At 73.0% G+C, this 50,393-nt stretch carries 37 protein-coding genes and 1 pseudogene (1 of these 38 cut by a window edge); 7 read left to right on the forward strand and 31 right to left on the reverse strand.

Annotation, left to right across the window (positions count from 1 at the left end; genetic code table 11):
• The 3 genes from D7193_RS16340 to D7193_RS16350 form a co-directional block, all read left to right on the forward strand.
• Positions 1-8: the 3' portion of a hypothetical protein gene (locus tag D7193_RS16340; protein ID WP_120780294.1), read on the forward strand. The gene continues 385 nt to the left of window position 1, outside the view; 8 of the gene's 393 nt are visible here — the last part of the coding sequence; its start codon lies beyond the left edge, outside the window; its stop codon occupies positions 6-8.
• 279 nt (positions 9-287) lie between these two features.
• Positions 288-3,632: a ThuA domain-containing protein gene (locus D7193_RS16345; protein ID WP_120780295.1), complete on the forward strand. Its 3,345-nt coding sequence runs from the start codon at positions 288-290 to the stop codon at positions 3,630-3,632.
• A 100-nt stretch (positions 3,633-3,732) separates the two neighbouring features.
• Positions 3,733-4,803 (forward strand): sugar phosphate isomerase/epimerase family protein, encoded by a 1,071-nt coding sequence (locus D7193_RS16350; RefSeq protein WP_241562998.1) that lies wholly within the window; start codon positions 3,733-3,735, stop codon positions 4,801-4,803.
• A gap of 69 nt (positions 4,804-4,872) precedes the next feature.
• On the opposite strand, the gene D7193_RS16355 is transcribed toward D7193_RS16350, so the two are convergent.
• The 21 genes from D7193_RS16355 to D7193_RS16460 all read right to left on the reverse strand — a co-directional run bounded on the left by D7193_RS16355 (position 4,873) and on the right by D7193_RS16460 (position 31,913).
• Positions 4,873-5,880, reverse strand: coding sequence for a sugar phosphate isomerase/epimerase family protein (locus D7193_RS16355; protein ID WP_120780297.1), 1,008 nt, complete (start codon positions 5,878-5,880; stop codon positions 4,873-4,875).
• 325 nt (positions 5,881-6,205) lie between these two features.
• Positions 6,206-8,320, reverse strand: coding sequence for a ThuA domain-containing protein (locus D7193_RS16360; RefSeq protein WP_120780298.1), 2,115 nt, complete (start codon positions 8,318-8,320; stop codon positions 6,206-6,208).
• Between the two features lie 76 nt (positions 8,321-8,396).
• The gene (locus tag D7193_RS16365) at positions 8,397-11,267 is read right to left on the reverse strand and encodes a PQQ-dependent sugar dehydrogenase (protein ID WP_120780299.1); all 2,871 of its coding nucleotides are present in this window, start codon (positions 11,265-11,267) and stop codon (positions 8,397-8,399) included.
• A gap of 297 nt (positions 11,268-11,564) precedes the next feature.
• Positions 11,565-12,632, reverse strand: a complete 1,068-nt coding sequence (locus D7193_RS16370) for a polyprenyl synthetase family protein (RefSeq protein ID WP_120780300.1) — start codon at positions 12,630-12,632, stop codon at positions 11,565-11,567.
• On the reverse strand, positions 12,629-14,062 hold the full coding sequence (locus tag D7193_RS16375) for an alkaline phosphatase family protein (RefSeq protein WP_120780301.1): 1,434 nt from the start codon (positions 14,060-14,062) through the stop codon (positions 12,629-12,631). Before D7193_RS16375 ends, D7193_RS16370 begins: the two co-directional genes overlap by 4 nt.
• The gene (gene eboE / locus D7193_RS16380) at positions 14,059-15,315 is read right to left on the reverse strand and encodes a metabolite traffic protein EboE (protein WP_120780302.1); all 1,257 of its coding nucleotides are present in this window, start codon (positions 15,313-15,315) and stop codon (positions 14,059-14,061) included. Before eboE ends, D7193_RS16375 begins: the two co-directional genes overlap by 4 nt.
• Complete coding sequence (locus D7193_RS16385; RefSeq protein WP_120780303.1) at positions 15,315-16,169, reverse strand: TatD family hydrolase; 855 nt, start codon at positions 16,167-16,169, stop codon at positions 15,315-15,317. Before D7193_RS16385 ends, eboE begins: the two co-directional genes overlap by 1 nt.
• Complete coding sequence (locus D7193_RS16390; RefSeq protein ID WP_120780304.1) at positions 16,169-16,789, reverse strand: EboA domain-containing protein; 621 nt, start codon at positions 16,787-16,789, stop codon at positions 16,169-16,171. The genes D7193_RS16385 and D7193_RS16390 overlap by 1 nt, the downstream gene beginning before the upstream one ends.
• A gap of 109 nt (positions 16,790-16,898) precedes the next feature.
• Entirely contained in the window at positions 16,899-17,945 is a 1,047-nt protein-coding gene (locus D7193_RS16395; RefSeq protein WP_120780305.1) for a sugar phosphate isomerase/epimerase family protein, read from the reverse strand.
• A complete protein-coding gene (locus D7193_RS16400) occupies positions 17,942-18,910 on the reverse strand; it encodes an SCO3242 family prenyltransferase (protein WP_120780306.1) in 969 nt (322 codons plus the stop codon). Before D7193_RS16400 ends, D7193_RS16395 begins: the two co-directional genes overlap by 4 nt.
• On the reverse strand, positions 18,894-20,063 hold the full coding sequence (locus D7193_RS16405) for an inositol-3-phosphate synthase (protein WP_120780307.1): 1,170 nt from the start codon (positions 20,061-20,063) through the stop codon (positions 18,894-18,896). The genes D7193_RS16400 and D7193_RS16405 overlap by 17 nt, the downstream gene beginning before the upstream one ends.
• Positions 20,064-20,683: 620 nt before the next feature.
• Positions 20,684-21,871: a Gfo/Idh/MocA family protein gene (locus D7193_RS16415; protein WP_377456351.1), complete on the reverse strand. Its 1,188-nt coding sequence runs from the start codon at positions 21,869-21,871 to the stop codon at positions 20,684-20,686.
• A gap of 55 nt (positions 21,872-21,926) precedes the next feature.
• On the reverse strand, positions 21,927-22,985 hold the full coding sequence (locus D7193_RS16420) for a substrate-binding domain-containing protein (protein WP_120780310.1): 1,059 nt from the start codon (positions 22,983-22,985) through the stop codon (positions 21,927-21,929).
• A 93-nt stretch (positions 22,986-23,078) separates the two neighbouring features.
• Positions 23,079-24,206: an ABC transporter permease gene (locus D7193_RS16425; protein WP_120780311.1), complete on the reverse strand. Its 1,128-nt coding sequence runs from the start codon at positions 24,204-24,206 to the stop codon at positions 23,079-23,081.
• Complete coding sequence (locus D7193_RS16430; protein WP_174242649.1) at positions 24,203-25,717, reverse strand: sugar ABC transporter ATP-binding protein; 1,515 nt, start codon at positions 25,715-25,717, stop codon at positions 24,203-24,205. The genes D7193_RS16425 and D7193_RS16430 overlap by 4 nt, the downstream gene beginning before the upstream one ends.
• A gap of 360 nt (positions 25,718-26,077) precedes the next feature.
• Entirely contained in the window at positions 26,078-27,256 is a 1,179-nt protein-coding gene (locus D7193_RS16435) for an ROK family protein (RefSeq protein ID WP_120780312.1), read from the reverse strand.
• Between the two features lie 216 nt (positions 27,257-27,472).
• A complete protein-coding gene (locus D7193_RS16440) occupies positions 27,473-28,537 on the reverse strand; it encodes a YihY/virulence factor BrkB family protein (protein WP_120780313.1) in 1,065 nt (354 codons plus the stop codon).
• Between the two features lie 64 nt (positions 28,538-28,601).
• A complete protein-coding gene (locus tag D7193_RS16445; RefSeq protein ID WP_120780314.1) occupies positions 28,602-29,411 on the reverse strand; it encodes an ABC transporter permease in 810 nt (269 codons plus the stop codon).
• Between the two features lie 10 nt (positions 29,412-29,421).
• Positions 29,422-30,177 (reverse strand): ABC transporter permease, encoded by a 756-nt coding sequence (locus tag D7193_RS16450; protein WP_120780436.1) that lies wholly within the window; start codon positions 30,175-30,177, stop codon positions 29,422-29,424.
• 124 nt (positions 30,178-30,301) lie between these two features.
• Positions 30,302-30,889 (reverse strand): hypothetical protein, encoded by a 588-nt coding sequence (locus D7193_RS16455; RefSeq protein ID WP_120780315.1) that lies wholly within the window; start codon positions 30,887-30,889, stop codon positions 30,302-30,304.
• A gap of 91 nt (positions 30,890-30,980) precedes the next feature.
• Positions 30,981-31,913 carry an ABC transporter ATP-binding protein gene (locus D7193_RS16460; protein WP_120780316.1) on the reverse strand — a complete coding sequence of 311 codons (933 nt, stop codon included), beginning with the start codon at positions 31,911-31,913 and terminating at the stop codon, positions 30,981-30,983.
• A gap of 94 nt (positions 31,914-32,007) precedes the next feature.
• Here D7193_RS16460 and D7193_RS16465 point away from each other — a divergent pair, with 94 nt between their 5' ends.
• Both D7193_RS16465 and D7193_RS16470 read left to right on the forward strand, forming a co-directional pair.
• Complete coding sequence (locus tag D7193_RS16465; RefSeq protein ID WP_377456165.1) at positions 32,008-34,296, forward strand: TRAP transporter permease; 2,289 nt, start codon at positions 32,008-32,010, stop codon at positions 34,294-34,296.
• Positions 34,293-35,312, forward strand: coding sequence for a TAXI family TRAP transporter solute-binding subunit (locus D7193_RS16470; protein WP_120780317.1), 1,020 nt, complete (start codon positions 34,293-34,295; stop codon positions 35,310-35,312). Before D7193_RS16465 ends, D7193_RS16470 begins: the two co-directional genes overlap by 4 nt.
• A gap of 64 nt (positions 35,313-35,376) precedes the next feature.
• Here D7193_RS16470 and D7193_RS16475 read toward each other — a convergent pair whose 3' ends face one another.
• Together D7193_RS16475 and dnaG are read right to left on the reverse strand one after the other, a co-directional pair.
• Positions 35,377-35,907: a hypothetical protein gene (locus tag D7193_RS16475; protein ID WP_120780318.1), complete on the reverse strand. Its 531-nt coding sequence runs from the start codon at positions 35,905-35,907 to the stop codon at positions 35,377-35,379.
• Positions 35,908-35,909: 2 nt separating this feature from the next.
• A complete protein-coding gene (dnaG, locus tag D7193_RS16480) occupies positions 35,910-37,778 on the reverse strand; it encodes a DNA primase (RefSeq protein WP_120780319.1) in 1,869 nt (622 codons plus the stop codon).
• A gap of 135 nt (positions 37,779-37,913) precedes the next feature.
• On the opposite strand from dnaG, the gene D7193_RS16485 reads away from it, so the two are divergent.
• Positions 37,914-39,122, forward strand: coding sequence for a low temperature requirement protein A (locus D7193_RS16485; protein ID WP_120780320.1), 1,209 nt, complete (start codon positions 37,914-37,916; stop codon positions 39,120-39,122).
• A gap of 51 nt (positions 39,123-39,173) precedes the next feature.
• Here the strand turns inward: D7193_RS16485 and D7193_RS16490 are convergent, their stop codons facing one another.
• From D7193_RS16490 to ppdK, 8 genes and pseudogenes are all read right to left on the reverse strand, one after another.
• Positions 39,174-39,425, reverse strand: coding sequence for a helix-turn-helix transcriptional regulator (locus tag D7193_RS16490; RefSeq protein WP_120780321.1), 252 nt, complete (start codon positions 39,423-39,425; stop codon positions 39,174-39,176).
• A 10-nt stretch (positions 39,426-39,435) separates the two neighbouring features.
• Positions 39,436-40,287 (reverse strand): ABC transporter permease, encoded by an 852-nt coding sequence (locus D7193_RS16495; RefSeq protein WP_120780322.1) that lies wholly within the window; start codon positions 40,285-40,287, stop codon positions 39,436-39,438.
• A complete protein-coding gene (locus tag D7193_RS16500; RefSeq protein WP_120780438.1) occupies positions 40,284-41,258 on the reverse strand; it encodes an ABC transporter ATP-binding protein in 975 nt (324 codons plus the stop codon). The genes D7193_RS16495 and D7193_RS16500 overlap by 4 nt, the downstream gene beginning before the upstream one ends.
• Positions 41,259-41,379: 121 nt before the next feature.
• Positions 41,380-41,616, reverse strand: a pseudogene (locus D7193_RS16505) (BCCT family transporter); the annotation flags it as partial.
• Between the two features lie 51 nt (positions 41,617-41,667).
• On the reverse strand, positions 41,668-42,498 hold the full coding sequence (locus D7193_RS16510; protein WP_120780323.1) for a siderophore-interacting protein: 831 nt from the start codon (positions 42,496-42,498) through the stop codon (positions 41,668-41,670).
• A 15-nt stretch (positions 42,499-42,513) separates the two neighbouring features.
• Complete coding sequence (locus D7193_RS16515) at positions 42,514-43,791, reverse strand: deoxyguanosinetriphosphate triphosphohydrolase (protein ID WP_120780324.1); 1,278 nt, start codon at positions 43,789-43,791, stop codon at positions 42,514-42,516.
• Between the two features lie 178 nt (positions 43,792-43,969).
• A complete protein-coding gene (locus tag D7193_RS16520) occupies positions 43,970-44,320 on the reverse strand; it encodes a VOC family protein (protein WP_120780439.1) in 351 nt (116 codons plus the stop codon).
• 151 nt (positions 44,321-44,471) lie between these two features.
• Positions 44,472-47,180, reverse strand: coding sequence for a pyruvate, phosphate dikinase (gene ppdK, locus D7193_RS16525; RefSeq protein ID WP_120780325.1), 2,709 nt, complete (start codon positions 47,178-47,180; stop codon positions 44,472-44,474).
• A gap of 309 nt (positions 47,181-47,489) precedes the next feature.
• On the opposite strand from ppdK, the gene D7193_RS16530 reads away from it, so the two are divergent.
• Complete coding sequence (locus D7193_RS16530; protein ID WP_120780326.1) at positions 47,490-49,313, forward strand: beta-N-acetylhexosaminidase; 1,824 nt, start codon at positions 47,490-47,492, stop codon at positions 49,311-49,313.
• Positions 49,314-50,393 lie beyond the last annotated feature (1,080 nt).

Genomic DNA, 50,393 nt, shown 5'->3' on the forward strand with positions numbered 1-50,393 from the left:
CGATCTGAGCACAGCGCCTCCGGGCCCGGCCGCCACCTCGGCGGCCGGGCCCGTTGCGTGTCCGCGCACGTCAGAGCGTCCGGCGGCCGACTGGGAGACTTTCTCCGATTTGGAGCGAAAGTTCGGCCGGATAGACGAAAACTTTTGACCCTTGCCTCTTCTCTTTAGTGGCAGTCGCAAATATCGTCCTGCGTAGAACCTGGCCAGGCTCTTGGTACATCCCCCGCGACCTCCTCAGCGACGTACCGGCCGCTGAGGCGGACCCGCCCGACCAGAGCAGAGGTTCGATGCGCAGACACACCGGCCGGAGATCGGCCACCTACCTCGGCCTGCTCACGCTCGTCGGCGCGACCCTCGTCGCGACCGGCGCGCAGCAGGCCACCCCGGCACAGGCCGCGCCGACAGCGGCCGCGCCGGCACCGCAGAACAACGGAATCGAGTACAAGGTGCTCGTCTTCACCCGGTCCGCCGGCGGCAGCCACGCCGCCACCACGGCCGGCGTCGAGGCGATCCGGGAACTCGGCCAGGACCGGCGCTTCACGGTGGAGGTCACCGACGACGCCCGGAAGTTCGACGAACCGCACCTCAAGCAGTTCCGCACCGTGGTGTTCCTGAACACCTCCGGCGACGTCCTGAACGACACTCAGCAGGCCGCCTTCGAGCAGTACTACCGCGACGGCGGCGGCTTCGTGGGCGTGCACTCCGCCATCGAGGCGGAGCCGGGCTGGTCGTTCCTCGACAACCTGCTCGGCACCCGCGCCGTCGGCGCCCCCGCGCCGGCCAGCGCCGCCACGGTGACCGTCGCCGACCGGGTGCACCCGGCGTCGGCGTCGCTGCCGGAGCGGTGGAACACCACCGACCGGTGGTACAACTTCGCGGCCAACGTACGGGGCGTCTCGCACGTCCTGGCCACGGTGGACGAGAAGACGTACGCCGGCGGCAGCATGGGCTTCGACCACCCGATCACCTGGTGCAAGGACTACCAGGGCGGGCGCTCGTTCTACACCGGGCTCGGCGCCACACCGGAGAGCTACGGCGGCCCGGACCTGCGCGCCCACCTCGCCGGGGCCATCCAGTGGGCGGCCGGCGTCACGGACGGGGACTGCGGCGCGACCGTCCTCGCCAACTACCAGATGACGGTCATCGGCGCCCAGCCGAACGTCAACGAGCCGATCGGCTTCGACGTGCTCCCCGACGGCCGGGTGATCCAGACCGACCGGCGCGGCGGCGTACGTCTGCACGACCCGGACACCAACGAGACCACCGTGCTCGCGCAGATCCCGGTCTACACCCACAGCGAGGACGGGATGTACGGCCCGGCGGTCGACCGGGACTTCGCCACCAACAGGTGGGTCTACCTCTACTACGCGCCGCCACTGGACACACCCACCGGCGGCGCACCGACCACGAGCACCGACCCGGCGGCCTGGGACGTGTGGAAGGGCTACTTCCAGCTCTCCCGGTTCAAGTTCGTCGACGGGGAGAACCCGACCCTGGACCTGGCCTCGGAGCAGAAGATCCTCCAGGTGCCGGTGGACCGGGGGGCCTGCTGCCACGTGGCCGGCGACATCGCCTTCGACTCGCACAACAACCTCTGGCTGGTCACCGGTGACGACACCCCGGCCGGCGGCGGCGGGTCTGGCGGCTTCTCCCCGCACAACGACTCGGTGAGCGCCACCGGCGTCTACCAGGCGCCGTTCGTGGACGCCCGGCGCAGCTCGGCCAACACGAACGACCTGCGCGGCAAGATCCTGCGCATCAGCGTGCGGGACGACGGCAGCTACACCGCGCCGGCGGGCAACCTGTTCCCGGAGGCGCAGGACCCGGGTGACAAGACCCGGCCCGAGATCTACGCGATGGGCTTCCGGAACCCGTTCCGGATCACGCTCGACAAGAACGACGTCGCGTACGTCACCGACTACTCGCCCGACTCCTCGACGCCGGCCGTCGGCCGGGGACCCGCGGGCACCGGTCGGATGATGGTGGTCGACAAGCCCGCCAACTACGGCTGGCCGATGTGCGTGCAGCCGAACCTGCCGTACATCGAGATGAACTGGACCACCAGCCCGATCTCGCCCGTCGCGCCGTTCGACTGCGCGGCGCCGCGGAACACCTCCCGGCACAACACGGGTCTGACGGACCTGCCGGCCGTGGAGAAGTCGGAGCTGTGGTACTCGTTCCAGGCCCCGACGCCCTGCCCGGAGTCCTACCTGTCCACCCCGACGCAGACCTGCCCCGTGCTCTTCCCCGAGCTGGGCACCGGCGGCGTCGGGCCGCACGGCGCGGCGCGCTACGACTACGACCCGGAGCTGAGGTCGGAGACGAAGTTCCCCGCGTACTTCGACGGCGCGATCCTCTTCGGCGAGTTCACCCGGGACACGCTCAAGGAGATCCGGCTGGACGGCCAGGGTGACATCCTGAAGATCAACGACGTGTTGAACTGCGGCCAGGGGCCCACCACCCCGGCGAAGCCGTTCCTCTGCGACAACCCCATGGACATGAAGTGGGGGCCGGACGGCAACTTCTACCTGCTGACGTACGGCGACGGTTTCTTCAACGTCAACCCGGACGCGGCGATGCTGAAGTTCAGCTACGTCAAGGGCCTGCGGGCACCGACCGCGGTGGTCGGGGCCGACCGCACCAACGGCGTCGCGCCGTTGACGGTGACCTTCAGCAGCGAGGGGTCGAAGGACCCGGACCCGGCGGACTCCATCTCGTTCGCCTGGGACTTCGACGGCAACGGCACCACCGACTCCGTCGACCCGAACCCGACCCACACCTACACCGCGAACGGCGTCTACACGGCCCGGCTGACGGTGACCGACTCCAGCGGCAAGACGGCGTCGGCCAACACCACCATCACGGTCGGCAACACGGCGCCCACGGTCACCGTCAACACCCCGATCGAGGGCGGCTTCTTCAGCTGGGGTGACTCCATCCCGTGGTCGGTGACCGTCACCGACCCGGAGGACGGGCCGGTGGACTGCACGAAGGTCGAGGTGACCTTCGTCCTGGGCCACGACAGCCACGGCCACGGCGAGGCCAACCAGTTCGGCTGCTCGGGCGTGCTGCCCACGGACCCGGACGACGCCTCGCACGGCGGCTACATCTACGGCGTGGTCAGCGCGTCCTACACGGACCGGGGGGCCAACGGCCAGCCGGCGCTGACCACGGTGGACCAGCAGGTCATCCAGGACAAGCGGCAGGAGGTCGAGTTCGCCGCCGACCAGTCCGGCACCACGGTCGGCACCAGCGCCGACACGGGTGGCGGTCAGCAGCGCGGCAGCCTCGACCCGGGTGACTGGATCGCGATCAACGGCACCGTGAACCTGCTCAACATGCAGTCGGTCACCCTGCGCACCTCGGGTGGCAGCGCGGCTACGGCAGGGCAGCCCCGGTTCGGCGTCGAGCTGCGGCTGGACTCGCCCACCGGCCCGCTGCTGACCACCGCCGTGGTCAACGCGACCAGCGGCAACAACGCGTACGCGAGCACCAGCGTGCCGATCACCGACCCGGGCGGTACGCACCGGCTCTACCTCCGGTTCACCACCGTCCCCGGCGGCCCGACCAGCGGTTTCGGCAACCTGAACTGGGTCGAGTTCGCCGGTCAGGGCATCGGCGTCACCCCGTGACGCCGTGGCCGCGGGACCGCCGCCGGCGGTCCCGCGGCCACCGCCCACCTTCCGCACCCTCATCCACACCGGAAACCAGCACCGAGAAAGGCAGCAGCAGATGAACGACAGTCAGCACGGAATGAGCCGTCGCCGGATGCTCGGCACTCTGGCCGGCGTCGCGGGCGCGGCCGCCGTCGGCGCCGCCGGCCTGGGCTCCCCCGCCTTCGCGGGCAACGGCGTGCTCGTCCCGACCGGCAAGCGCGGCATCATCCTCTACAGCGTCCGGGACCGGATCAGCGCCGCGCCGGACGCCACGGGCGTGCCGTACGGCTTCGAGCGGGTGCTCGCCCGGCTCGCCGAGATCGGCTACAAGGAGGTCGAGTTCGCGGGCTACACCCAGCACTCCTCGATCCTCGGCCGGCAGATCACGCCGCAGGAGATCCGCAAGGTCCTGGACGACAACGGGCTGCGGGCCAACGGCTCGCACGCCTCGGTGCCGGGCTCCGTCACCCCGGACACCATCGCGCAGTTCGAGCAGACGCTCGACACCGCCGAGATCCTCGGCATGACGCACATCGGTACGGGCAGCGACCCGACCGGCAGCAACTACAAGGCCGACTGGGACGCCGCCGTCGACCGGTGGAACACCTTCGGCGAGATGGCCGCCGCGCGCGGGCTCAAGCTGTACACGCACAACCACGACGCGGCGTACAACTTCCTGCTCGACAGCGGCCCCCTGGACGCCCAGGGCCGCCCGACCCGGTCCTCCGGCGTCCGCAAGCTGGAGTACTTCATCGCCCGCACCAACCCGGAGTGGGTCTGGTTCGAGATGGACATCTACTGGGCGCACGTGGCCCAGCACCGCTTCCGCAGCTACACCGACCCGGACGGGGTGACCCAGACCAGCATCTTAGACCCGCTGGCCGTGGTCGCCGCGCAGCCCATCCGGTTCCCGCTGTTCCACGCCAAGGACGGCACCTACGACCCGGCCAGCGCGGCCGGTTACGCGATGGTGCCGCTCGGCGAGGGCGACATCGACTACGGCACCTTCTTCGCGAACATGGGTGCCAAGGGCTACCACAACCCGATGTGGGAGCAGGACAACGCGCCGGGCGGCGCCGCCGACCCGGGCCGCTCGCTGCGGTACGCGGAGATCAGCTACCAGCACATGTCGGGTCTGCGGGGCTGACGGACTCGACACGTACGCCAGGGGCCGCATCCGTCACCGGATGCGGCCCCTGGTCGTGTGACCTCTGCGTCAGTCCTTGCTGCTGAACGCCGCGTCGAAGGCGGCCGAGGGGGCGTCGAAGGCGAGCCGGCGCACGAACTGGAGCGCCTCGGGGGCGCCCACGAGCCGGTCCATGCCGGCGTCCTCCCACTCGATGGAGATCGGCCCGTCGTAGCCGATGGCGTTCAACGCCCGGAAGCAGTCCTCCCACGGCACGTCGCCGTGGCCCGTGGAGACGAAGTCCCAGCCGCGGCGCAGGTCAGCCCAGGGCAGGTGCGAGGAGAGCCGGCCGCGACGGCCGTCGCCGGTGCGCACCTTGGCGTCCTTGCAGTCGACGTGGTAGATCCGGTCGGCGAAGTCGAAGATGAAGTTCACCGGGTCCAGCTCCTGCCAGACGAAGTGCGACGGGTCCCAGTTCAGCCCGAACGCCGGCCGGTGGCCGATCGCCTCCAGCGTGCGCTTGGTCGTCCAGTAGTCGTACGCGATCTCGCTGGGGTGCACCTCGTGCGCGAAGCGGACCCCGACCTCGTCGAACACGTCGAGGATCGGGTTCCACCGGTCGGCGAAGTCCTGGTAGCCGCGCTCGATCATCGACGGCGGCACCGGCGGGAACATGGCGAGCGTGTGCCAGATCGACGAACCGGTGAAGCCGACCACGGTCTTCACGCCGAGCTTCGCCGCCGCGCGGGCGGTGTTCTTGATCTCCTCGGCGGCCCGCTGGCGTACGCCCTCCGGCTCGCCGTCGCCCCAGATCCGCGCCGGCAGGATGTCCTGGTGCCGCTCGTCGATGGGGTGGTCGCAGACGGCCTGGCCGACGAGGTGGTTGGAGATCGTCCAGACCTTCAGGTTGTGCTTGGCGAGCGTCTCGCGCTTGCGGTCGACGTACGAGTCGTCGGCCAGCGCCTTGTCGACCTCGAAGTGGTCGCCCCAGCAGGCGATCTCCAGCCCGTCGTAGCCCCACTCGGAGGCGAGCCGGCACACTTCGTCGAACGGAAGGTCGGCCCACTGGCCGGTGAAGAGCGTGATGGGTCGCGCCATTGTCCTTCTCTCCCCTGTGGTGATGGGGATTCCGTACGGGCGGGACCGGGGCGAGGGTGACCGGTCGAACCGGTGCGCGGCGGGCCGTGGCCGGACGCCGGCGGGTGCGCCACGCACCTGCGCCCGCCGGGTTGCGCCTCCCGCCGGGACCGCCGGCCACCGTTGACGGTCGCCGCCCCCAACTCTAGGTGCCGCACCCCGCCCGCGAAACCCCCCAACCCCCACCCCCCAGCCCCGCGATCTTGCACTTTCGGCCCCCGTTTCGTGGCCTTCACCCCGGTATGCCGGGGCACAAAGTGCAAGATCGCGGGGTGGGTGGGTCAGGTCAGGGCATGACCCACTTCTGGTTTGCTGCTCCCGTGCAGGTCCACAGGTGCACCACGGTGCCGTCGGCCGAGTTGTTGCCGGACACGTCCAGACACTTGCCCGACTGCGGGTTACGCACCGTCCCGTCGGCCTGCGCCGACCAGTTCTGCGCACCCGTCCCGTTACACGTCCACAACTGGATCTTCGTACCGTCCGCCGATCCACCACCGGACACGTCCAGACACTTACCCAACGCCCGGACCGTCGAGTTCGCCGTCACACTCCACGTCTGCGCCGCACTCCCGTTGCAGGTGTAGAGCTGGATCTGCGTACCGTCGGCGGTCCCGCTGTTACGGACGTCGAGGCACTTGCCCGCGAGACCCCGGATCGGGCCGGTGCCCGGGGTGCCGCCGCCGGTCCCCCGCACGAGGGTGAAGTCGTCCACGTCGAAGAGCCCCGAGCCGGACCCGGCGAAGGTCAGGTAGAGGTTCTGGGTCCCGGACGGCACGCCGGAGAGGGTCGTGGTGACGTCGGCGAAGGTGTTCCAGCCGCCGGTGTTGGGCACCGCCACCGAGCCGAGCACGGTGCCGGTGGGCGACCCGGTGCGTACCTGGATGGTGCCGCCCGGCCCGCCGGAGACGATCCGCGCGCGGAACGAGGTGGCGTTGGTCAGGTCCAGGCCGTTGTACGCCGCCCAGTCGCCCGGCTCGACGTAGCCGAGCGTCTGCCCGCCGTTGGCGCCGGTCTTGCCGACCGCGCTGACCCCGCTGGCCGAGCTGAACGCCTCCGCCTGGACGGTGGTGTTCCCGCCCGGCGGCGTCCCGCCGAGCTCCTTGATCCGGATGTTGCGGAACGACACGTCGTCACCGGTGCCGTGGTTCTGGATGCCGATGTGGCCGGCGAGGGAGCGGACAGGGTCGGTGTTCGTGAAGTCGTTGATCTTCACACCGTTCAGGAAGACCTGGAGCCGCTCGCCCTCGACGAGCAGTTCGTAGGTGTTCCACTCCCCCGCCGGGTTCAGCGCCGCGTCCCGGGCCGCGATGTCGGCCGACTTGAAGGTGTAGACCGCACCGGTGGTGCGGTCGACCGCGTCCGTGGGGTCGATCTGGATCTCGTACCCGTTGTTCACGGCCGACCACGGGTCGCTCGACGGCGGGAAGCCGATGAACACGCCCGAGTTGTCGTCGCCCGCGAGGCGCCAGTCCAGCTTCAGCGAGTAGTTGGTGAACTGCTTGGCGCTGTACCAGAACAGGCCCATGCCGCCCACCGAGGTGAGCGTGGCGTCGGAGTTGGTGAAGCTGCCCGGCCCGGCCTGCGACCAGCCGCTGGTCGACCCGTTGTAGAGGGTGGTGTAGCCGGTCTCCGGCCGGCAGTCGGCCTTGGCCCGCCCGGCCGCGTAGCGGATGCCGCCGAGCAGGTGGGCGCGGAAGGCGGGCTCGGCGTACGACGCCTGGGTGTGCCCGCCGCCGGTGTAGAACGACCGGCCGCCGTTGTACGTCTTGCACCACGAGTGCGGGTGGTCGGCGCCCATCCCGCCGCCCGAGTACGACGACTCGTCGAGGGTGGCCAGCACGCGGGCGCTGCTGCGGGCGTTGGTCCGGTAGTTGTACCACTCGTCGGTGCGGGTCCACGTCTGCGGCAGGTGCGCGGTCGCCGCGTGGGCGCGGTTCTCCACCTTCACGTTGGCCTGCTGGATGGCCGGATGGGAGGCGAACCACGCGCCGACCAGGTTGCCGTAGAAGGGCCAGTCGTACTCGGTGTCGGCGGCGGCGTGCACGCCCACGTACCCGCCGCCGGAGCCGATGTACGACTCGAAGGCGGTCTGCTGGCTGGCGTTGAGCACGTCACCGGTCGTGTTGAGGAACACCACCGCCTCGTACTGGGCGAGGTTGCCGGTCGTGAACGCGGCCGCGTCCTCGGTGGCGGTCACCGTGAAGTTGTTGGCCGCTCCGAGGTCGCGGATGGCCTGGGTGCCGACCGCGATCGAGTCGTGCCGGAAGCCCGCGGTCTTCGAGAAGACCAGCACGTCGTACGGGGCGTCGGCGGCGCTGGCCGGTGTGGCCGGGCTGGTGCAGGCGATGACGGCGAGGGCGGCGGTGGCCACGCCGAGGACGGGTCGCAGGAGTCTGCGCATGTCGCTCTCCTAACGTCGGTCGGGAGGGGCCACCGGTGTCGACCGTACGCCGTGACCGGCGGCCCCTCCGCTCAACTCAGGGCAGGATCCACTTCTGGTTTGCTGCTCCCGTGCAGGTCCACAGGTGCACCACGGTGCCGTCGGCCGAGTTGTTGCCGGACACGTCCAGACACTTGCCCGACTGCGGGTTACGCACCGTCCCGTCGGCCTGCGCCGACCAGTTCTGCGCACCCGTCCCGTTACACGTCCACAACTGGATCTTCGTACCGTCCGCCGACCCACCACCGGACACGTCCAGACACTTACCCAACGCCCGGACCGTCGAGTTCGCCGTCACACTCCACGTCTGCGCCGCACTCCCGTTGCAGGTGTAGAGCTGGATCTGCGTACCGTCGGCCGTGGCCGCGTTGCGCACGTCCAGGCACTTGCCGGCCAGGCCCCGGATCGGGCCCGTGCCGCCGCTGCCCGTGCCGGTGTTCAGCGTGAACGTGTCCACGTCGTAGAGGGCACCGGTGCCCGACCCGGCGAAGGTCAGGTAGAGCGTGGTGGTGCCGGCCGGCGGGTTCGTGACGGTGCCGGTCACGGTGGTGAAGGTTTCCCAGCCTCCGGTCACCGGCACCGTCGCCGAGCCGATCACCGTGCCCGTGGCCGAGCCGGTCCGCAGCTGGAGGGTGCCGCCGGCCCCGGCCGACGAGACCCGGGCGGTGAACGAGGTCACGTTGCCCACCTGGTACGGCTGGAACGCGATCCAGTCGCCGTTGTTGATGTCGCCGACGGTCTTGCCGCCCTCGGCGGTGGCCTTGTCGAAGGTGTTGATCCCCGACGAGGTCTTGAAGTGCTCGGCCTGCCGATGCCGCGGCTGGAGGGTGTGCTGGGTGTGGGTGGTGAGCCCGCCCGCGTCGGTGTACTCGGCGTCGAAGATCGCGAAGATGTTCGCCGCGTAGTCGTGCTCACCGTCGGCCGGGATGGTGACGGTGCCGGAACAGCCGTTCTGCGAGGTGATCTGGTGCCCGTGCTGGTCGTGGCCGAGCACGTACGTCATCTTGACCTTGGCGCAGTCGATCGCGCCGTCCTCCGGGTCGGTCGCGGTGATGCTGAACGGCACGGCGTCGCCGAAGGAGAAGAGCTTGCCGTTGCCGGGGCTCGTGATGGTCACCGTGGGCGCGGTGTTGCCGACGTTGATCACCACGCTGGCGGTGCCGGTGGCGCCCTGCGGGTCGCGTACGGTCAGCGTGGCCGTGTACGTCCCGTTGGTGGTGTAGGTCTTCGTCGGGTTGGCCGCCGTCGAGGTGGTGCCGTCGCCGAACGCCCACGAGTACGTCAGCGCCCCGCCCTCCGGGTCGGACGAGCCGGCCGAGGAGAAGGTGACAGCGAGCGGTGCCGCGCCGGAGGTCCGGTTGGCGCTGGCCACCGCGGTCGGGGCCCGGTTGCCGCCGCCCACGTAGTCGAAGCGGTAGAGCGCCGAGTTCGCGTCCCCGTTGAAGTAGCCGGTGCCGTAGTCGAGCACGTAGTACGCGCCGTCCGGGCCGAACGCGGAGTCCATGACCTGCTTGCCGGTCCACGGGAAGCTGTCGATGGTGCCCCGGGAGCCGTCCGCGTTGACGTGGATCGGCTTGATCCAGCCACGGCCGAACTCGGTGGCGAAGAACTGCCCGTCGAAGGACTGCGGGAACTTCGTGGTCGAGGGGTTGGCCGCGTTGTAGCGGTAGACCGGGCCGCCCATCGGCGACTCCGAGCCGCCGCCGAACTCGGTCGGGGTGCCGGCGTCACCGCCGTAGCGGATCCAGGCCGGCTGCGCCGGCGGCAGGGTGGGCCGGCCCGTGTTGCGGAAGGAGTTGTTGGTCGGCCCGCCCGTGCAGTTGAACTTCGGGCCGCTCGCGTTCGTGGCGAAGTCCCACTCGTTGTACGTCTCGCTGCTCGTGTTGGTGCCGGTGCAGTACGGCCACCCGTAGTTGCCGGGCCCGGTGACCCGGTTGAACTCGACCTGGCCGGCCGGCCCCCGGGTGGCGCTGGTCGAGCCGGCGTCCGGCCCGTAGTCGCCGACGTAGACGACGCCGGTGGCCTTGTCGACGCTGATCCGGAACGGGTTGCGGAAGCCCATGGCGTAGATCTCCGGACGCGCGCCGGCCGTGCCGGCGGCGAAGAGGTTCCCGGACGGGATCGAGTACGTCCCGTTCGCGTTCACCTTGATCCGGAGGATCTTGCCGCGCAGGTCGTTGGTGTTGCCGGCGCTGCGCTGCGCGTCGTAGCCCGGGTTGCGGTTGGTCCGCTCGTCGATCGGGGCGTACCCGGCCGAGTCGAACGGGTTGGTGTCGTCGCCCGTGGAGAGGTAGAGGTTGCCGGCGGCGTCGAAGTCGATGTCGCCGCCGACGTGGCAGCAGAGCCCCCGGTCGGCGGGCACGTCGAGCACGTCGACGCGGCTGGCCTGGTTGAGCGTGAAGTCGGCGTTGAGGGTGAACCGGGACAGCCGGTTGACGCCCTGCCAGGCGGAGAAGTCGCTGCCCGTGGCCGGGGCGTCCCCGGCGGGGGTGGACAGCGGCGGGGCGTAGTAGAGGAAGATCTGCCGGTTGGTGGCGAAGTTCGGGTCCACCCCGACGCCCTGCAGGCCCTCCTCGTCGTGGGTGTAGACCGGGATGGTCCCGATCACGGTGGTGGCGCCACCGGCGTCGGTGCGGCGCAGCGTGCCGTTGCGGGCGGTGTGCAGCACCGAGCGGTCGGGCAGGACGGCCAGCGACATGGGCTCGCCCATCTCGGCGACACCGCGGGCCAGCTCGACCTGCTGGAAGTCGGTGGCGTTGATCGGGTGGGCCTGGGCCGGGGTGGGGCCGCCGAGCGCGGCCGGACCGGCGCCGAGGGCGACCGTGCCGGCCGCGGCGACCAGCAGCAGCGCCGAGCCGGCGGCGAACCGTCGTCGGGGTGGGTGGTGGGGTCTGTCCGAGATGGACATCTGGGCTGTCCCTTCCTGACGGGCGAAGGCCAGGGTGGGGCGCGCGCCGACGCGCCGGATGCCGTGGCGGTGGTTGCGGTGGGGGCCACCGGGGAGGTGCCGACCCGGACGGCCGTGAGCGCTCCGACACTGGAGCCACGTGCGCGGAGGTCACCAGTCGATGGGTTACCGCGCCGCCGGTTCACCTCGACGAAACAGTGGGATGCTGGCCACGACATTAAGTGGCCTACGTCGATGTGTCCATACCTTCTGCCGATCAGGCCCGGACTTTCGCTCGATCGGTCGAAAGTCCCGGATTCAGGATCGGCGGTCGATCGCCTGGCCGGCGAGACCCACGAGCGCGGCCCGGGTCTCGTCGTCCACCGGCGCGCTTTCCAGGGCGGCCAGCGCCGCCTCGGTGCGGACCCGGATCATCTGCTCGATCCGCTCCCGCGCGCCGGTCGACTCGATGATCGCGCGCAGCTCGGCCGCGCCATCGGCGTCCAGGTCCGGGTTGCCGAAGAGTTCGCGCAGGCGCACGGTCTGCGCCCGGTCGGCGCTGCTGCGGGCCAGCGCCATCATCACCGTGGGCTTGCCCTCGCGCAGGTCGTCGAGGATCGACTTGCCGGTGACGGCCGGGTCGCCGAAGACGCCGAGCACGTCGTCGCGGAGCTGGAACGCGTCGCCGAGCGGGTCGCCGAACTCGGCGAGCGCCTCCATCAGCTCCGGTGGCCCGCCGGCCAGGGCCGCACCGATCTGCAGCGGCCGGGTGACCGTGTAGCGGGCGGCCTTCATCCGGATCACCGTGAGCGCGCTGGCCACCGAACCGTCCCCGACACCGGAGACCAGGTCCAGGTACTCCCCCGCGATCACCTCGGTACGCATCAGCGCGAACACCGCGTACCCCCGGTGCACCTCCTCGGTGGTCAGCCCGCACTCGTGGAACATCTGGTCCGACCAGGCCGCGCAGAGGTCGCCGCAGAGCAGCGCCGTGTTGCGCCCATACGCCTCCGGGTCGCCCCGCCAGGACGAGCGCGCGTGCAGGTCGGCGAAGAGCCGGTGCACCGACGGCTCGCCCCGGCGGCGGTCACTGCCGTCGAGGATGTCGTCGTGGATGAGGGCGAAGGCGTGGAACAGCTCCAGCGCCGCCGCGGCCACGACGATCGGGGTCCCGTCACTGCCGCCCGCGCCCCGCCACCCCCAGTAGCAGAACAGCGGGCGCAGCCGCTTTCCCCCGGCCAGCACGAAGCGTTGCAGCGCCGTGAACACGCCGCGCGGCGCGCCGTCGGGCCAGTCCGGCCCCTGCCGGTCGAGGAACGCGGCCAGCTCGGCGTCGAAGCGGGCGCGCAGCCCACTCGTGTCGGCCGGGGCCACGGTGACCGTCACGGCGCCTCCCCGGTCCCGCCCGGGCCGGCCGCCGGGGCCGCTCCGGCACCCGACAGCCCCGCGAGTTCCAGCAGCAGGGCCTTGACCTCCGTCGCGGCGATCCGGTCGCGGGCCGCCGCCGGATCCGAACAGAGCAGCACCGGGCCGTCCGCCGGGTTCGTCGGCAACCGGCCGTGCGAGCCACGTACCGCCCGCGCCCCGGCGTCCAACCCGACCGCGCTCATGAGGTAGCGCATGCCGAGCTTCTTGCGGGCCAGCGCCACAGCGGCGCGCCGCTTGGCCGCGGCCGGGGCGGCCGGGTCGAAGAACAGCTCGGCCGGGTCGTAGCCGGGCTTGCGGTGGATCTCCACGAGCCGGGCGAAGTCCGGCGCCCGCGCGTCGTCCAGCCAGTAGTAGTAGGTGAACCAGGCGTCCGGCTCGGCCACCAGCACCAGCTCCCCGGCGCGTGGGTGGTCCAGCCCGTACGCGGCCTTGCCGTCGGCGTCCAGCACCTCGGCCACCCCCGGCAGGCCGGCGCAGAGCTTCGCCACGGCCGGCACGTCCGCCGGGTCCCGGACGTAGACGTGCGCGACCTGGTGGTCGGCCACCGCGAACGCCCGCGACGTCCACGGATCCAGGTACTCCATCCCGGCCTGCGTGTGCACCCGCAGCAGACCCTCGGCGCGCAGCAGGCGGTTGACGTCCACCGGCCGCGAGGCGTCGGTGATGCCGTACTCGGACAGCGCCACCACGGTCGCGTCCCGGGACCGTGCGGCGTCCAGCAGCGGGCCGAGGACCGCGTCCAGCTCGGCGGCCGCGGCCGCCGCCCGGGGCGAGGACGAGCCGTAGCGCTGGAGGTCGTAGTCGAGGTGCGGGACGTACACCAGCGTCAGGTTCGGGGCGTGGTCGGCGAGGATCTGCTCCGCGGCCCGGCAGATCCACGCCGAGGACGGGATCCCGGCGCCCGGCCCCCAGTAGGTGAACAGCGGGAACGTGCCGAGCTGGGCGGTGAGCTCGTCGTGCAGCTCGGGCGGATCGGTGTAGCAGTCCGGCTCCTTACGGCCGTCGGCGTAGTAGATCGGGCGCGGGGTGACCGTCCAGTCCACGTCCGCGCCCATCGCGTACCACCAGCAGACGTTGGCCACCGTGTAGCCCGGCTCGGCCCGGCGGGCCGCCTGCCAGAGCTTCTCGCCACCCACGAGGGCGTTGTGCTGCCGCCAGAGCAGCACCTCGCCGAGATCGCGGAAGTACCACCCGTTGCCCACGATCCCGTGCCCGGCCGGCATCTCACCGGTCAGGAACGTCGACTGCACCGAGCAGGTCACCGCGGGCAGCACGGTGCCCAGCTCCGCCCGGAACCCGCCGTCGGCCACCGCACGCAGCCGCGGCATGTGCGCGAGCAGCCGCGGGGTCAACCCGACCACGTCCAGGACCACCAGTCGCCTGCTCATGCCGGCACCTCATTCCGCTCGACGCCGCCCCGCGGCTCCCGTTGCTCCCCGACGGCCGGCACCCCGGCCGATCCCGACCGGCCGCCCGGCGTGAGGCCGAGCGCGACCAGCTCGTCACGCGCGAAGGCCAGCTCGGCCGCGATGCCCGCGGCCAGCTCCGCGTCGGTGCGCGGCCGCCGCGCCTCCGGCAGCACCCCCCAGGTGTACGTCTCGACGTCCAGGTGGTCGCAGCCGGCCTCCGGACCGGTGAACAACGCGGCCAGCGCGGCGCGCAGCACCGGAAGCGTGGACGACAGCGGCTCCTCCGGCGGGGCGTGCAGGGGCACGTGGTAGTGCACCCGCCAGCGTCCGGGCAGCTCCGCGTCGAGCGCGGCGTCCAGGTCGTCGGCCGCGTACGCCGGATCGGCCGGGTCGGCAGCGCCCGCGCACCCGGCGGCGCGGGTCTGGTGCAGGAACCGCGGCTCCACCCAGCGGCGCAGCGCGTCCGCCGAGCCGGCCGGGTCGGCCGCCTCCAGCGCGGCCGAGACCTGCACCTTCACCACCGGCAGGCCGGCCGCGCGCAGCCGGGCCAGCGCCTCGGCCGGCTCCTCCCAGGCGCAGGCCAGGTGCGCGAGGTCCACGCAGACGCCGAGCCGGTCGGTGTCCATGCCGGACAGCAGGGCGGCCGCCTGCCCGGTGCTCTCGACCAGGCAGCCGGGCTCCGGCTCGAACGCGACCCGGACGGGCCGGCCGGTGTCCCGCTCGACCGCGGCCAGGCCGGCGGCCAGCTCGTCCAGCCGGCGCCGGGAGACGTCGGCGCGGTCGGCGTCCCACGGCCGGCGCCAGGCCAGCGGCAGGGTGGAGATCGACCCGCGGGCCGCGTCGTCGGGCAGCAGGTCGGCGAGCACCCGTGCCAGGTCGAGGGTGTACGCGAGCCGGCGCGTGGTCGTCCAGTCCGGGTGGTACACCTCGCCCTTGACCACCGGGGCCTGGAACGCCGCGTACGGGAAGCCGTTGAGGGTGACCACCTCCAGCCCCCGGGCGGCCAGCTCGGTGCGCAGCCGCCCCCGGGCGGTCGCGTCGGCCGCCAGCTCGGCCGCGACCGGGGCGGCCAGCCAGAGCCCGAGGCCGAGCAGGTCGGCGCCGAGCGTCTCGCGCACCGGGACGGCGTACGTGTCCAGTTGGGCCAGGATGCCGGCGAGGTCCTCGGCCGGGTGCACGTTCGTGCAGTAGCCGAGGTGGACGGTCTCGCCGCTGGCGTGCCGCAGCCGCATCAGCTTCCCCCGCGCAGGATCGAGTTGCCGGCGAACGTGGCGGGAGCCTCGTCGGCCAGCTCGCCGAGGTCGAGCCGCCCGGACTGGCCGTAGAACTCCACGGGGTTGCGCCACAGCACCAGGTCGACGTCGTCCTCGCTGAACCCGGACGCGAGCATCGCCTCGGCGGTGGCCCGGGTGAGCAGCGGGTCGGAGCGTCCCCAGTCGGCCGCCGAGTTGACCAGCATCCGCTCGGTCCCGTACGCCCGGAGCAGCTCGACCATCCGCGGCGGCGACATCTTCGTGTCGGGGTAGATGGAGAAGGCGAGCCAGCAGCCGGTGTCCCGGACCAGTTTCACGGTCACCTCGTTGAGGTGGTCGACGACCACCCGCCCCGGTTCGATGCCCGACTCGCGGACCACCGCGAGGGTGCGCTCCACACCCCGGGCCTTGTCCCGGTGCGGCGTGTGCACGAGCGCCGGAAGGTCGTGTGCCACGGCGAGGGCGAGCTGGGCGGCGAACGCCTCGTCCTCCTCCGGCGTCATCGAGTCGTACCCGATCTCGCCGACCGCCACCACCCCGTCCTTCTCCAGGTAGCGGGGCAGCAGGTCGAGCACCGGCCGGCAGCGCGGGTCGTTGGCCTCCTTCGGGTTCAGCGCGATCGTCGCGTGGTGCCGGACGCCGAACTGCCCGGCCCGGAAGGGCTCCCAGCCGACCAGCGAGTCGAAGTAGTCGGTGAACGAGGCGGGGCTGGTGCGGGGCTGCCCCAGCCAGAACGCCGGCTCCACCACGGCGCGGACGCCCGCGGCGGCCATCCGCTCGTAGTCGTCCGTGGTCCGCGAGGTCATGTGGATGTGCGGGTCGAAGATGCGCATCACGCCTCCCTGGCGCTGGTTCGGCCGGAGCCGGCGGTCAGCCGGTCGAGCAGGTCGGTGGCGTCCGCGGGCATGGCCCGCCCGGCGGCGTGCCGTTCCGCGGCGAGACCGGCCAGCATCACGGCCAGCTCGCCGTCGGCGCGGGCGTCGAGATCGGCGACGACGGCCAGCGGCACGCCGGTGAAGACGCACTTCAGCACCGCCTGCCGCCAGGCGGCGACGTCGAGATGCCGGGCGTACGGGCCGAGCGCGGCCGCGAGCAGCCGCGTGTCGTTGGTGCGGATCGCGTCGTGCAGCAGGGGCACCGCGGCCGCGCCGATCGGCAGCAGCGGCAGGGCCTTGAGCACGGCCCGCTTCTCGGCCGCGTCACCCTGCCGGTAGAGGGTGTCGGTGTACCGGGCGTGGTCGGTGGGCAGCGCGGTCAGCAGCACGGCCCGGGCCGCCTCGTCGGCGGTCCAGCCGGGCGCGTCCGGCAGCGCGGCCCGGCCGCAGTGCCGGCCGGCGGCCGGGAAGAACCGGGTGATGGCGTCCGGCTCGCCCGCCACCCGCCGCAGCGCGGCGTCCAGCCAGTCCGGATCGGGTACGCCCCGCAGGGCCGCCCGCAGCTCGTCCGCTGTCATCGTGCCTCCCCTCGGCGCCGCTCCTCCCGGAGCCTGCGCGTGTCGCCGTGGGTGCCCGGGCGTCGCGCCTGGTCCAGCCGTCGCGGGCCGGGCCCCTCTCGCTCTGCGCCTACATCCGCACCGGGGCCTTTCCGCTCGGCGGTGCGTCCGTGGGTGCAGAGCTGTGGGGCGGGCCGGCCGGCGCGTCCGCGGCCGCCGTGCGGGCGGGCGGGACGGGCGGCTCGGCGCCGGGTGGCAGCGCCCGCGCGCGGGCCGCCGCGGCGCGCAGGAACTCCAGCGACCGGGCCGCCACCGCCGGCGCGGCGTGCGAGTGCCGGGGCAGTTCCACCGCGACGAGGCCCCGGTAGCCGGCGTCGGTGAGGGCGCGCAGCACCGGCGGGAAGTCGATCTCACCCTCGCCGAACTCGAGGTGCTCGTGCACGCCCCGGCGCATGTCGTCGATCTGGACGTTCACCAGGTGCTCCCCCACGTCGTGCACGCACCCGGACACCGACAGCGACTCCAGGCACCGACAGTGTCCGATGTCGAGGGTGATGCCGAAACACGGCGGGTCGTCGAGCGCCGTGCGCAGCTTCCGCCAGCCGGCGATGTCCTCGACCAGCATGCCCGGCTCCGGTTCGAAGCCCAGCCGCACGCCGGCCCGGTCGGCGGCGTCGACCACGGTGGCACAGCCGGCCACCAGCCGGTCCCAGGCCGCGCGCGGCGGCACCGTGCCGGGGCGTACGCCGGCCCAGAACGACACGGCCTCCGCACCCAGGTCGGCGCCGACGCGGACGGCCCGCCGCAGGAACTCGACCCGCCGCGTCGGGTCGTCGTGCAGCAGCGTGGGCGCGTGCTTGTGCCACGGGTCGAGCAGGTAGCGGGCGCCCGTCTCGACCACCACGGCGAGCCCGAGCGCGTCCAGCCGGCGGCCCAGCACGGCGACCCGGCGGGCCAGCCCCGGCGCGAACGGATCCAGGTGGTCGTGGTCCAGGGTGAGCGCCACCCCGACGTACCCCAGGTCGGCGATGACGGCGAGCGCGTCGTCGAGCCGGTGGTTGGCGAAGCCGTTGGTGCCGTACCCGAAACGGGGCGCCGGGCCGCCGTCGACGCCCGTGCCGGCCGCCCCGGCCGCGGGTGCGCGGTCGGGCGCGGAGCGGGGCGGCGGGGCGGTCATGTCGGGGAGACCTTCCGGGCCAGGCGCCGGCCCAACGGCGCGGCGGCGGCGACCGCGAGCCCCAGCAGGCGGGCCCCGCCGCGCGCGGTGAGGGCGCCCTGCAGGGCCGGCAGTCCGGTGATGCCGGCACCGACCGCCGCACGGACGCGGCCGGCGCTGGGCTCGGCCACCACCCGGGCCTGGGCGGCACCGTAGCCGACGGCGTACCAGGCGGCCAGGCCCGCGGGCACCAGCGCGGCGAGGGTGGCCCACCGGGACGCCGGCGCGTCGTCCGGCCCCGATGTGGCCGGCCGCCCGCGCCGTCCAGCCGGGGCCGGCGCGGTGGAGGCCCGTCGCCGGAACGCCGCGCGGCCCGGGACGCGGGCCACGGTGGCGGCGCTCGCCGCGACCACGGCGGTGCCCGCGAGGGTGCCCAGCGGCAGGGCCGGGTCGGTGCCGGTGACCTCCCGGCGGGAGAGCGCGGTGACCGTCCAGGTGTGTGCGGCCACCGTGAGCGCCGCCGGCAGCGCCCGGGTCAGCCGCCCGCCGCTGGCGCCCAGCAGCACGTCCAGGCCGCGGCAGGCGGCCATCACGGCCGGGCCCGCGGCGGTGTTCTTCGCGCGCAGGTCGTACCCCCACACGGCGGCGGCCAGCGGTACGGCGACCGCGGCGGCACGCCGGCCGCCCGCGGCGGCGGCCACGGTGAGGCCGGCGGCGGTGAGGCCGGCCGCGAGACCGACCGCGGCGCCCGGGCTGACCCGGCCGCTGGGGATGGGACGTTCGGGCCGTTCCACGGCGTCCAGCCGCCGGTCCGCCCAGTCGTTGGCGGCCATCCCGGCCCAGTACAGCAGCACGGAGGCGCCGGCCAGGGCGGGCGTACGCCGGTCGAGTGCACCGGCCGCGGCGGCGCCGGCGACCACGTCACCGGGCACCGAGAGCGCGGCCGGCGCGCGGACCAGCTCGACGAGGTCAGGCAGCGTGGCCATCGGCGCTCCCCGGCGCGGCGGCGTGCAGGGCCCGGGCGAAGCCCGTCAGCAGTGCCCACTGCTCGGCGAGCGAGTGCGTGGGCGCGCCGAGCGGATCCTTGAAGAAGAAGGCCAGCTCGGTCAGCGGACCGACCCGGCCGGCGGCGTGCGCGGCCGCGGTGAGCCGGGCCAGGTCGAGCACGAGCGGTGCGGCGAGCGCGGAGTCGCAGCCGTGCCAGGTGAACTCCATGCGCATCCGGGTGCCGAGGAAGCCGGCGAAGGTGACGAGGTCCCAGGCGGTCTTGAAGTCGCCCAGGTCCTCGACGAAGTCGATCCGGGTGTCGCCCTGCGGCACGTAGCCCAGCGTCTCGCCGAGCACTCGCTGCTTGCTCTCGACCTTGGCGGCGTTGGCGGCCGGGTCGGCGAGGTTGGCGCCGTCGCCGCCGCCCAGCAGGTTCACCCCGGACCAGGAGCGCACCGCGAGGTTCCGCATCGCGAACATCGGGGCGAGCACCGACTTCACGAGGGTCTCCCCGGTCTTCCCGTCGTGCCCGCCGTACGGCAGGCCCCGCTCGACGGCCAGCGCGTGCAGCGCCGGCAACCGGGCACCGGTCGACGGGGTGAAGTCGACGTACGGGCAGCCGGCCTCCAGTGCCGCGTACGCGTACAACGAGCTGGCCGGCAGCACCTCGTCGGGGCCGGACAGCGCGGCGCGCAGCGCCTCCGGGTCGCTGTGCGCGGCGTGCGGCCGCGCGGCGGGTTCGGTGGCCGAGACGTTGACCACGACCACCCGGTCGAGGTCGTGCCGGTCGCGGAAGCCGGCGAGGTCGCGGACCGCGGCGGCGGCCCGGTCGGCCTGGGTGTCCCCGCTCGGCGCGGGTCGCAGCTCCTCCTCGACGGCCGCCAGCTCGTCGGGCAGCGCGGCGACCAGCCGGCCGGGGATCACGCCGGCGGAGGCGAGAGCCTCGGCGCGCTTGCACAGCGGGGTGGTGACCACGTCGTGGCCGCCGAACACCAGGTCGGCGAAGGCGGGGAGCGCGGGACCGCGCAGGTCGGGCAGCTCGGTCACACAGCCGGTCGGCCCGGCGAGATTGGCCCGCAGCGCGAGCCCTCCGACGATGCTCGTGGTCGCGACCGAGCCGCGCGCCCCCACCAGCCAGACACCCGTTCGCATGGCGCTCCCTCCCCGATCAGGAGACCGTTCTGCATCGAATTACATTGATATCAGAATTTGCTTCCGAAAGATATGGATGTGTTCGGGTGGGCCCCGTCCGTCCGTCCGTCCCGGAGGATCCGGCGTCGAAGTCGGCGGCGACGGCGCCGGACCGGCCCGGTGCGGGTACGGACGGACGGGGCTGGCAGGCAGGGTCGGTCGGCGTCTCGACCCTGCCTCCCCCGCATCGCGGGTCGGGGCGGTGCCGCCCCGGCCGGGACGTCTCAGCGGTCGCGGCCCGCCGTCGGCCGGCGGAGCTGGTCGGTGACGGTCACGTGGGAAACGGGCATCGGCCCCTCCGGAACGTCGTCGTCGTGGTGGTGGCGGCCCTCCGGTGCGGCCGGGGAATCCCGGTCCGGCCGCACCGGACGGCCGTCCTGGCTCGTGCGTCGCCGGGCCGTGCGGCCCGGGTGCACGCCCTCCGGACCCGACCTCGTTCCGGCAGCGGGGCGCAACCGCGGCCGGCCCTCGCCGGTCGGTCCGGAAAGCCTTCTCGGGGCGGTGCCGGCGTCGTGGCCGCCACCGCGGACGGATCAGGGCTGGCGGCCCGGCCGGGACACGCCCGACCGGGCCGGGACGGGTCAGACCGCCACGGCGGTCAGCGCCGGCTCCACCTCCGTCCAGGAGGAACCGAGGTCCGCCGAGCGGCCCACCGCATCCAGAACGAGCTGGACCTGGAGGGCGTCGGCGAAGGACGGAGCCGGGTCGGCCCCCGTGGCGATGGCCTCGATGAAGTCGCGCATCTGGTGCGTGAACGAGTGCTCGTAGCCGATGATGTGGCCCGGCGGCCACCACGCCGACATGTACGGGTGATCGCCCTCGGTCACCAGGATGCGGCTGAATCCCTGCTCGGCGGTCGGCCGCGTCGCGTCGTAGAACTCCAGCTCGTTGAGGCGCTCGAGGTCGAACACCACGCTGCCCAGCGAGCCGTTGATCTCCACCCGCAGGGCGTTCTTCCGGCCCGTGGCGAACCGGCTCGCCTCGTACGTGGCCAGCGCCCCGCCGTCGAGCCGGGCCACGAAGACCGCGGCGTCGTCGACCGTGACCTGCCCGAGGGCCGGCCCCTGGCCGTCGACCGAACCGTCGACCGTGGCCGCCAGTCCGCTGGACCCTCCCGGCAACGGCCGTTCCTTGACGAACGTCTCGGTCACCGCGCTCACGCCGGTGATCCGCTGGCCGGTCACGTACTGGGTGAGGTCGATGATGTGGGCGCCGATGTCGCCGAGCGCGCCCGAGCCCGCCCTGTCCTTCTGCAGCCGCCACACCAGCGGGAACTGCGGGTCGACGATCCAGTCCTGCAGATACGCCGCGCGGACGTGCCGGATCACCCCGAGCCGTCCGTCGGCGACCAGCTGGCGCATCATCGTGACCGCGGGCACCCGGCGGTAGTTGAACCCGCACATCGACCGCACCCCGGCGGCCTGGGCCGTGGCCGCCGCAGCGGCCATCGCCCTCGCCTCCTCCACCGTGTTGGCCAGCGGCTTCTCGCACAGCACGTGCTTACCGGCGGCCAACGCGGCGAGCGCGATCTCGGCGTGGCTGTCGCCCGGGGTGCAGACGTCGACCACGTCGATGTCGTCCCGGTTGACGAGGTCACGCCAGTCCGTGGTGTACGCGTCCCAGCCGAGCCGGTCGGCGGCCTCGGCCACCTTCCCGGTGTCCCGGCCGCAGATCAGCGCCATCCGGGCCCGCGCCGGCAGGTCGTACACCCGGTTCACGGTGCGCCACGCCTGCGAGTGCGCGGCGCCCATGAACGCGTAGCCGACCATGCCGACCCGCAGTTGGTTGTCTGTCGTGGACAAGGTGGGTCTCCCCCCAAATGTGTCAGAACCCGAGCTTGAGGTAGTTGCTCGCGTTCTCCTTGGTGATCGTCTCGGAGGCGAGGATGATCTCCTTGGGCACCTGGAGCTCCACCAGGTCGGACATGCCCTTGCCCTGGCCGATCAGCCGTGCCAGCGAGATGGCCGAGGACGCCATCGACGGGCTGTAGGTGACGGTGGCCTTCAGGACGGTGTTGTCCGCCTGGATGTCCTCCATCGCCTTCTTCGACCCGGCGCCGCCGACCATGAAGAACTCCTTGCGGTTGGCCTGGTTGATCGCGGCCAGCACGCCGATTCCCTGGTCGTCGTCGTGGTTCCAGATCGCGTCGATCTTCGGCAGCGCCTGGAGCAGCCCCGTCGCCGCCTGCTGGCCCGAGTCCGCGGTGAACTCGGCCGGCCGGCGGTTGCTCACCCGCAGCCCGTTCTGGGCGAGGGTGTCGGCGAAGCCCTTCGAGCGCTCCTGGGTCAGCTCCAGGGAGTCGATGCCGGGGATCTCACCGATGACCGGGTTGCTCACGCCCTTGGCCTTGAGCTGCGCCACGATGTAGTTGGCGGCGGCGACGCCCATGCCGTAGTTGTCGCCCTTGATCTGGAGCCGGTAGGCCAGCGCGTCGGGGAACGCCCGGTCCAGGTTGACCACCGGGATGCCGGCCTTCATCGCCTCCAGACCGGCCGCGTTGAGCTCCTTGCCGTCGTGCGGCAGCATCACGATCACGTTCGGCTTCTGCGAGATCAGCGTGGACAGCGCCGCCCGCTGGGCCGCCGCGTCCGCGCCGGCCTCGACCGTCTTGAACTCCACATCGGAGTACGCCGCGGCCTGCGCCTTGGCGTTGGTCGTGATCGCGGCGAGCCAGCCGTGGTCGGCGGCCGGCGCGGAGAAGCCGATCACGACCTTCTGGCCCGGCGCCGCGTTGCCGCTGGCCGCCGCGTCGGCGCCCTTGGTCTGCGCGGCGGTGGGCTCGGTCTCGTTGCTGGTGCAGCCGGCCAGCAGCACGCCGGCGCCGACGGCGGCCCCGCCGAAGAGCAGGCGACGGCGGGACAGGTCGCGACTGTTCTGGGTCATGACGACCTCCTGATATTCGCGGTGTGGGAGTGGAAAGGGTGTGCGAGGTCCGGCCACCGCCGCCTGCGCGGTGGCCCGGTGTGCTGCGGTGGGTCAGGTGGTGGTCAGCCGGTTACGGCCGAGGAACTGGGTGAGACTGCGGAACTGCACCTGCTGGACCAGGACGGCCGCGACGATGATGCCGCCCTTGACCATGTTCTGGGCCTCACTGGTCAGGCCGTTGATCGCGAAGAGGTTGGTGATCGTCGAGAAGATGATCACCCCGAGCAGGGAACCGATGATCGTGCCCCGCCCGCCGCTGAGCAGCGTGCCGCCGATGATCGCGGCGGCGATCGCGTCCAGCTCGTAGAGGTTTGCCATCGCCGCCTGGGCCGACGTCGCCTGGGCGGTGAGCATGATCGCGGCGATGCCGCAGCAGAGGCCGGAGAGCGCGTAGAGCATCACGGTGTGCCGCTTGACGTTGATGCCGGCCAGCCGCGCCGCCTCCGGGTTGCCGCCCACGGCCACCGTGCGCCGGCCGAACGTGGTGCGGTTGAGCAGCACCCAGCCGGCGATCACCACGGCCGCGAGGATGTAGACCAGCAGCGGGATGCCGAGCAGGTTCGTGCTGGCGATGTCGTTGATCGTGGTGTTGTTCGACACCTGGGTCTGCTTGTCGGAGAGTTCGGCGGCCAGACCGCGGGCCGCGACGAGCATCGCCAGGGTGGCGATGAACGGCACCAGCCGGCCGTACGAGATGAGCAGCCCGTTGACGAGGCCGACGCCGAGGCCGACGGTGAGCGCGCAGAAGATCATGCCGCCGGCGCCGTAGCTCTGGGTGGCCACCGTCGTGGCCCAGACCCCGGCCAGCGCGACGATCGCGCCGACGGAGAGGTCGATGCCCCCACCGATGATGACGAAGGTCATCCCGACGGTGACCACACCGACCACCGAGGCCAGCTTCAGGATGGTGAGGGTGTTGGCCCACACCCAGTCGGCGTTCGAGTAGAGGTCGGGCCGGGTCAGCGCCCCGATCACGACGAGCGCCACCAGCACCGCGATGAGACCGAGGTTGCGCTTCGCGCCCTCACCGCCCTCACCGCGCCACCAGGACAGCCGGCCACCCGACACGGCGTGGTCCGCGGCGGCCGCCGTCTCGGCCGGGTCCACCGGCGGCGACTGCGCCGGCAGCTTCGCCGCCCGGTCCGGCGCGGCGGTGGAGGTGGGCGTTGCTTCGCTCATGCCGGTGCGCCTTCCATCAGGGACCCCGCCATGACGAGGTCGAGGACCGTGTTCTCGTCGAGTTCGCCGGCCGGGGCCTCGCGGACGACCCGCCCCTCCCGCATCACCAGCACCCGGTCGGCCAGGCCGAGCACCTCGGGAACCTCGCTGGAGACCAGCAGCACCCCGACACCCCGCTCGGCGAGGGACCGGATGACCTGGTACAGCTCGGCCCGGGCGCCCACGTCCACGCCCCGGGTCGGTTCGTCGAGCAGCAGCAGCTTCGTGTCGCCGAGCAGCCAGCGCCCGACCACCACCTTCTGCTGGTTGCCGCCGGACAGGGTGCGCACCGGCCGGCGGACGTCGCGGGGGCGCAGCTCCAGGCTGTCCGCGATCTGATCCGCCGCGGCACGCTCGCGCCCGGCGTCGGTGAACCCGCCCCGCGCGTACCGGCCGAACGTGGCCAGCGTGACGTTGCGGTAGATGGGCTCGCCGAGCAGGAGCGCCTGGCTCTTGCGTTCCTCCGGGGCCATGCCCATGCCGGCCCGTACCGCCGCACCCACGCTGCCGGGGCGCAGCTGCCGGCCGGCCATCCGCACGGTGCCGGCCTCGGGCCGCCGCGCGCCGTAGATGGTTTCGAGCAGCTCGGAGCGGCCGGAACCGACGAGCCCGGCGATGCCGACGATCTCCCCGGGCCGCACCCGCAGCGACACGTCGGCGAACTCGCCGGCACGCGTCAGACCCTCCACCTCCAGGAGGTCACCGCCCGCCGGCTCCGCGTCGGCCGGGCGATCCGGGAAGACGTACTCGATGGTGCGGCCGGTCATCCGGCTCACCAGGTCGCGGGTCGGGGTGTCGCGGGCCGGCAGGTTCGCGGCGGTGGTCCGGCCGTCCTTGAGGACGGTGACCCGGTCGCCGATCTCGCGGATCTCCTCCAGCCGGTGGGAGATGTAGATGACCGCGATGCCCTGCGCCGTCAGCTCCCGGATGATCCGGAACAGGTTGCCGACCTCGTCGTGGGCGAGCACCGCGCTCGGCTCGTCCATGATGATCAGTCGCGCCTCGTGGGAGAGCGCCCGGGCCATGCTCACGACCTGCTTACCGGCCGCGGGCAGGGAACGGACCATCCGGTTGGGCGGGATCTCGCCGTGGCCGAGCCGGCCGAGGATCTGCCGCGTACGCCGGGCCATCTGGCCACGGCGTACGAAGCCGAGCTGCCGCGGCTCGTGACCGAGGAACGCGTTCTCCGCCACGGACAGGTCCTCGACCAGGTCGAGTTCCTGATAGATGGTGGCGATGCCGGCACGCATGGCGGCCTGCGGGTTGGTGAAGGCGGCCGGCTCGCCACGCCACTCGATCTGGCCCGAGTCCGGCTGGTGCACCCCGGACAGCACCTTGATCAGCGTCGACTTGCCGGCGCCGTTCTGCCCGAGCAGGCAGTGCACCTCGCCGGCCCGGACCTCCAGCTGCACCCCGTCCAGGGCGCGTACGCCCGGGAAGGTCTTGACCACGTCGGTGAGGCGCAGCACCACCTCACCGGCCACCGCGTCGGCCGGCGCCTCGACCAGCGGCGCGTCCACCGTCGCGCTCTCCGGGACGCCGTCCGCGGCGTCCGTTCCCGGCTCGCTCACCACGCTTCCCTCCGGTTCAGTCCCTGTGCCTGCCCGGTTCGCGACTGCGGGGCTCGCAAACCCGACTCACTCCTCGCGCTCAGCGAGCCACCCACCGTTCGCGACTGCGGGGCTCGCAAACCCGGCTCACTCCTCGCGCTCAGCGAGCCACCCACCGTTCGCGACTGCGGGGCTCGCAAACCCGGCTCACTCCTCGCGCTCAGCGAGCCACCCACCGTTCGCGACTGCGGGGCTCGCAAACCCGGCTCACTCCCCTCGCGCTCACGACGCCTCCCCGAAGGCCACGTCGCTGGCCAGCACGGCCGCGCCGGCGACGCCGGCCCGCGGGCCGAGTTCGGACAGGACGACGGGCAGGTTGCCGGTGGCCAGCGGCAGCGACCGGCGGTAGACCACGCTGCGGATCTCGGCCAGCAGGATGTGGCCGAGCTGGGCGAGCCCCCCGCCGATCACGATCATCGAGGGGTTCGCGAAGCTCACGAGCCCGGCCAGCACGCCGCCGACCCGCCGGCCCCCGTCGCGGATCAGCTGGATGCAGGTCACGTCCCCCTCGACGGCACCCTCGGCGACGTCCAGGGCGGTGACCAGCCCGTTCGCCGCCAGGCGCTCGGCGAGCGCGGGTGAGAGCCCGCTGCGGGCGGCGGCCGTGGCGTCCTTGGCCAGCGCGGCGCCGCTGAACAGCGCCTCCAGACAGCCGATGTTGCCGCAGGAGCACATCGGGCCGTGCGAGTCGACCTGGATGTGGCCGATGTCCCCGGCGCAGCCGTCGGTGCCCCGGTAGACCTCGCCGGTGAGGTAGATCCCGCAGCCTATGCCGGTGCCGATCTTCACGAACAGGAAGTCGTCGACCGAGTGGGCGACGCCGCCGTGCCGCTCGCCGATCGCCATGATGTTCACGTCGTTGTCGACCACCGCGGGGCAGCCGTGCTCGCGGGTGAGCAGCTCGCGCACCGGGAAGCGGTCCCACCCCGGCATGATCGGCGGCGAGACCGGGACGCCGTCGCGGAAACTGACCGGCCCGGGCACGCCGATGCCGACCGCGTCCAGCCGCTCGTACGCGCCGTCCACCTTGGCCTTGTGCAGGAGCTCGTTGACCCGCTGGAGGGTTCCCTTGGGCCCGGACCGGATGTCGGCCGGCTCCGCGTACGCCGCGACCGGTTCCAGCCGGCCGTTGACCACCTCGACGTCGATCGAACTGGCGCCCAGGTCGACGGCGGCGAACCGCAGGCGCGGGTCGAGTTCGACGAGGGTGGACCGGCGCCCGCCGCGGGAGGCGGCCAGCCCGGCCTCGGCCACGTAGCCGAGGCTGACGAGCCGTTCGAGTTCCGCCAGGAGCCGGGGGCGGGGCATCTGCAACCGGTCGCCCAGCTCCGCCCGGGACACCGGTCCCTCGTCCCGCAGCAACCGCAGGAGGCGTACGTGCAGCGGTTCCTCCGTCCGCACCGGATTTCACCTCCGCATCGCGGTCGATGTGTTGTGCCCGACACAGTAGGAGCCTTCCGCGCCGCGTGTCCAGAGCTTCAGCCATTCTGATCCCAACTTTTGTCCGAACGAACAAAAGCTAATAGTGGATCAAGGAAAGGGCTCCGCCCGGCACACGGCGAGCGGCCGCCCGGTCGGGCGGCCGCTCGGGGCCGTGCGGAATCGCGTACGCGCTGGTCAGCCGCGTCGCTTCTTGCGGAGCTTGCGGTCGTCGCGCAGCTCGACGTAGGGCTCCTTGTCGGCCGGGTGACCCGCCGTGATGGCCCGGCTGCGCTCCAGCTCGGCGTCGAACTCCGCCCCGAGCAGGATCGCGATGTTGGTGAGCCAGAGCCAGATCAGGAAGACGATCACCCCGGCCAGCGCCCCGTACGTCTTGTTGTACGAGCCGAAGTTGCCCACGTAGACGGCGAAGAGGCCGGACACCACCAGCCAGACGACCACGGCCAGGACGCCGCCGGGGCTGACCCACCGGAAGCCACCGTGCCGGGCGTTCGGCGAGGCCCAGTAGAGGATCGCGAACATCAGGCTCACCAGGATCAGCAGCACCGGCCACTTGGCGATGCTCCAGACCGTCACGGCGGTGGAACCCAGCCCGATCGCATTGCCCGCCGCTTCGGCGAGGCGGCCGGTGAAGACCACGATCACCGCGCTGACCAGCAGCATCACGCCGATCACCGCGGTCACGCCGATCCGGGTCGGCAGGGTCTTCCAGATCGGCCGGCCCTCCGGCACGTCGTAGATGGCGTTGGACGCGCGCATGAAGGCCGCGATGTACCCGGAGGCGGACCAGAAGGCGGCCAGCAGACCGAGGACGGCGGCGAGGCTCGCCAGCCCCCCGGACTTCTGTGCCTGGTCGATCGCCTTGTCGAGGATCTCCTGGATGGTGCCCACCGGGACCGCCTGGTCGAGGGTGTTCTTGACCGTCTCGGTGGTGCCGGCCCCGAGCAGGCCGAGGACGGAGACGAGCACGAGCAGGCCGGGGAAGATCGAGAGCACCCCGTAGTAGGTCAGCGCCGCCGCCCAGTCGGTGAGGTTGTCCTCCTGGAACTCCCGCACCGTGCGCCGCAGCGTGGCCTTCCACCCGGTGCCGGGCAGCTTGGTGGGGCTCTCCGGGCCCTCGTCGGGCCCGACCGGTCCTCGATCCCGGCGCCCGCTCGCCGAGCGCCCGGCGTCGTCGCGGTCACCCCCGCTGTGCGGGGCGTCGTCGCGGTCGCGGCGGTCGGGAGACTCGTCGGAGGCCATACGCCCCTCCTCATCCTCGGCGGTGTCCTCCGGACATGCCCCGACAGAGGCGGCACGTAACCAGCTACTTGTAGAGCAACCTGCCCATCCGACGCGAAGCCACCAACAGCCCCACCGCCATCGCCGCGAGCAGGTAGAGCACGTCGAGCAACCACGACCAGCCGGCGGTGCCCAACGCGACGCCCCGGACGAGGTGCACCGCGCGGTAGAGCGGCGTGACCTCCACCAGCCAGCGCAGCACCGCCGGGTAGGCCTCAGCGGGCACGAAGGTGCCGGAGAAGAGAAACAGGGTGAACTGCGCCGAGCCCATCAGGTCGAAATCCTGCCAACTGCGCATGAACGTGGCCAGGGCCATGCCCAACGCGCCGAACGCGAAACCGACCAGCACCGCGGTCGGGAAGGCGGCCGCCGCGCGGGCGACCGTGGTCAGGTCCAGCGCGGCCATCACCACGAGGAACGCGCCGGAGTAGGCGGCGCCCCGCAGCATCGCCCAGCCCAGCTCGCCGAGGGCGATCTCGAACGGCTGCACCGGGGTGGCGATCACCCCGTCGTACAGCTTCATGTACTTCATCTTCCCGAAGAAGTTGAAGGTGGTCTCGGCCAGCGCCCCGGTCATCGCCGACGACGCGAGCATCGCGGGAGCCACGAACGCCGCGTAGCTGACCAGCTGCCCGCCGGGCAGGGTGAGGTCGCCGACCAGCGCGCCGACACCCACACCGATGGAGAGCAGGTAGAGCAGCGGCTCCACGAACCCGGACACGAGCAGCAGCCAGTAGACCGACTTCAGGGCCGCCACGTTGCGCTCGGCCACCGAGACCGAGCGCCGGGACGCGGCCGAGACGTCGACCAACCGGGGAAGGACCAGGCTGACCACGACACCCCTCCTAGACGACGAGCCGGCGACGGAACACCCGGCGGGCCACCAGCGCACCGCCGAGCAGCCAGGCCCCGAGGTAGAGCAGGTGACCGACGACCGACCACTGTGGCGCGACACCGAGGGTCGCGGACCGGCACAGGTCCACCGCGTGCCAGAGCGGCGTCACGTACGCCAGCCAGCGCAGCGCCTCGGGCAGGCTCTCGACCGGGAAGAACACCCCGGCGAAGAGGGTCATCGGGATGACCGCGAAGCGGAACAGCATCGCCAGCCAGCTGTCGCTCGACACCGCCGCGGCGTACGCGAAGGTCGGCGCGGCGACGGCCAGGCCGAGCAACCCCGCGACCGGCAGCGCGGCCACCGCCCACGGCGAACGCAGCGCGCCGAAGACCCCGGTGACCAGCAGAAACGCGGCGATCGTGGTGAGCACCCGGAAGAGCACGTAGAGCAGGTGGCCGGCCAGGATGTCGCCGACGCGCAGCGGGGCCGCGCTCTGCGCGTAGTAGGTTTTGATCCACTGGAAGTTGCTGAACACCGGCCAGGTCGCGTCCCCGATCGCCACCTGCAGCGCCGTCGACGCGATGAGCCCGGGCACCAGCCAGTCGAGGTAGGGCACGCCGTCGACGCCCTGGTCGATGTAGGCGCCCACGCCCACCCCGAAGCCCAGCACGGTGAGCAGCGGCAGCAGGAAGGACGAGAAGACGCCGGCCCGCCAGGTGCGCCGGTAGCCCACCAGGAAGTAGTGGAGCACGGCCAGGGCCGGCATCCGCGGCGGCGAGGGCCGGTGCCGCTCCCGCGTCGACGGCGTCAAGTCCACCACGACCACCACCCCCCCGCCGTCCGTCCGCTGTGGCCTTCCTACCCCGGGGGTACGACAGGCCGCAGCCACCCTACGGCGGGGCGGGGAGGGTGTCGCGGCAGTTTCCGCCGCCTACACGTGAGCGGGCCAGGGCCCGGACCAGTGACCGGAGCGCGTAGCCGAGCAGCAGCAGCCCGGCACCGGTGCCCACCACGAGGCCGGCGGAGACCGCGGTCGCCAGCCCCGTCACGAGCCCGGCGAGTGCCACCGCGCACATCGCGAACCCGAGCGGCCGCAGCAGCGGATCGCCCAGCAGCGGGGCGAGCGGGAAGAAGTGCAGCCCCACCACGGCGCAGACCAGCACCGGGACGTACGCCGACCAGCCGGCCGCGGCGAGTACCGCGGCGCCGATCCCGGCGAGCGCCAACTCGGCGACGACGATCAGCAGGTAGCGGCGGTCGCCCGTCCGGTCACGCGGCCCGGCGTCCGCGCCCCGGGAACGGGCCGTCACGACGCCGCCGCCCACGGCGGTGAGCAGTGCCGCCAGCGAGCCGGCCACCAGCACGCCCCGCAGCGGTTGGTCCGCGGCCGGCACGCTGAACCAGATGGTGGCGAAGATGCCGAGGTAGAGCGCCCCCAGGCCGTACCGACGCCGCTGACGGATCTCCGTGACAGACATGCGCGCCCCCCGCTCGTCACACCCCGCCGGAGGTGACCGGAGGGGTCTGGCGATGCTACGGGCAGTCGTGCCGGCACGCCCGCCGGGCCCCTCAGTCGACCAGCGTGCGGCCGGTGAGGTGCAGGAAGACGTCCTCCAGGCTGCTGCGCCGGACCAGCACGTTGGCCGGGGTGAGGCCGAGCCCCTGCACCTCGGCGACCGCCGCGTCGCCGTCGGCGACGTAGAGCAGGACCCGGTCGGGCAGCACCTCGACGCGCTCGCCCAGGCCGTCGAGCTTGCCGGCGAAGGCCTCCTGCGACTCGGCCGCGAAGCGCAGCTCCACCACCTCCCGGGTGGAGTAGCGCTCGATCAGGGCCCGGGGCGAGCCCTCGGCGACGATCCGGCCCCCGTCCATCACGACGAGCCGGTCGCAGAGCTGCTCGGCCTCGTCCATGTAGTGGGTGGTGAGGACCAGCGTCACACCCTGCTGCTTGAGCCGGAACAGCCGCTCCCAGACCAGGTGCCGGGCCTGCGGGTCGAGCCCCGTGGTCGGCTCGTCGAGGAGCACGATCTCGGGTTCGTTGACCAGGGCGCGGGCGATGGTGAGCCGGCGCTTCATGCCGCCGGAGAGCGGCTCGACCTTGCTGTCGGCGCGCTCGGCGAGCTGCACGAAGTCGAGCAGCTCGGCCGCCCGTTCCCGGGCGACCCGGCGTGGGATGCCGAAGTAGCGGGCGTACGTGGTCAGGTTCTCCCGCACGGTCAGCTCGGGATCGAGATTGTCCAGCTGGGGGCAGACCCCGAGCCGGGCGCGGATCGCCGGCCCGTCGCGGACCGGATCCATGCCGAGGATCCGCAACTCGCCCGCGCTCGGCGGGGAGACACAACCGACCATCCGCATGGTGGAGGACTTGCCGGCGCCGTTGGGCCCGAGGAAGCCGAACGCCTCGCCCGGCAGCACCTCGACGTCGATGCCGTCGACCGCGGTGAAGTCGCCGAACCGCTTCACCAGCCCTCGCGCCTGGATGAGTGGTCGAAGCGTGGTCACGGCCCGACCCTAGCCGCCGGGTCCGACAGCTCCATCCCATTTACCGCCGCCGCGACGTCCCCGCACGTGCCGCATCGACGTGTATCGTCCCTTTGTGTCGCCCACCCGTTCCTCCGACGGTCCGCCGGCCGACGCCGGCCAGGGCGCGGGCGTGCGCCCGGGCACGGACGAGCCGCTGACGGCCCGGCGGTCCGGGCCGCCCCGGCCCGCCACCGCGTCCAGTCTGGAGACCACAATCGAGGCGGGCGACGACGCCGGCCGGCAGCCGGGCACCGGGGCGACGCCGGAGGCTCCGGGCCCGACGCCCGACCTGGCCGCCCAGTTCGAGGACGAGAAACCCGGCCGGGTGCTGTCCGGCGCGGTCGGGCTGCTCTTCGGCGCGGTGGCGCTGGTGGTCGGCGCGCTCGCGCTCTGGCAGGTCTTCCGGCCACTGCCGCAGGGCAGCAAGTACTACCTGATCCTCTTCCTCGCCGGCGTCCTGCCGCTGGTCTTCCTCGCCTACCCGGCCGGCCTGCGGCTGCCGCCCCGCCTCCGCCGCCGTACGCACCCGACCGGCACGCGAGCCGCGGACCCCGCCGAGGGGCCGCCCCGCCTCAACCGACCCACGGCCGCGGACTGGGCCCTGGCCGTGCTGGCCCTGGTCGCGTGCCTCTACCCGGTCCTGCCGATCCCGATAGGCTCCGGTGGCGGCGGCTACGACGCCTTCCTCGACCGGCAGGGTCTGCTCGTCCCCGCCGACCTGGTGCTCGGCACCGTGCTGCTCCTGCTGCTGCTGGAGGCGTGCCGGCGGACGACCGGCTGGATCCTGCCCGTGTTCTGCCTGCTGTTCCTCGCCTACGGCTACTACGGCGGCCTGCTCCCGCAGTCCTGGCCGGTCGCCCACGCCGGGCTCGACTTCAGCCAGCTGGTCGACGCCTTCTACAACTCCGACAGCGGCTTCTACGGCACACCGCTCGACGTCGCGGCCTCGTACATCGTGCTCTTCACCATCTACGGCGCGGTGCTCGACCTGTCCGGCGCGGGCCGGTTCTTCGTCGACCTGTCCGCCGCGGCGTTCCGCCGGTCCCGTACGGCGGCCGGCCGGACGGCGGTCGCGTCCGGGTTCCTGCTCGGCACCGTCTCCGGCTCCGGCGCCGCCACCACGGTCAGCATCGGGGCGGTGACCTGGCCGATCCTGCGCCGCGCCGGCTACCCGGCCGAGCGGGCCGGCGGCATGCTGGCCGCGGCCGGGGTGGGGGCGATCCTGTCCCCGCCGACACTCGGCGCGGCGGCGTTCATCATCGCGGAGTACCTGAACGTCTCCTACCTGCAGGTGCTCGGCTGGGCGACCGTTCCCACGGTCCTCTACTACCTCGGCATCCTGCTCTCCGTCGAGATCGACGCCCGGCGCTCCGGCGTCCGTCCGGTGACGGTCGACGCGGCGTCGCCGTGGCGGCTGCTCGCCCGGTTCGGCTACCACTTCGCCTCGCTGCTCGTCATCGTCGCCCTGCTCGCGGTCGGCCTGTCCGCGACCCGTGCCGTGGTGATCGCCACCGTGCTGGCCGCCGCGCTGTCCTTCCTGGACCGGGCCCACCGGCTCACCCCGGGCCGGCTGCTGGCCGCCCTGGTCAACGGCGTACGTGGCGTGCTGGCCGTGACCGCCGTCTGCGCCGCCGCCGGCATCATCACGGCGACCACCACGAAGACCGGCCTCGGTCCACAGGCCGCGGCGCTCTTGGTGGACGGCGCCCGGGCGGTGACCAGCGACCCCGCCGCGGTCCTCGTGCTCACCGCGGTGCTCGCCGCGGTCGCGCTCACCCTGCTGGGGCTCGCCGTTCCGGTCACCGCGTCGTTCGTGATCGGCTGGGTGATCATCGGTCCCGCGCTGCTCGACCTGGGCGTGACGGCGCCGGCGGCGGCGATGTTCGTCTTCTACTTCGCCGTGCTCTCCGAGGCGTCCCCGCCGACCGCGCTGGCCGCCGTCGCCGCGGCCGCCGTCACCGGCGGCCGGCTGGTGCCGACCATGTGGCAGACGCTGCGCTACGCGTTGCCGGCGTACCTCACGCCGATCGCCTTCGTCATCACGCCCGCGGGGCTCGGCCTGCTCGGCATCGGCGGCCCGGCGCGGATCGCCGTGGCGACGGTCGTCGTGGCGCTCAGCGTCGCCCTGCTCGCCGTCGCGGCCGGCGGCTGGCTGCCGGGCGTGGGCCCGGCCGGCGTCCCCGAACGACTGCTCGCCGCCGGCGCGGGCCTGGTCCTGCTCCGGCTGGAGGCACTGCCCGTGGCGATCGGCGTGGGGCTGGCCGTCCTGGCCGTCGCGGGTGTGCTCGTACGACGCGGAACCGCCCGCCGTCCCGGCGGACAGGCCCGATCAGCGGTGGAGCTCAGGGAGGTAGGACAGTGAGCGGAAAGACGGTTCGGCTCGCCGCGGGCGCGGGCGTGCTCGCCCTGGTGACGGCGGGAGCGGTCGGCTGCGGCGGCAAGCAGGGCGGCGCGGCCCGGGACGACGCGGCCAGCGAGGTCACCTGCGAGGTGACCCGGGACACCCGGGTCGGCATCGCGACCGGCAACGCGACCGGCGTCTACTACGTGGTGGGCAACGCCCTGGCGGGCCAACTCTCCGACGCCACCGGAGGCCGGCTGACCGGCACGGCCGCCGAGACCGGCGCCTCGGTGACCAACGTCGAGCAACTGGTCGCCGGCCAGTACGACGTGGCGTTCTCGCTGTTCGACACGGCGGTCAACGCGGTGCAGGGCAAGGACAGCTTCAGCGCCCCGCAGCCGGTCGCCGCGCTGGCCCGGATCTACGACAACTACACCCAGGTCGTGGTGCGCAACGACGCCGGCATCGCCTCGGTGGCGGACATGCGCGGCAAGCGGATCTCCACCGGCTCCCCGAAGTCCGGCACCGAGGTGATCGCCAACCGGCTGCTCGCGGCGGCCGGCCTCGACCCGGCCAAGGACGTCCAGGCGCAACGGCTCGACCTCACCAAGACCGTCGAGGGGATGAAGGACGGCAGCATCGACGCCTTCTTCTGGTCCGGCGGCCTGCCCACCGGCGGTGTCACCGACCTGTTCACGACCGCCGGCGACCGGGTGCGGTTCCTCGACATCACCCCCCTGCTACCGAGGATGGCCGAGCTGAACCCGGCCTACCAGGCCGGCACGATCGGCCGGGACGCGTACCGCACGGCGTCGGACACCCCGACCATCGTCGTGCCGAACGTGCTGCTCGTCCGCACGGACCTGGACGCCAACGTGGCCTGCGCCATCACCCGGACCCTGTTCGACCGCAAGAACGCGCTGGTCCAGGCGAACCCGGCGGCGAACGGGATCAGCCTGGAGACCGCCCGGCGCACCGACCCGGTGCCACTGCACCGTGGCGCGGAGAAGGCGCTCACGGATCTCGGCGCCCGCTGACGCACGGTCGCGGGCCGCCTCGACGGGTCGCGCCCGCGGGGCTCCGGCGTCGCTCCCGACCGGCTCAGACGTCGGCGGGAGCGGTCGCCGCCCGGGCCTCGGCCACGAGCCGGTCGGTCTCGGCGACCACCTCGGCGTCGTCGACCGGCGTGCCCGGGTCGTAGCGGACCGTCCAGGTCAGACCGTCCACCCCGGGCACGCGCCGCGCGGCGATGCGGCCGGCGCCGCCGGGCACCGGGTGGTGCTGGGTGTACGCCACCGACCGGGTCACCCGGGCCCGCACCTGGTGCGGCAGGTCACCGGGATCGAGCAGCAGGTGCGTCGACGGGGCCGCGTCGGCGACCACCACGTAGTCGGCCCGCTCGGCCACCCGCTCGGCGGCCGTGACGGTCAACTCGCGCCCCGACCAGACCGCCTTGAGCACCTCGTCCCAGCCCAGCCGGGCCGGACGGCCGGGCAGCCACAGCCCCAGGGTGCTCGCCACGAGGACGCCCCCGCCGTCGCCGGCCGCCGCCCACGCCAGCACCCGCTCGTCGGGTTGCAGCGGCGGCCGGTCGGCCGGGCGCAGCTTGGGCCGGCGGTTGAACAGTCCCATCCCTACAGCCCTCCCGCGGCCTGCTCGCGCAGCGCCCGGGCGTGCTGCTCCAACGACAACAGCTCACCGAAGAGCGCGAAGTACTCGTCCTTGTTGCTGACCGGGTTGATCCGCTGGATCCGGGACTTCAGGTCCTTGATCCGGCCGGTCACCGACCCCCACTGCAGCCGCGCCATGGTCACCGACACGTACCGCGGATCCGGGTCGCCGTCGATCCGCAGCGGTTCGACGGCCAACTCGGCCACGAGGGCCTGGGCGGCGAGGTCGGCGCAGGCGTCCCGCACCGACTCGATCCACACCGCGCCGCCGGTGGCCGCCGCGGCGCCACCGGCCGACGCGATTCCCTCCCGCACGGCGACGTGGACGGGGTGCCGGTACTCCGCGGCCTCGACCGCGTCGAACATCGGCCCCGCGAGCACCGGCTGCTGGAGGGCGAGCTTCAACGCCTCCCGCTCGACCATGGACTGCGGGCTGTCGACCGCCGGTTCGGCCGCCGGTCGGGGCGCGGCGGCGGGCGCCTCCCGGCCGGCGGGAGCGGACGCGGCGGCCAGCACGGCCCGCTGCACCGGCTCGATCTCCATGCCGAGGTCGCCCGCGAGCTTGCGCACGTACTCCGGGCGCTTCTCGCGGTCCTTCAGTTTGGCGACCAGCGGCGCGGCACGGCGCATCGCCTCCACCCGGCCGTCGACCGTGTCCAGGTCGTAGCGGCTGATCACGTGGCGCAGCGCGAAGTCGACGAGCGGCTCGCGGCGAGCGACCAGGTCACGGACCGCCAGGTCGCCCTTGGCCAGCCGCAGCTCGCACGGGTCCATGTTGTCGGGGCTGACCGCGATGAACGTACGCCCGACGAAGCGCTGGTCGTCGTCGAAGGCGCGCAGCGCCGCCTTCTGGCCGGCGGCGTCCCCGTCGAAGGTGAAGATGATCTCGCCGGCGACCGCGTCCGTGTCGAGCAGGAGCCGGCGCAGCACCCCGATGTGGTCGGCGCCGAACGCGGTGCCGCAGGTGGCCACCGCGGTCGGGACGTCGGCGAGGTGGCAGGCCATCACGTCGGTGTAGCCCTCCACGACGACCACCTTGCCCTGCTTGGCGATCTCCCGCTTGGCCTGGTCGATGCCGTAGAGGACGTGCGACTTCTTGTAGATCGGCGTCTCGGGCGTGTTCAGGTACTTCGGGCCGTCGTCGTCGTCGAAGAGCTTGCGGGCGCCGAAGCCGATCACGTCGCCGGTGAGATCGCGGATCGGCCAGAGCAGCCGCCGGCGGAACCGGTCGATGAGCGAGCCCGACCGCGCCGGGCGGGACAGCCCGGCGGTGACCAGTTCGTCGGCGGTGAAGCCCCGCTGGCGCAGGTGCCGGGTGAGCTGGTCCCAACCGTCCGGGGCGAAGCCGCAGGCGTAGCGCTCGGCCGCCGCACGGTCGAAACCGCGCTGGGCCAGGAACTCGCGGGCCGGCCGCGCGCCCGCGGTGGTGAGCTGCGACCGGTAGAACTCGACCGCGGCCGCGTGCGCCGCGACCAGCCGCTGCCGCTGCCCCTGCTGGGGGCGGCTGCGCGGCGCGGCCGAGCCGGACTCGACGTACCGCAGCTGGAGGCCGGCGCGGGCGGCGAGCCGCTCGACGGCCTCGACGAAGCTGAGGTGGTCGGCGTCCATCAGGAACTTGATGGCGTCGCCGCCCGCGCCGCAGCCGAAGCAGTACCAGACGTTGCGTGCGGGCGAGACGTTGAACGAGGGGCTCTTCTCGTCGTGGAACGGGCAGAGGCCCTTGAGGTTGCCGCCGCCCGCCGACCGGAGGGTCACCGTCTCGGAGATGACGTCCGCGATCGAGGTGCGCTCCCGGACCAGCGCGATGTCCTCATCCCGGATCCGCCCTGCCATTCGCCACCCCCTCGGCCCCCTATCCTGCCCTGCCGGACCGACGTTCCGCCGCCGGGGGCACGCCGGGTGAGCCGGATCGCGGGCGACTCGCCCATTCCGCCCCAGGCACCGACCCGCCACAGCGAGCATGGGCAGATGCGGAGGGGGAAGGGACGGGGAGCACGGTGGGGCCGGCTCGCCGGCCGGCTGGCCCCGAACCGGCCGACGGCGGTCACCGACGAGGCCGGTCACCGGCACGCCACCTGGTTCGAGCTCTTCTTCGACGTGATCTTCGTCTTCGCCCTGGCGGCCGTGGTGGACCGGCTCGGCGAGGACACGACTCCCCGACCGCACAGCGTGCTCGCCGTGTTCGGGCTCTTCCTGGTCGTGCAGTGGGCCTGGGTGGGGCACGCCTACTACACCACCCGGTACGAGGCGGACGACCTGCCGCACCGGTTGCTGCTGCTGCTCGCGCTGCTCGGCGCCGGAGCGATCACGCTCGGGGTGGACGAGGTGCCCACGGGCAACATGCTGCCGGTCGGCTACCTGATCGTCCGTGGCGTGCTGATCCTGCTCTACCTCCGGGGGCGCCCCGCCACGGGGGTGGCCCGAGCGGGCACCCTCGTCTACCTGATCGGATTCGGGATCGGCTGGCTGATCTGGCTGGCCTCGCTGGCCGTCCCCGGACATCTGCGGCCGGTGTTCTGGATCACCGGGACGGCGGTCGAACTCGTCACGCCCTGGGTCGGCTACCGCTGGCTGAGCCGGTGGCCGGTGGACGTCCGGCACCTTCCGGAGCGGGTCGGCCAGTTCGTCATCATCGTGCTCGGCAGCACGGTGGCCAACCTGCTCGCCACGGTGCCGGACCACCCGGACCGGAGGATGGCCCTCACGGCGGCGCTGGCCTCCATCGTGCCGGGCGCGATCTGGTGGATCTACGCCACCTTCGTCACCAGCGGCATCCCGATCCAGCGACTACGCGGCGGACAGCCCTACACCTACCTGCACTACCTGCTCGGCGGCGGCCTGCTGCTGCTCGGGTGGGCGCTCGGGCAGACGGTCCGGGCGATCCACGGCGACACGATCCTGACCAGGGAGGTGCGCCTGCTGCTCGCCGGCTCGGCCACCCTCTGGCTCGCCTGCGGGCTGGGCCTGTACTGGCTGGCGATCCGGGTCTCGCGCCGCGCCGCGCTGTTCGCCGGGTACGGCGTCGCCTCGGTCTGGGTGATCGTCCTGGCCGTCTCCTCGCCGTTCCTGGTGCTGGTGTTGCTGAGCGCGACGATCGCCGCGTACGCGGTGCTCTTCACCTACCTGTTGGGCAGCGAACGGCCGGACCAGGGGTTGGCGCTCACCGCTCCCGAGTGAGCGGCCGGCGGGCCGAGCGGATCGCCGCCGCGCGCCGCGCGGCGTTGGCGTTCACGCGGAGCGGCCCGCCCCGGTGGCGGCGTCGCCGATCCGCGGGAACGGCTCGATCGAGAAGACCACCTCGACCGGCACCTCGAAGTACGCGGCGATCCGCAACGCCAGGTGCAGGCTGGGCCGGAACTCGCCCCGCTCCAGGTAGCCGATCGTCTGGTAGTGCACGCCCAGCGCGTCGGCGAGCTGCCGCCGGGAGATCCCCCGCTCGGCGCGCAGCACCGCGATCCGGTTGTGCACGGTCTCGCTCATCGGCTCCCTCTCACGTGATCTGCCGCATCGCCCGCTCCCGGCGCGCGGCCACCCGCGAGCCCGACTCCCGGCGGGCCATCCGCCGCAGCACGATCGGCGCCAGCACGAGCCCGAGCACGGCCCAGGCGCCGAGCACGCCGAGCGTCTCCAGGTGCCGCCACGACCCGCCGAGTTCGACCGCAGCCAGCGCGTCCGGCAGGAGCGCGGAACGCATGCCCAACCCTAGCCAGTAGATCGGGAAGACCTGGGCGACGGCCTGGAGCCACCCCGGGTAACCGTTGATCGGGTAGAAGATCCCGGACAGCGCGATCAGCCCCATCATCGGGAGCATGACCAGCCCGAGGTTGCGCGGGTTCTCGATGAGGGACCCGATGACCGCGCCGATGGGCAGCGTGGCGACCAGGCCGATCACCACCACCACGAGCAGGGTCATCCACGCCATCACGCTGGTGAGCCGGAGCCCTTCGACGAGGAACAGCGCCGGCACGATCTGGATCACCATGCTCACCAGCGCGACCGTCGACATCAGAGTGAGCTTGCCGATCAGGTAGCCGAGCATCCCGTTCGGAGTGGCCTTCGCCCTCAGGAGCGTGCCGTCCTCGCGCTCGACGACGATCTGCTGGGCGAGGGTGATGAGGCCGCCGAAGGCGATCCCCATTCCGAGGACGCTGGGCAGCGTCCGGGAGCCGAGGGAGAAGCCGGTGCCGGGCACCGTGGCGCCGCGCATGAAGAAGATGGTGACCAGCAGGACCACCGTGGGGAAGACGTAGCCCCACACGTCCTGGGCGTTGGTGAAGCTGTTGCGCAGCTCGATGACGCCGCGCCGGACACCGGCCCGGACGGCCGCTCTGGTCGGGTTCATCCCTGGCTCCCCTGCTGCCACACCCGGGCCGCCGTGCCGCCCCGGACTCCGGATTCCTGCTCGTAGACCAGTGCCATGTACGCGTCCTCCAGGCTGGCCCGGCGCACCTCCAGCTCCTGCACGCCGTCGCCGTGCTCTCGGAGCAGGTCGCGGAGGAACGCGGTGGCGTCGGCCGTGGAGTGCACGAACCGCTGCCCGTCCCGCGTCCACCGGATCTCCACGTCGCCGGCCACCCGGCGGGCAAGCGCGTCCGGCGAGCCGTCGGCGATGATGCGGCCGCCGGCCAGGATGAGGATCCGGTCGGCCAGCTTCTCCGCCTCGTCCAGGTCGTGCGTGGTGAGCAGGATCGTGGTGTCGTCCAGGTCGGCGAGACGGTGCACCAGGTCGTGGAACTCGCGTCGCGCCGCCGGGTCGAAGCCGACGGTCGGCTCGTCCAGGAACAGCAGCTCGGGGCGGCCCACGATGCCGACGGCCACGTCGAGCCGGCGGCGTTGCCCGCCGGAGAGCTGGTTCACCCGCTTGCCCGCGTGGGCCGCGAGGCCGACGGTGTCCAGCAGGTCGTCCACCGGCCAGGGCCGGCGGACCCGCTCGGTGGCGTACGGGGCGTAGTAGGCACCCAGGTGGGCCAGCACCTCCCGGACCCGCCACTTGCCGTGGTCACGCCAGGACTGGAGCACCACGCCCATCCGGGCGCGCCAGCGCTCGTCGCCCCGGCCGGGGTCGACGCCGAGGACGCGGACCTCCCCGGCCGAGCGCATCCGGAAGCCCTCCAGGACCTCGATGGTGGTGGTCTTGCCGGCACCGTTGGGCCCGAGCAGCGCGAGCACCTCGCCGCGCCGGGCCGTGAAGTCCACGCCGTGCAGCACGTCGACGCTGCCGTAACGCATGCGCAGGTCGCGGACGTCGAGGACGAGGTCCTCGTCGGGCGGGTGCGGGGCCGCAGCGGCTCCCGGGAGTTCGACTGTCGTCATGGCCATCCCCGAGTTGGCGAATCACTGCGGCAAAATGTAGCACTCCTACTATACCTTGGGGTATACCCGCTCTCCGCCGGGGATGGCGGACGTCAGCGTTGGGGCAGGCCAGTGAAGGCGGATCCAGCGCCCGGGTGTCGGGCAGACCCGCCACCAGATCCAGGCCGGCGGCCACCTGGAGCGCACCGAGCCCGAGGCTGGTCGCCGAGCCGAACACGGTGGCGAACACGGCCAGCAGGTCGACGGCCCGGCCGATCGCGCCGTCGGCCCGGGACCCGAGGAGCGGCTGGAAGGCGGCCGAGATGCGGTTGCCCCGCCCCTTACGGGAGGCCGAGTAGGCAAGCGCCAGCGCGGCGAGCGGGCTCGCACACGTCCGACCCGCCGACGCCCGGCCGGCGGGCGAGGGCCGTCAGGCGGCCACGGCCTCCTCGGCCTCGGCCTGCCGCTTCCAATCGGGCTTGCTGGCCCGCCAACCCTCGTCGTCCATCCCCCGGCGCCAGTAGCCGGAGATGGAGAGCATCTCGCGGGGCACGCCGCGCTCGATCCTCAGCAGGCGGCGCAGCTCCTTGACGAACGTCGCCTCACCGTGCACGAACGCGTGCACGGCGCCCGCCGGGAAGTCCAACGCCCGCACCGCGGCCACCAGCGCCTCGCCGACCGGCCGCTCGCCCCGGTGCAGCCAGATCAGGTCGACGGCACCGGGCGAGCGCAGCGGCTGCTCCTCCGCCGGCCCGCTGGTCTCGACCAGCACCCGGGCCGGGGCGCCGTGCGGCAGCCGCTCCAGCGCCGCGGCGATCGCGGGCAGCGCGCTCTCGTCCCCCACCAGCAGGTGCCAGTCCGCCTCGGGGCTCGGGGCGTACGCCCCACCGGGCCCCACGAAGTGCACCGGGTCGCCGGGGCGCAGCGCGGCCGCCCACGGCCCGGCCAGGCCCTCGTCACCGTGGTGCACGACGTCCACGGTCAACTCCCCGGCCGCCGCGTCCCACGCCCGCACGGTGTACGCGCGCATCCGGGGCCACTGCGCGCGGGGCAGCTCGCGACGGATCGCGTCCAGGTCCAGCGGGGTCGGATAGGCCACGCCGGGCTGCGGGAAGACCACCTTGATGTAGTGGTCCGTGAACTCACCCACCGGCAGCCCGGTCAGCTCCTCGCCGCCGAGCACCAGCCGGATGAGCTGCGGGGTGGGCCGCTCGGTGCGCAGGACCCGAACGGACGTGACCTTGGTACGACGCTCCGCCATGCTGGTTAGGCTACCCTAACTAGTCGGCGCGCCGATCGGGGGTGCGCCACGGGTGACCAGGCGTCCGTGCCAGGCCATCGCCGCCGGGTCGGTGAGCGAGGCCACCTGGTCGACCACCACGCGCAGCCGGGCCGCGTCGTCCGGAGCGGCCCGCCACAGCGGGGCGAAGACCGGATCCAACGCGTCCGGCGCGCGGGCCACCAGGGTGGCGACCAGCTCGGCGAGGATCTGCCGCTGCCGCTCGTACCGGTCCCGCGACCCGGGGCGGCGCATCACGTAGCGCAACGCGATCCCCTTCAGCAGCGCGCACCGGGCCCGGACGGGCCGCGGCACCACGAGATCCGCCGCGTACCGGCGGTGCGGGCCGGGACCGTACCGCTCCTCGGTGGCGGCCACCGCGGCCGAGACGAAACGGCCGGTCAGGACGCTGGTGGTGGCCTTCAGCGCGGCCTGCGCCCGGTGGCTGCCGTCGTACCCGGCCAGCGGCGCGAGCACCGGATCGGCCAGCAGGTCGACCAGCACCTCGCCGAGGGCGGCCAGGGACTCACCGGAGTAGGTGGCCGCCACGTCCGCGCAGAGCGCGGCCCGCTCGTCGGCGTCGGCCAGCAGCGGGCGCAGCGAGACGTACCCGCCGTGGATGCCGTCCTCGACGTCGTGCACCGAGTACGCCACGTCGTCGGCCCAGTCCATCACCTGCGCCTCCAGGCAGCGCCGGTCACCGGGCGGCGCGCCCGCCCGGATCCAGCCGAACACGTCGGCGTCGTCGGCGTACACACCGAACTTGCGCTGCCCCGGGCGACGCGGCCACGGGTACTTGCCGACCGCGTCCAGGGAGGCGCGGGTGAGGTTCAGCCCCGCCGAGGAGCCGTCGGGCGCCAGCACCTTCGCCTCCAGCCGGGTCAGCACCCGCAGCGTCTGGGCGTTGCCCTCGAAGCCGCCGCACGGGCTCGCCAGCAGGTCCAGAGCGGCCTCGCCGTTGTGCCCGAACGGCGGGTGCCCGAGGTCGTGCGCCAGCCCGGCGACGTCCACGACGTCCGGGTCGCACCCGAGCCGGGCACCCATCTCCCGGGCGATCTGCGCCACCTCGAGCGAGTGGGTGAGCCGCGTACGCAGGAAGTCGTCGGTGCCCGCGGTGTGCACCTGGGTCTTCGCGGCGAGCCGGCGGAACGCGGCCGAGTGCAGCACGCGGGCGCGGTCCCGCTCGTACGGCGACCGGCCCTGGCCGGTGTCCTTGGCGGGCTCGGCCACCCGGCGCTGCGCGTCCGGCCCGGCGTCGGGAGGCGGGCCGCTCAACCGGTCACCGGCCTGGGGTCTGTGTCGAAGTCCTCGGTCGAGCCGAGGCGGAGTCCAGGCGGCGATCCGGCAAGGCGGGGTTTCGGACGGATTCCGCTGTGGTGTCCGGCCGAAGCGCCAACGCCGCCGGTCGTCGTCTGGGCCCGCCGCAGGCCGGCCAGGGACTTCGACACAGGCGCTAGTCCCGCTGCGGGAGCACGCAGAACTCGTTGCCCTCGGGGTCGGCGAGCACCGTCCAGCCGGCGTCGCCCTGGCCCACGTCGACGTGCCGGGCGCCCATGTCGACGAGCCGCTCGACCTCGGCCTCGCGGTCGGCCGGGCGCAGGTCGAGGTGCAGCCGGTTCTTCGTCTCCTTCGCCCCGGTCACCGGCACGAAGACGATGCCGGGGAGACGCTCCGCCGACTGGCGGATCTCCACCTCGTCCGGCTTCTCGCTGACGACCTGGTAGCCGAGGGCCTCGGCCCACCACCGGGCCAGCCGCGGCGGATCCTGCGCGTCGACGGTCAGGCTCTCCCAGACGCTGGTCATGCAGCCACCCTTCCGCATCGACGTGAGTACGAGCGAGCCAAGATTACGCCCGCGACCGCCGTACGGCGCGCCGGCGACCCCGCCGGCGCCGGGCTGGGCCGCGGACGGCGGACCGGTGCCCCGGCCCGCCGCCACGCCCGTGACCACCCGCTCAGCGGCTGTCCGAGCCGGCCGTCTCCACGGCCGCCCGGCCGGCCTCCAGCCGCGCCACCGGCACCCGGAACGGCGAGCAGGAGACGTAGTCCAGCCCCACGGAGTGGAAGAAGTGCACCGAGTCCGGGTCGCCGCCGTGCTCGCCGCAGACGCCGAGCTTCAGCCCGGGCCGAGCTGCCCGGCCCTCCTCGGCGGCGATCCGCACGAGCCGGCCGACCCCCTCGGTGTCGATCGACTCGAACGGCGAGATGCCGAAGATGCCGAGCTCCAGGTAGCGCCAGAAGAAGGCGGCCTCCACGTCGTCGCGGGAGAAGCCCCAGCCCATCTGGGTGAGGTCGTTGGTGCCGAAGGAGAAGAACTCGGCCGCCTCGGCGATCTGCCCGGCGGTCAGCGCCGCCCGGGGCACCTCGATCATCGTGCCGATCAGCACCTCGACCCCGCTGTCCCCCACCACCTCGGCGATGATCTTCTCGGCCTCGGTGCGTACCGTCTCCAGCTCCTGCACGGCGCCGACCAGCGGCACCATGATCTCCGGGCAGGCCGACCCGCCCTCGCGGACGACAGCCACGGCGGCCTCGGTGATCGCGCGGACCTGCATGGCGAACAGCCCGGGGATCACCAGGCCCAGCCGGACGCCGCGCAGGCCGAGCATCGGGTTCTCCTCGTGCATCCGCCGCACCGCGGCGAGCAGCGCCTCCTCCTTCGCCACGTCCTCGCCGCGCTCCTGCGCGACGGCCACGTCGACCGCGAGCTGCTCCAGCGGAGGCAGGAACTCGTGCAGCGGCGGGTCGATCAGCCGGACGGTGACCGGGAGGCCGTCCATCGCCCGGAAGATCTCCACGAAGTCGGCCCGCTGCAACGGCAGCAGCGCGCCGAGGGCGGCCTCGCGCTCGTCGTCCGTGCGGGCCAGGATCAGGCGCTCGACCAGCTCCCGCCGGTCGCCGAGGAACATGTGCTCGGTCCGGCACAGGCCGATGCCGCCGGCACCGAACCGCCGCGCCCGGGCCGCGTCCTCCGCGGTGTCGGCGTTCGTCCGCACGGCCAGCCGCCGCCGCTGGTCGGCGTGCGTCATGATCCGGTGTACGGCCCGGACGAGCGGATCGTCGGTCCGCTCCGGGTCGAGGGTGCCCTCGAAGTACTGCACGACCTCGGAGGGCATGACCGGCACCTCACCCAGGTACACCTTGCCGGTGGTGCCGTCGACGGAGATCACGTCGCCCTCGTTGACGGTTCGCCCCGCGACCGTGAACCTCCGCTGCGGGACGTTCACGTCCAGCTCGTCCGCGCCGGAGACGCAGGTCTTGCCCATCCCCCGCGCCACCACGGCGGCGTGGCTGGTCTTGCCGCCCCGGGAGGTGAGGATGCCCTTGGCCGCGATCATGCCGTTGAGGTCGTCGGGGTTGGTCTCGCGGCGGACCAGGATCACCGACTCGCCCTGGCCGGCCAGCTCGACGGCACGGTCCGAACTGAACACGGCCTTGCCCGACGCGGCACCCGGCGACGCGCCGACGCCCTTGGCCACCGGCTCGAACTCGTGGTCGAGACGGAACCGCGGGAACATGAGCTGGGCCAGCTGGGCGCCGTTGACCCGGTGCAGCGCCTCGTCCAGGTCGATGAGGCCCTCGTCCACGAGCTGGCCGGCGATGACGAACGCGGCGGCCGCCGTACGCTTGCCGACCCGGGTCTGGAGCATCCAGAGCTTGCCGCGCTCGATGGTGAACTCGATGTCGCAGAGGTCCTTGTAGTGCTCCTCCAGCCGGGCCATGTAGCTGAGCAGCTCGTCGTACGACGTCTTGTCGATCCGCTCCAGCTCCTGGAGGGGGACGGTGTTGCGGATGCCGGCCACGACGTCCTCGCCCTGCGCGTTGGCCAGGTAGTCGCCGTAGATGCCCTGGGCACCGCTGGAGGGGTCGCGGGTGAACGCCACGCCGGTGCCCGAGTCCGGTCCCAGGTTGCCGAAGACCATGGCCACCACGTTGACGGCGGTGCCCAGGTCGGCGGGGATGCGCTCCTGCCGGCGGTAGACCACCGCCCGCTCGGCGTTCCACGACTCGAAGACGGCCCGGATGGCCAGGTCGAGCTGCTCCCGCGGCTCCTGCGGGAACTCCCGCCCGGTGTGCTTCGCGAAGATCTTCTTGTACGCGTCGACCAGCCCCCGCAGGTCGTCGGCGTCGAGGCCGAGGTCGTCGGTGGTGCCCTTGGCGCGCTTGGCCTCGTCGAGCGCGTGCTCGAACTCCTCGCCCGGCACGTCGCAGACGGTCTTGCCGAACATCTGGATGAGCCGCCGGTACGAGTCCCAGGCGAACCGGTCGTTCCCGCCCGCCTGGGCGCTGAGCCCCACCACGCTGCGGTCGTTGAGGCCCACGTTGAGGACGGTCTCCATCATCCCGGGCATGGAGAACTTGGCCCCGGACCGGACGGAGACGAGCAGCGGGTCGTCCGGGTCGCCGAGGCGCCGGCCCATCTCGCGCTCGAGTGCCTCCAGGCGGGCGGCGATCTGGCCGGCCAGCCCGTCCGGCTCCTGACCGGTGGCGAGGTACGCCTTGCACGCTTCAGTGGTGATCGTGAAACCGGGCGGGACCGGCAGGCCGAGGTTGGTCATCTCGGCCAGGTTGGCCCCCTTGCCGCCGAGCAGGTCCTTGAGGTCCTTGTTGCCCTCGGCGAAGTCGTACACGTATTTGTGATCGACCATCTCTTGCGCTGCCACCAGAGCCTCCCACGCGCGCCATTGACACTTAACGAAGGTTCAGTTCGGACATACCCCGGGACCGACCACCGGTAATCCCGGCGTCGTCAGTGGTCGGTGGGCGAAGGTTAAGCGAACATCGCGGGGCCTGGGACCGTTCGGTGACAATTGGCACAACCGTCACCACTATCCGCGTCCGTACCGGTTTTTGGGAACGCTTCCACGCGCACGATCACGCAATCCCACCCTCCGCCGTACCCTTGATGGCACTGGTTTTCGCTGAACCTGACCATTGCCATATCCCGCCCAAATACACCCGGAGCCGTCGCCGTGCCGACCATCCCCACCACCCCTTCCGAGACCGGTCCCGACCCGGTCGGCGGGCCGGGACCGACCGCCCGGCCGACCACCGAGGTCACCCCCGGAGCGGAGCCGTCCGTGCCCGCCGCCCAGGTCGCCGCGGGTGCGGAGTCGTCAGTCGCGCAGCCCTCGGCCGCGGAGCTGGCTCGCGCCGCCGCCGAGCTGGCCGGCGGCCTGATCGCGCCGCCCGCGCCCGTCCGCCTGGGCGACGTCGTCCCCGCCCCGGAGCACGTGACGCCCGACCCGGCGGCCGACTTCACGCTCACCGGCGACGAGGCCATCCGGGTCGACCCCGCCGGGCGGGACGTCGCCGAGCAGCTCGCCGCGCTGCTGCGGCCGGCCACCGGCCACCCGCTGCCCGTCGCCGACACCACCCCCGGGCCGGACGGCCTCCTGGCGCTCACCCTCTCCGGCGCGCCGCTGGACGCCGGCGCCACCGGTGCCGACCTGGGCGCCGCTAGCGGTGCCGACCTGGGTGCCGAGGGCTACCGGCTCGACGTGACCGCGAACGGCGTGCGGATCGTGGCGGCCACCCCGGCCGGCCTCTTCTACGGGGTGCAGACCCTGCGCCAACTGCTGCCGCCGGCCGTCGAGAGCCGTACACCCGTCGCCGCACGCTGGACGCTGCCCGGCGGGTCGATCGTCGACCGGCCGCGGTACCCGTACCGGGGCGCGATGCTCGACGTGGCCCGGCACTTCTTCCCCGTGTCCGACGTGCTCCGGGTCATCGACCACCTGGCCCGGTACAAGCTGAACCACCTGCACCTGCACCTCACCGACGACCAGGGCTGGCGGATCGCGGTGCCCGGCTGGCCGCGGCTCGCCACGGTCGGCGGGGTGGGCGAGGTCGGCGGCGGGCCGGGCGGGCACTACACGGCGGACGACTACCGCCGGATCGTCCGCCACGCCGCCGCACGCCACGTCACCGTCGTGCCCGAGGTCGACCTTCCCGGGCACACCAACGCCGCGCTCGTGGCGTATCCCGAGCTGGCGCCCGACCGTGTCGCGCCGCCGCCGTACACCGGCACCGAGGTCGGCTTCAGCTACGTCGACCCGGCGAGCGAGCGGACGTACGACTTCGTGGCCGACGTGCTCGCGGAGCTGGCCGCGCTCACCCCCGGCCCGTGGCTGCACATCGGCGGCGACGAGGCGTTCAAGGTGAAGGGGGCCGCGTACACGGGCTTCGTCGAGCGGGTGCAGGCGATCGTGGCCGCCACCGGCAAGACCGTCGTCGGCTGGCACCAGATCGCCCCCGCGGCGCACGCCGACGGGCGGGTGCTGCAGTGGTGGGGCACCACCGGCGACGACCCCGTGACGGCCGAGGCGGTACGCCGGGGCGCCCGCCTCATCGTGTCGCCCGGCAACCACGCGTACCTCGACATGAAGTACGCCCCGGACACCCCGATCGGGCACGACTGGGCCGGTCTGATCGACGTACGCAAGGCGTACGACTGGGATCCGGGCAGCCACGTCGCGGACGTATCCGCCGAGGCGGTGCTCGGCGTGGAAGCCCCCCTCTGGACCGAGTCGGTGACGTCGCTTCCGGAGATCGAGTTCCTGCTCTTCCCCCGGCTGCCCGCCGTGGCCGAGCTGGGCTGGTCGCCCCGATCGACGCACGACTGGGCGGGGTTCCGGGCACGCCTGGCCGGGCACGGGCCGCGCTGGACCGCCGCCGGGATCACCTTCCACCGCGCACCGGACGTCCCGTGGCCGGCGGAACCGGACAGCCCGGCCGCCACCACGCCGGCGATCCCGGCCCAACCGGGCCCGGACACGGCGACCGAACCCGTCTGACCGCTGATCGACTCGTGTTCCGGGGTCGCGCTGTCCCGCCCGTCCGGAGGGCGGGACTTCCGGGAAGTCGAGTCGATCACGCACGAAGGGCGCTGCGGCGGCGCGACCAGGCAAAGACCTCACCACCGACGCCGAACACGCAGCATGATCGACTCCATTCCGCCGATGTCACGGGGTCCCCGAGCGCCGGACACCGCCACATCGGCGATCCGGTGTCGATCAAGCGCGCCGGGGCGAGTGACCGACTCCGGTCACACCGAGTGGCGGCGTCCCGGATTCACGTGATCGACTCGATTCCGCCGATCTGGCGGGTCACTGCGCGCCGGGACACCGCGCCCCATCGCCCGGCCGTCAGGCCCCACGCCGCCCCCACCGGCATGATCGACTCCGGTTCCGGGAAGTCGCGGCATCCCGCCCGTCCAGACAGCACGACTTCAAGAAAGTCGAGTCGATCACGCGAAGACCGGACCCTGTCGGTGGAAGTGTCCGGGCCAGCCCACTCCGGGCCGGCGAGCCGACTATGCCCGGTCGATCAGTGACATGGCCTGCGCCCCGGAACGTCCGGGGCCGTCGAAGCCCCGGAGCCGGCGAGCCGACCGCACCCCCGGTCGATCGCCCGGAGATGGCGCGCCATTCGGACTGTCCGGACCGTCGCAGGTCCGGGCCGGTGTGCCCACCGTGCCCGTCTGTCCGGGTGGCGGCATGCCCGCTCGGGGCGGATGTCCGGTTTGGGGACGGGTGTGCCGTGGGCGGGGTCACCCCGGTGGTGGAATCATGGCCCGGCCCGGGTCGTTGAACATGGTCGCGCCGCCCACAGCACCATCCCAGGGCGGCCACCCCGGGAGCCAACCGCCCCGCCGGCGGAACACCCCGCCGCCCCGCATCGTTGACTCCCCCCGGAGCCACCCATGGACCTGGCCGCGGAACATCCCGCCGGCCCCCACGGTTGACTCCCCCAAGGCCACCGGCAGCCCGGTGGCGCTGGCGGAATGCCAGCCCCACCCGGCCCGTTGAACCCCCGAACACGGGCCACCCCCCGGCGGAATGCCGGACCGGCCCCCACCGTTACACCCCCGGGTC

This window comes from Micromonospora costi (genome assembly GCF_003626655.1).
Classification (GTDB): Bacteria; Actinomycetota; Actinomycetes; order Mycobacteriales; family Micromonosporaceae; genus Micromonospora; species Micromonospora costi.

Excerpts from the sequence above, each read along its gene's own strand:
- D7193_RS16495 (WP_120780322.1), bottom strand. The coding sequence starts at position 40,287 with ATGAACCCGACCAGAGCGGCCGTCCGGGCCGGTGTCCGGCGCGGCGTC.
- D7193_RS16420 (WP_120780310.1), bottom strand. The coding sequence starts at position 22,985 with ATGACCCAGAACAGTCGCGACCTGTCCCGCCGTCGCCTGCTCTTCGGC.
- D7193_RS16355 (WP_120780297.1), bottom strand. The coding sequence starts at position 5,880 with ATGGCGCGACCCATCACGCTCTTCACCGGCCAGTGGGCCGACCTTCCG.
- D7193_RS16395 (WP_120780305.1), bottom strand. The coding sequence starts at position 17,945 with ATGACCGCCCCGCCGCCCCGCTCCGCGCCCGACCGCGCACCCGCGGCC.
- D7193_RS16425 (WP_120780311.1), bottom strand. The coding sequence starts at position 24,206 with ATGAGCGAAGCAACGCCCACCTCCACCGCCGCGCCGGACCGGGCGGCG.
- dnaG (WP_120780319.1), bottom strand. The coding sequence starts at position 37,778 with ATGGCAGGGCGGATCCGGGATGAGGACATCGCGCTGGTCCGGGAGCGC.
- D7193_RS16520 (WP_120780439.1), bottom strand. The coding sequence starts at position 44,320 with ATGACCAGCGTCTGGGAGAGCCTGACCGTCGACGCGCAGGATCCGCCG.
- D7193_RS16475 (WP_120780318.1), bottom strand. The coding sequence starts at position 35,907 with ATGGGACTGTTCAACCGCCGGCCCAAGCTGCGCCCGGCCGACCGGCCG.
- D7193_RS16415 (WP_377456351.1), bottom strand. The coding sequence starts at position 21,871 with ATGGTCGGCTACGCGTTCATGGGCGCCGCGCACTCGCAGGCGTGGCGC.
- D7193_RS16490 (WP_120780321.1), bottom strand. The coding sequence starts at position 39,425 with ATGAGCGAGACCGTGCACAACCGGATCGCGGTGCTGCGCGCCGAGCGG.
- D7193_RS16485 (WP_120780320.1), top strand. The coding sequence starts at position 37,914 with ATGCGGAGGGGGAAGGGACGGGGAGCACGGTGGGGCCGGCTCGCCGGC.
- eboE (WP_120780302.1), bottom strand. The coding sequence starts at position 15,315 with ATGCGGCTGCGGCACGCCAGCGGCGAGACCGTCCACCTCGGCTACTGC.
- D7193_RS16510 (WP_120780323.1), bottom strand. The coding sequence starts at position 42,498 with ATGGCGGAGCGTCGTACCAAGGTCACGTCCGTTCGGGTCCTGCGCACC.
- D7193_RS16350 (WP_241562998.1), top strand. The coding sequence starts at position 3,733 with ATGAACGACAGTCAGCACGGAATGAGCCGTCGCCGGATGCTCGGCACT.
- D7193_RS16375 (WP_120780301.1), bottom strand. The coding sequence starts at position 14,062 with ATGAGCAGGCGACTGGTGGTCCTGGACGTGGTCGGGTTGACCCCGCGG.
- D7193_RS16360 (WP_120780298.1), bottom strand. The coding sequence starts at position 8,320 with ATGCGCAGACTCCTGCGACCCGTCCTCGGCGTGGCCACCGCCGCCCTC.
- D7193_RS16405 (WP_120780307.1), bottom strand. The coding sequence starts at position 20,063 with ATGCGAACGGGTGTCTGGCTGGTGGGGGCGCGCGGCTCGGTCGCGACC.
- D7193_RS16400 (WP_120780306.1), bottom strand. The coding sequence starts at position 18,910 with ATGGCCACGCTGCCTGACCTCGTCGAGCTGGTCCGCGCGCCGGCCGCG.
- D7193_RS16440 (WP_120780313.1), bottom strand. The coding sequence starts at position 28,537 with ATGGCCTCCGACGAGTCTCCCGACCGCCGCGACCGCGACGACGCCCCG.
- D7193_RS16500 (WP_120780438.1), bottom strand. The coding sequence starts at position 41,258 with ATGACGACAGTCGAACTCCCGGGAGCCGCTGCGGCCCCGCACCCGCCC.
- D7193_RS16345 (WP_120780295.1), top strand. The coding sequence starts at position 288 with ATGCGCAGACACACCGGCCGGAGATCGGCCACCTACCTCGGCCTGCTC.
- D7193_RS16390 (WP_120780304.1), bottom strand. The coding sequence starts at position 16,789 with ATGACAGCGGACGAGCTGCGGGCGGCCCTGCGGGGCGTACCCGATCCG.
- D7193_RS16385 (WP_120780303.1), bottom strand. The coding sequence starts at position 16,169 with ATGCGCATCTTCGACCCGCACATCCACATGACCTCGCGGACCACGGAC.
- D7193_RS16365 (WP_120780299.1), bottom strand. The coding sequence starts at position 11,267 with ATGTCCATCTCGGACAGACCCCACCACCCACCCCGACGACGGTTCGCC.
- D7193_RS16450 (WP_120780436.1), bottom strand. The coding sequence starts at position 30,177 with ATGCCGGCCCTGGCCGTGCTCCACTACTTCCTGGTGGGCTACCGGCGC.
- D7193_RS16455 (WP_120780315.1), bottom strand. The coding sequence starts at position 30,889 with ATGTCTGTCACGGAGATCCGTCAGCGGCGTCGGTACGGCCTGGGGGCG.